General features: G+C 42.1%; 40 protein-coding genes and 1 other RNA gene. 12 read left to right on the plus strand and 29 right to left on the minus strand.

The window, feature by feature from the left end; all coding sequences use genetic code 11:
- Together QVP90_RS11615 and QVP90_RS11620 are read left to right on the plus strand one after the other, a co-directional pair.
- Positions 1-1,105 (plus strand): TonB-dependent receptor plug domain-containing protein (locus QVP90_RS11615; RefSeq protein WP_288204370.1); only part of this gene is annotated, 1,105 nt, incomplete at its 5' end.
- Between the two features lie 7 nt (positions 1,106-1,112).
- Complete coding sequence (locus QVP90_RS11620) at positions 1,113-2,117, plus strand: DUF4249 domain-containing protein (protein WP_021936521.1); 1,005 nt, start codon at positions 1,113-1,115, stop codon at positions 2,115-2,117.
- A gap of 11 nt (positions 2,118-2,128) precedes the next feature.
- Here QVP90_RS11620 and dinB read toward each other — a convergent pair whose 3' ends face one another.
- From dinB to ssrA, 4 genes are all read right to left on the minus strand, one after another.
- On the minus strand, positions 2,129-3,217 hold the full coding sequence (gene dinB, locus QVP90_RS11625) for a DNA polymerase IV (protein WP_025819683.1): 1,089 nt from the start codon (positions 3,215-3,217) through the stop codon (positions 2,129-2,131).
- A gap of 130 nt (positions 3,218-3,347) precedes the next feature.
- Positions 3,348-4,244 (minus strand): response regulator transcription factor, encoded by an 897-nt coding sequence (locus QVP90_RS11630; RefSeq protein WP_005924777.1) that lies wholly within the window; start codon positions 4,242-4,244, stop codon positions 3,348-3,350.
- Between the two features lie 131 nt (positions 4,245-4,375).
- The gene (locus QVP90_RS11635; RefSeq protein WP_021936522.1) at positions 4,376-7,096 is read right to left on the minus strand and encodes a ligand-binding sensor domain-containing protein; all 2,721 of its coding nucleotides are present in this window, start codon (positions 7,094-7,096) and stop codon (positions 4,376-4,378) included.
- 394 nt (positions 7,097-7,490) lie between these two features.
- Positions 7,491-7,887, minus strand: a transfer-messenger RNA (tmRNA) gene (gene ssrA, locus QVP90_RS11640).
- Positions 7,888-8,196: 309 nt separating this feature from the next.
- Between ssrA and QVP90_RS11645 the strand changes: the two genes are divergently transcribed.
- From QVP90_RS11645 to QVP90_RS11675, 7 genes are all read left to right on the plus strand, one after another.
- Entirely contained in the window at positions 8,197-9,336 is a 1,140-nt protein-coding gene (locus QVP90_RS11645; RefSeq protein WP_021936523.1) for an ABC transporter substrate-binding protein, read from the plus strand.
- Entirely contained in the window at positions 9,333-10,349 is a 1,017-nt protein-coding gene (locus QVP90_RS11650) for a FecCD family ABC transporter permease (RefSeq protein ID WP_021936524.1), read from the plus strand. The genes QVP90_RS11645 and QVP90_RS11650 overlap by 4 nt, the downstream gene beginning before the upstream one ends.
- Entirely contained in the window at positions 10,346-11,101 is a 756-nt protein-coding gene (locus tag QVP90_RS11655; protein WP_005924789.1) for an ABC transporter ATP-binding protein, read from the plus strand. The genes QVP90_RS11650 and QVP90_RS11655 overlap by 4 nt, the downstream gene beginning before the upstream one ends.
- A gap of 153 nt (positions 11,102-11,254) precedes the next feature.
- Complete coding sequence (locus tag QVP90_RS11660) at positions 11,255-14,095, plus strand: glycoside hydrolase family 3 C-terminal domain-containing protein (RefSeq protein ID WP_021936525.1); 2,841 nt, start codon at positions 11,255-11,257, stop codon at positions 14,093-14,095.
- Between the two features lie 2 nt (positions 14,096-14,097).
- The gene (locus QVP90_RS11665) at positions 14,098-15,222 is read left to right on the plus strand and encodes a lactonase family protein (RefSeq protein ID WP_007478465.1); all 1,125 of its coding nucleotides are present in this window, start codon (positions 14,098-14,100) and stop codon (positions 15,220-15,222) included.
- A gap of 104 nt (positions 15,223-15,326) precedes the next feature.
- Positions 15,327-15,560 carry a hypothetical protein gene (locus QVP90_RS11670; protein WP_007478466.1) on the plus strand — a complete coding sequence of 78 codons (234 nt, stop codon included), beginning with the start codon at positions 15,327-15,329 and terminating at the stop codon, positions 15,558-15,560.
- 1 nt (position 15,561) lies between these two features.
- Complete coding sequence (locus tag QVP90_RS11675; RefSeq protein ID WP_007478467.1) at positions 15,562-16,293, plus strand: hypothetical protein; 732 nt, start codon at positions 15,562-15,564, stop codon at positions 16,291-16,293.
- Between the two features lie 64 nt (positions 16,294-16,357).
- On the opposite strand, the gene QVP90_RS11680 is transcribed toward QVP90_RS11675, so the two are convergent.
- From QVP90_RS11680 to QVP90_RS11710, 7 genes are all read right to left on the minus strand, one after another.
- The gene (locus tag QVP90_RS11680; protein ID WP_007478468.1) at positions 16,358-17,017 is read right to left on the minus strand and encodes a B3/B4 domain-containing protein; all 660 of its coding nucleotides are present in this window, start codon (positions 17,015-17,017) and stop codon (positions 16,358-16,360) included.
- Positions 17,018-17,181: 164 nt separating this feature from the next.
- Positions 17,182-17,994: a peptidoglycan editing factor PgeF gene (pgeF, locus tag QVP90_RS11685; RefSeq protein ID WP_021936526.1), complete on the minus strand. Its 813-nt coding sequence runs from the start codon at positions 17,992-17,994 to the stop codon at positions 17,182-17,184.
- A complete protein-coding gene (gene obgE, locus QVP90_RS11690; RefSeq protein ID WP_021936527.1) occupies positions 17,991-19,151 on the minus strand; it encodes a GTPase ObgE in 1,161 nt (386 codons plus the stop codon). Before obgE ends, pgeF begins: the two co-directional genes overlap by 4 nt.
- Before the next feature lie 50 nt (positions 19,152-19,201).
- On the minus strand, positions 19,202-19,567 hold the full coding sequence (locus QVP90_RS11695) for a four helix bundle protein (RefSeq protein WP_005924820.1): 366 nt from the start codon (positions 19,565-19,567) through the stop codon (positions 19,202-19,204).
- Positions 19,568-19,612: 45 nt separating this feature from the next.
- Positions 19,613-20,182: an adenylate kinase gene (locus QVP90_RS11700; protein ID WP_005924822.1), complete on the minus strand. Its 570-nt coding sequence runs from the start codon at positions 20,180-20,182 to the stop codon at positions 19,613-19,615.
- A gap of 158 nt (positions 20,183-20,340) precedes the next feature.
- Positions 20,341-20,880: a hypoxanthine phosphoribosyltransferase gene (hpt, locus tag QVP90_RS11705; RefSeq protein WP_007478471.1), complete on the minus strand. Its 540-nt coding sequence runs from the start codon at positions 20,878-20,880 to the stop codon at positions 20,341-20,343.
- Between the two features lie 40 nt (positions 20,881-20,920).
- The gene (locus QVP90_RS11710; RefSeq protein ID WP_021936528.1) at positions 20,921-22,465 is read right to left on the minus strand and encodes a peptide MFS transporter; all 1,545 of its coding nucleotides are present in this window, start codon (positions 22,463-22,465) and stop codon (positions 20,921-20,923) included.
- A 204-nt stretch (positions 22,466-22,669) separates the two neighbouring features.
- On the opposite strand from QVP90_RS11710, the gene QVP90_RS11715 reads away from it, so the two are divergent.
- From QVP90_RS11715 to QVP90_RS11725, 3 genes are all read left to right on the plus strand, one after another.
- On the plus strand, positions 22,670-24,181 hold the full coding sequence (locus tag QVP90_RS11715) for a bifunctional ADP-dependent NAD(P)H-hydrate dehydratase/NAD(P)H-hydrate epimerase (RefSeq protein WP_005924828.1): 1,512 nt from the start codon (positions 22,670-22,672) through the stop codon (positions 24,179-24,181).
- 71 nt (positions 24,182-24,252) lie between these two features.
- Entirely contained in the window at positions 24,253-25,314 is a 1,062-nt protein-coding gene (locus QVP90_RS11720) for a DUF4831 family protein (protein ID WP_007478474.1), read from the plus strand.
- Between the two features lie 30 nt (positions 25,315-25,344).
- A complete protein-coding gene (locus QVP90_RS11725) occupies positions 25,345-25,626 on the plus strand; it encodes a hypothetical protein (RefSeq protein WP_005924834.1) in 282 nt (93 codons plus the stop codon).
- Here the strand turns inward: QVP90_RS11725 and QVP90_RS11730 are convergent.
- From QVP90_RS11730 to QVP90_RS11815, 18 genes are all read right to left on the minus strand, one after another.
- A complete protein-coding gene (locus QVP90_RS11730) occupies positions 25,616-25,966 on the minus strand; it encodes a PqqD family protein (RefSeq protein WP_005924837.1) in 351 nt (116 codons plus the stop codon). The genes QVP90_RS11725 and QVP90_RS11730 overlap by 11 nt on opposite strands.
- Before the next feature lie 5 nt (positions 25,967-25,971).
- On the minus strand, positions 25,972-27,366 hold the full coding sequence (locus QVP90_RS11735) for an MFS transporter (protein WP_021936529.1): 1,395 nt from the start codon (positions 27,364-27,366) through the stop codon (positions 25,972-25,974).
- Between the two features lie 156 nt (positions 27,367-27,522).
- On the minus strand, positions 27,523-27,906 hold the full coding sequence (gene secG, locus QVP90_RS11740) for a preprotein translocase subunit SecG (RefSeq protein WP_005924843.1): 384 nt from the start codon (positions 27,904-27,906) through the stop codon (positions 27,523-27,525).
- A 6-nt stretch (positions 27,907-27,912) separates the two neighbouring features.
- Positions 27,913-28,686, minus strand: coding sequence for a hypothetical protein (locus QVP90_RS11745; RefSeq protein WP_005924846.1), 774 nt, complete (start codon positions 28,684-28,686; stop codon positions 27,913-27,915).
- A 5-nt stretch (positions 28,687-28,691) separates the two neighbouring features.
- Positions 28,692-29,219, minus strand: a complete 528-nt coding sequence (locus tag QVP90_RS11750; RefSeq protein WP_025819665.1) for an LptE family protein — start codon at positions 29,217-29,219, stop codon at positions 28,692-28,694.
- Complete coding sequence (locus QVP90_RS11755) at positions 29,206-30,405, minus strand: sigma-54 interaction domain-containing protein (protein WP_021936530.1); 1,200 nt, start codon at positions 30,403-30,405, stop codon at positions 29,206-29,208. The genes QVP90_RS11750 and QVP90_RS11755 overlap by 14 nt, the downstream gene beginning before the upstream one ends.
- A 32-nt stretch (positions 30,406-30,437) precedes the next feature.
- Positions 30,438-31,535: a 4-hydroxythreonine-4-phosphate dehydrogenase PdxA gene (gene pdxA, locus QVP90_RS11760; protein WP_007478478.1), complete on the minus strand. Its 1,098-nt coding sequence runs from the start codon at positions 31,533-31,535 to the stop codon at positions 30,438-30,440.
- 6 nt (positions 31,536-31,541) lie between these two features.
- Positions 31,542-32,588, minus strand: coding sequence for a DUF4837 family protein (locus QVP90_RS11765; RefSeq protein WP_021936531.1), 1,047 nt, complete (start codon positions 32,586-32,588; stop codon positions 31,542-31,544).
- A 74-nt stretch (positions 32,589-32,662) separates the two neighbouring features.
- Positions 32,663-33,697, minus strand: coding sequence for a 23S rRNA (adenine(2503)-C(2))-methyltransferase RlmN (gene rlmN / locus QVP90_RS11770; protein WP_021936532.1), 1,035 nt, complete (start codon positions 33,695-33,697; stop codon positions 32,663-32,665).
- 162 nt (positions 33,698-33,859) lie between these two features.
- Positions 33,860-35,998, minus strand: coding sequence for a peptidylprolyl isomerase (locus QVP90_RS11775; protein ID WP_021936533.1), 2,139 nt, complete (start codon positions 35,996-35,998; stop codon positions 33,860-33,862).
- Between the two features lie 120 nt (positions 35,999-36,118).
- A complete protein-coding gene (locus QVP90_RS11780) occupies positions 36,119-37,375 on the minus strand; it encodes a hemolysin family protein (protein ID WP_005924865.1) in 1,257 nt (418 codons plus the stop codon).
- A 3-nt stretch (positions 37,376-37,378) separates the two neighbouring features.
- Positions 37,379-37,957 carry an LPS export ABC transporter periplasmic protein LptC gene (gene lptC / locus QVP90_RS11785; RefSeq protein ID WP_021936534.1) on the minus strand — a complete coding sequence of 193 codons (579 nt, stop codon included), beginning with the start codon at positions 37,955-37,957 and terminating at the stop codon, positions 37,379-37,381.
- A gap of 42 nt (positions 37,958-37,999) precedes the next feature.
- Positions 38,000-39,325, minus strand: a complete 1,326-nt coding sequence (locus QVP90_RS11790; RefSeq protein ID WP_005924869.1) for a hypothetical protein — start codon at positions 39,323-39,325, stop codon at positions 38,000-38,002.
- 45 nt (positions 39,326-39,370) lie between these two features.
- A complete protein-coding gene (locus QVP90_RS11795) occupies positions 39,371-40,633 on the minus strand; it encodes a hypothetical protein (RefSeq protein WP_021936535.1) in 1,263 nt (420 codons plus the stop codon).
- On the minus strand, positions 40,620-41,351 hold the full coding sequence (locus tag QVP90_RS11800) for a type III pantothenate kinase (RefSeq protein ID WP_129648901.1): 732 nt from the start codon (positions 41,349-41,351) through the stop codon (positions 40,620-40,622). Before QVP90_RS11800 ends, QVP90_RS11795 begins: the two co-directional genes overlap by 14 nt.
- 134 nt (positions 41,352-41,485) lie before the next feature.
- A complete protein-coding gene (locus tag QVP90_RS11805; RefSeq protein WP_005924877.1) occupies positions 41,486-41,581 on the minus strand; it encodes a smalltalk protein in 96 nt (31 codons plus the stop codon).
- Positions 41,582-41,693: 112 nt separating this feature from the next.
- Positions 41,694-42,167 carry an HU family DNA-binding protein gene (locus QVP90_RS11810; RefSeq protein WP_021936537.1) on the minus strand — a complete coding sequence of 158 codons (474 nt, stop codon included), beginning with the start codon at positions 42,165-42,167 and terminating at the stop codon, positions 41,694-41,696.
- Positions 42,168-42,335: 168 nt separating this feature from the next.
- Complete coding sequence (locus QVP90_RS11815) at positions 42,336-43,895, minus strand: ATP-binding protein (RefSeq protein ID WP_021936538.1); 1,560 nt, start codon at positions 43,893-43,895, stop codon at positions 42,336-42,338.
- Between the last annotated feature and the right edge of the window lie 188 nt (positions 43,896-44,083).

Genomic DNA, 44,083 nt, shown 5'->3' on the forward strand with positions numbered 1-44,083 from the left:
CGATGCAACCCTCAACAGAGACAATCGGAATCAGCAACTCCATGCACACGAATTAGGAATTTATGCCGAAGACGAATGGAAACTCAACAATGCAATCCGTTTAAACACCGGTCTGCGTTTCAGCCTATACAAAATAAACAATAAAACATACACCAATTTAGAGCCACGCATAAGTACCGCATTCCATGTTGCCCCCCAATGGAGCATAAAAGCATCATATGCCAGAATGAATCAATATGTACATCAGATCAGCGAAAGTTACATCAATTTACCTACGGATACATGGATGCCCGTAAATAATAAATTCAAACCCTTGTGTAGCGACCAACTTTCCGCAGGAGTTTATTACACTCCAAATAAGAATTATGCTTTTTCTGCCGAAGGATATTATAAATGGTTGAACCATATTTTAGACTATAAAGACGGTTACAACTACCTGTCTTCCTTTGCCGAATGGGAAAACAAATTCACTGCCGGTAAAGGTAACACGTATGGTATAGAACTTTTTGCCCGAAAAGAAACGGGGAAAATAACCGGCTACATCGGTTACGCTCTAAGCTGGAATAACCGCCAATTCGACGAAATCAATCATGGAAAATCTTTTCCGGCCAAATTTGACAATCGCCATAAATTAAACATTGTAGCCAACTGGCAAATAAACAAAAAGGTCGAACTGAACGCATCGTGGACCTATATGACGGGAAATAGAGTGACCGTATCTTTTGAAAATCAGCAAATTCTGGGACAGGTACAAAGCCCACAAACCGGGAATATCTACCCGGGACAGCCACTGCTCCCTCACTTCCATCCGGATGAAGGAGTCGGATATTACACCACCCGAAATAATTTTCGTCTGCCGGCCTACCACCGTCTGGATTTAGGTATCAACATTTATCGTTCACTAAAGAAAGGTAGAACCGGTATATGGAACATCAGTATCTATAATGCTTATTGTTATATGGCGCCTGTAGGTATATACAAAAGATTCTGGACCCAGAATCCAATGGGATCGGGTTACTACCCGGAAAATAAATCAGATTGCTATTTTGAAACTCTCCGGCTTATACCAATAATACCATCCGTATCGTACACTTATAAATTTTAACATTATCATGAAACAGAAATATTATACATTCATTCTTTTACTTCTCAGTTTGTCATTAAGCAGTTGCTACAAAGAAATAGACTTGGATAAATACCGTACACAACCCAAAATAGTCATAAACTGTGCCATTTCACCGGATAATGTCATCATGGCCAGTGTCACACGCACCTGGTTCTATCCCGAAAGTACCCCTTACGTTAAACTTCCTCATGCCAAAGTAGATTTATACATCAACGACGAATATGTCGAACAAATGAAATGGGAACAATACAACAAAAATGACCATTCAAGCGCCTCTCCCGATTCAGTTTTCACATCGCACATCACTCCAAAAGAACAGGACAAGGTAAAAATTGTAGTTTCCGCCAAAGGCTATGAAACCGCTGTTGCCGAAGAGACAGTTCCCCGTCATGTTCCCATCCTAAAAACCGGTTATCATAATATCACCAAACGTCCTAATACGGATGTTACATATATCGATCCTGACGGCAACCTCATAGAACAATTTATTTATGAAATAGAATACGAAATCACTTTTCAAGACAAAAATGAGACATCCGACTTTTATGCGTTGACTACTTCAAGAACAAAAACATATTCCTGGGGAGAGGATTTCTATCAAAACGAACTGCAAACAACAGATCCGGTTTTATCCGAGAATATAAATATCTTGGACGGTGCTATGGGATTTGATGGTTTGGATAATCATTCTTTCCTATTCACAGACAAACAAATATCCGGGCAAACATATACACTCAAATTTAAAGAGACTTGTAAAGAAAATCCCGACGGCAGTACAATCTCAATCTATCTTTACAGCCTGTCTCAATCTTATTACCAATACATCCTGTCAATACAGAAAATATCAGGAAGTACTCTGGAGGGAGCATTGGGAAATCTTGGCTTCGGAGAACCTATCCGTGTATACAGCAATATAGAAGGGGGAAGCGGCATTTTAGGTGCCTGCAATATATCTGTTCAAAAAACAACTATCCACTACAAAGAGCCATAGACTTTGACCGATCACTCCCAATCACTGAACTCAAAACTCAGTTGTTCCCAAGCACCATGCTCCTCTGCTTCTTCCTTCGGATTGGAAACAGAAAGCCCAATCAGACGGATCGGATGATGTTCGTAGTCCACCTCTTTCAACAGTTGTTTGGCCAAAGGAAGTATTTTATCCAAAACCGTTAATTCCTGTGCTTGAGTGATGCTACGTGTAATCTGACTAAAATCATGAAATTTGATCTTTAATGTCAGTGTATTCCCTTTAAAATCTTTCCGGTTCAAACGTTCGACCAACTCTACCGCCACATGATACAATTCTATAATAACAGAGGAATGCAAAGAGATATCTTTTTCCAAAGTTCGTTCACAACCGATCGATTTACGTATACGGACAGCTTCTACCGGACGCAGATCCACACCGCGGGCAAAATCATAATACAATGCCCCCACTTTGCCAAACTGCCGTACCAACATATCCAATGAGCACATACGCAGTTGCAATCCGTTATGAATCCCCAATGTATGCATTTTTTTTGCCGTTACCGGTCCTACTCCCCAAAATGATTCGATAGGCAAAGCACCGATAAAGTTCATAGCCTGATCCGGATGGATGGTACAAAGCCCGTCGGGCTTACGATAGTCCGAAGCTATTTTAGCCAGGAATTTATTATAGGATACCCCTGCAGAGGCTACCAGATTCAGTTCGCCACGAATACGTTTTTTGATCTCTTTCGCTATATCCACAGCCAAAAAGATACCTGCCTTGTTCTCTGTAACGTCCAGAAAAGCCTCATCCAAAGAGAGCGGTTCGATGATATCCGTATACTCGTGAAATATTTCATGTATCCGGCGTGATACGGATTTATATACCTCCATTCGTCCGGGAACAAAAATCAAATGAGGACACAAACGCTTCGCCTTTTGCGACGACATAGCCGAACGTACTCCATACCGGCGCGCCTCATAACTGGCTGCGGCAACTACTCCCCGCTCTTCAGCATGTCCTACAGCAAGAGGTTTACCACGTAATTCCGGATTGTCCCGTTGCTCTACAGAAGCATAAAATGCATCCATATCAATATGTATGATCTTTCGTTCCATGATCTTGATTCAAGAGTCAAATATAAGGAAATGCAGGTATACACGGCAAGCATTTATTCACAAATTTCGATAATAGAAACAAAAAAATCCGCATGCCGGTCATGCGGATTTCTTTCTCATTATCCTCCTTTCCTTACAAACTATTCACAAACTTCCTGGGAGATTCTCCATAATATTTCTTAAATACCTCCCGAAAATATTTCGGATCACTAAATCCGGTAAGCTCGGCTACTTCCGTCACCGTATACTTCTTGCTTATCAGTAAAACCAGTGCTCTGTTCAGCCTTACGGTACGAATATAATCGGCCGGTGCCTGATTGGTAACCAACTTTATTTTTGCATAAAAGCCGGAGCGGCTCATATTCATCTCCGCACTGAGCATATCGATATTAAAATCCGGATTAGAAAGATTCTCCTCAATCAATTTGCGTACCTTGCCAATAAAGTCCTGTTCGTCTCCCGGCAACGTATTTTCAATGTCCGGCCCTAACATGTCCTCAGCCCCCAATACCAGTTTGATGTATCTTTTCCTTATAATACCCCGGTTAAATATCAAGTTGTCTACTTCGGCCCGCAGACGGGAGATGTCAAGAGGCAACGTCAGACAGCAGTCGGCTATCCGATGACTGTCGTTCCCTATATTTACGGGGTCTTTCAACAATACAACGGGGATATGAGCGGTTTTTACATCCGATTTAACTTGCAGACAAAGCGCTTCTCCCGACAAATTCGTAAAGGTACTGGCCAGTAGAATAACATCCGGCTGTTCTTTAACTATTGTTTCACAAGCAGACTCCGCCTCGGATACGGCACAAATATTATACTCCCCTGATAAAACCTGTATCAGGAAAGAACGTAATTCTTCATTTTCTTCAACCAGCAGAATGGTATTTTTTTCTTTCAACTTCTTTTGGGAAAAATTTTCCGAAGTTAAAGCACGCTTTATAGAAGAGAATGTACCGTCTTTTTCATGGTTCTTATCGACAGGCTGTGACCGAAACAACGAAGTTCCCGGCAGTAGTTCCGGCAACTTTGAGAAAGACTTAAGAATGATAGGAAAAATCAAAATGACAGAGATACATCCATTTTTCTTTGAAGAAAAGACAACTTTTCCTTTATGTAATTGTATTAATCTCCGGATTAACAACCAACTTGCTACACCTAATGAATTGGTACCGGTTCCTTTTTTGCTGAATAGAGTTTTTTTTTAACACAGCCACCATCAGAAAATTCCAGTTTCATCTCCCAACTTCGGGAAGTATAGGCAGTGGTCAATTCAATTTCTTCCCCATCGTCCACATTATCCACGATTATTTCCAACATTCCTCTTATGATAGCCGTCATTTTCTCTTTATCAATCCAGACGCGCAGAAAACCGGGAGTACCATCCCAATGCAATTCTACGTTTTTCTGTTCTATTACCGGAGTTAACTGTTCTATGGTTTCATTCAAAAACATAGTCAGCTCCGTTTCCAGTAAGAAAAGTTTCTTAGGATGCGATGAAATACGCCCTATGGTAACTAAGTTAGTAAACATATAATCTATTCCCTTCACTTGCTGCAAGATGTCTTTAAATGTGTCAGAAGAATACTTTTGATATAAATTCTCCAACGGGCTCTTTATCAATGTCAAAGGCATACATATATCTTTGGCGGCATTGATAAAAACCTTTATAGTCTCGTGTGACAGATTCCTGTCTCTCCAAATCAATATGAACCGTACTGACAATATTCCAAGCAATACGACAACAATACCGTAAAATAAAAAAGCCCCTTTTGTTTGCCACAAAGGAGGATGTATGATTATTTGCATGTTTCTTTGTGCAATAGGATTACCATTTCTTACAGACAGGGCACGTACGGATACAAGATGTTTTCCCGAACTAAGATTTGAAAAATGAATAAGGTTCTTTGAAGTAGGCGTAGTCCATGCCTGGTTATTCAATTTCCATGAATACACAATACCCTCCGGTGCATCATAATTGATAGAAGTGGCAGTGAAAGAAAAAGTGTTCTGATTATGATTCAATTTCAGAATTCCAGTATAATTGATAGATAACTGTAAAGGAGACTTCTCTGAGGAAACCGTTACAGGCTGATGGAATACACTGAAATTATCCAGATATATGCACGGATGATTCCTATACAAAGTTTGAAGCGTATGTTTACCAAATCGGAATACCCCGTCGGACGTGCCCAACATAAAAGTTCCGTCGTCCAATAAAACACCGGAAGTCAGATAACCGTTCACACTGGATGAAAGCCAATGAAACTGTTTGGTATCCGGAATAAAGCTATAAAGAATTTTATCCGTACCGACCAACAACTTTTCCTTATCCGGCAAAATGAAAGAAATATTACGAATATCCCCGGATGTCTGTAATTTCGCTTCTTTTTGTCCCGGTGTTACTACAAACATCCCATACCCCCGGGTACCAATATACAAACCACTTTTCTCCTCATACAAAGCACATACAGGAACCCTGTGATATCCGGAAAATCCGATCGGCTTCAATGTGGTATCTTTCACATTAAAAAGCGATAATCCGGCATCCGTACCAACCCATATGTTGTCAGCATCCTTCCGAAGCAAAACATTGACAAAAGGAATATCGGCATACCTACTTCCGGTTTTCATCTTATCCTTGCTAATGATAAACAGTCCATGCATATAATTGCCCGCACAAATCTTTCCCGGAGATATTTCACAAAGAGAAGTATATTGCTTACAAGATAAATCGGAAGCCACATGTCTCCATTTTCCCGTTCGCGAAAAATAACAGGAAATACCATTATCCGTAGCAAACCAGATATCTCCTTCCGAATCTTTCAACAATGCATTTACCCGATCGTTGATAAGTGACTGTTCATCTCCCGACACATGTTTATACCATCCATGTTCCTCCAAATCGAGACCATCTACCATACTGACCCCGTCCGGAAAATCAGCTACCCATATACGTTGATGCTCATCCACAAATAAATCGGAAATCCGGTTGCTGCGAATCGATCCCCCTTTCTCAGAATCAGCATTCAGAAAGGAGGAAATCTGATAATTATCCATATTCAGACAATAGACACCAATTCCTTCGGTAGCAATCAGCACTTTTCCATCCCTATACTTTTTCAAGGAGGAGACCCGGTGTCCTTTCCAATCGCTTCGCGCATGCAACAACTGTTTCGTAGAACAATCATATACCTCCATTCCAGCCGAACGGTCGGCAAGAACAAGACGATGAACTTCCGGAACATAAAGCATCTTATAAACCTGCGTACATTCACTGAACAAATCAGAAGAGACGTCGATCGGAGTATCACCGGAAGAGACAAAAGAATAAACTCCTGTTTCGGAAGCTAAATAATATTTCCCGTCTCCCACAGATAGTAATCCGGAAATATTTCCAAAAACATGCTGCATCCGATGTAACTTTCCTGTCGGCAAATGAAAAATGTATAGCTCCTTATTACTACCTAACCACGCATTATCTCCATCATCCATACAAAGGAAAGAGAAAGTCCCCCTAACTTTCTCTTTTAAATCAATGTACTTTTCAAACCGATCGCAGAGACGATTGTATAACCATATATTCCCATCTTCGCTAAACAGCCACAATTCATTCTTACTATCCGTACATAAATTATAAGAGTACAGACACGAGCGAACAGAATCATTACCCCAATTTAAATCATACCGCTTCAGGTGTGTACCGTCATAGCGGTTTATTCCATCGTAAGTCAAAAACCACATATATCCGCACAGATCTTTCTGTATTTTGAGAACAGACCGGTTATCCGTTTCGGTACCTCCCGAAACATGCTTACAGATGGCTGCATGACACAATATGCCTTGTATCATCATAATGATGAATAAAATATATCTCATTGTTTGTATAATTTTAAAATAAGAAAGTCACTTGTAAGAATACCACACAGAAAGAATGAGGGGGGAAAAACAGCCCTATCCATACACAATGGGTAGGTGATCTGATTCTTTGTGTCTCCGTCATACGCGCTAACATACAATCATACATGGTATAGGAAAACAATCAAAGAAGCCAATTGAATCATCATACACTAATTATTAATCAACTCATAAATACAAAATACGAATTTAGCGATTACATATTATCAACAGACTTATAGACTAACGAATTTAGCTTTTGAATTGTTTAGCAGAATAGCAAAGATGAACAAAAAAGAAGCTACAACATTCACACCACCGACAAAAACAATAAAAGCCACTTCCAATATTATATTGAAGTGGCTTTTATTATCTCCGGTGGACCTGGAGGGAATCGAACCCTCGTCCAAACGAGGAAATCATAAGCTTTCTACATGCTTATCTTTGCCTAATTTTTCGTGTAACGGCAGAACCAAAGCCATCAACCATTACCTTATCCTCTTAATTTTCACCAAAAGTGCGAGGCCACTTTAGGCTATCCCCGATGTAACTGCACCACTGGATCGGAATGCTTCGGAGCAACAGCTTCCGAGTGATGTCTCGTCCTGGCACCTTGTGCCTGGATTAAGCTAATCTACTATGATTCGATTAAGCAGCAAGAGCGTAATTAGTTTCGCCAGATAAAATTTTGAGGACTGAGATTTAAGTGCCAATCAACGACGCACTGCATGCTTACTCACCATTTCTGCCCGCTGTCAAATCCAGTCAAGCCCAAATTATGATTTTGCAAAGATAAAACTTCTTTTGCTATGTTGTGCAATGTATTCACAAATATTATCAATAGCAGGAATAATAAGACAATATGCAAATAGGTTAATGTGCCAATTGCCATATGACATATCAGCACAACCTATCGGCACATTATTAAATTAAAAAGTCAGTGGAAAAAGGGGAAATATTCTCAAAGAGAACTATCTTTGTGGCATTATTTTTATTCTTTGACGCAGTACTTTATTGGATGCATAATGTATTGTAAAAAAGCTAAAGCTCAACAATAGAATAAGTTGTCAAATTCAATAATCATGAAAAAGAAATCGACCATTTCAATTCTTACATTACTATGCCTTTTTGTTCTGACAGGCTGCGTATCTAATAAAAAAACTTCTTTAGAAGCATTCAAACAGGATGTATATACGCCTGAATATGCCACCGGATTCAAGATACTGGGTGCAGATAACAGTGCCAGTACTCTGATACAAATCTCTAATCCGTGGCAAGGTGCCAAGAATGTAGAAATGTCCTATTTCATTTCGCGCAATGGCGAACAGGCCCCAACCGGATTTACCGGCCCGGTGATTCGTGCCGGCGCCAAACGTATTGTGTGTATGTCTTCTTCCTACATTGCCATGCTCGATGCCATAGGACAGACAGACCGGATTGTGGGAGTATCAGGCATCGACTATGTATCGAATCCCTATGTCCTTGCACATAAAGAATCGATCAGGGATATGGGTGCTGAAATGAATTACGAACTATTAATCGGACTGAAACCGGACGTCGTTTTGCTTTACGGCATCGGAGATGCCCAAACTTCGGTAACGGACAAAATGAGGGAACTTTCGATTCCTTACATGTATGTAGGAGAATATCTGGAAGAATCGCCACTGGGCAAAGCCGAATGGTTAATCGCACTATCCGAACTCACAGACAGCCGGGAAAAAGGGATCGAAGTATTCCGTGAAATTCCGAGACGCTATCAAGCGCTGAAAACTCTCACAGAATCTGTTGAACAACGTCCTACGGTCATGTTCAATACCCCGTGGAACGACAGTTGGGTAATGCCTTCAACTCAAAGTTATATGGCGCAATTGGTTGCCGATGCAGGAGCAGACTACATTTATAAAGAGAATGTTTCTAACAGCTCGACACCTATCGGACTGGAAACAGCCTACGGACTGATACAGAAAGCAGACTACTGGATCAACGTCGGTGTTGCCTCCACGCTGGATGAACTGAAAGCGGTCAACCCTAAATTCGCAGATGCAAAAGCCGTACATGAAAAAACAGTCTATAACAACAATCTGCGACTGACTCCCACAGGAGGAAACGATTATTGGGAATCGGCTGTCGTACGTCCCGATGTAGTTTTACGCGATCTGATCCATATCTTCCATCCCGAACTTGTAACCGATTCACTCTATTACTACCGACACCTGGAATGAGACAAACCCGTAAACGCAATGTTCTTTTATTTACCACATTAGGAATTGTTGCCGTACTGTTACTACTGACAGATATGGCAACAGGAGATACTTATATTCCTATCTCTAAAATAGGGGCGGTACTGACCGGAGGTGAATGCGATGAAATGACACGCAACATTCTCCTCTCTATCCGGTTTATACGGGTAGTAGTGGCGGCACTGATAGGTATTTCCCTATCCGTTAGCGGTTTGCAGATGCAGACCGTTTTCCAGAACCCACTGGCTGATCCCTATCTGTTAGGAGTCAGTTCCGGGGCAGGATTGGGAGTAGCCCTGTTCATATTAGGAGCTCCATTATTGGGATGGTCGGAATTTCCATTACTTCAATCGATGGGAATCGTAGGCTCCGGATGGATAGGAACTGCCGTTATCTTACTAGGAGTGGCCATCATCAGTCGGAAAGTAAAAAACATTCTCGGTGTCCTCATTATGGGAGTAATGATCGGCTATGTAGCAGGTGCCATTATTCAGATTCTGCAATATCTGAGTTCCGCCGAACAACTCAAGATGTTCACATTGTGGTCGATGGGGTCACTCAGCCATATCACAACGACTCAGTTAGGAATCATGATCCCTATCGTATGTATCGGTCTGCTGATTTCCATCTCCTGCATCAAATCACTGAACTTATTATTGCTCGGAGAGAATTATGCGCGTACAATGGGAATGAATATCAAACGTTCGCGTACCCTTATCTTTGTATCCACCGCACTACTGACAGGAACCGTCACCGCTTTTTGCGGACCGGTAGGTTTCATCGGGCTGGCAGTGCCACACATCACCCGATTGATATTCAATAATGCCGATCACCGGATACTCATTCCCGGCACAATGTTAACAGGATTAATCGGTATGTTGCTTTGCGATATTATTGCTAAAAAATTTCTATTACCGGTCAATTGTATCACCGCTTTATTGGGAGTTCCGGTTATTTTATGGGTAATCGCTAAAAATCTGCATATAATCAAATGATTCAACTCAAAGAATTGACATTAGGATACGGGCAACGAATCTTGTTGGATAAAGTTTCTGCCCGGATAACAGGGGGGCAACTCGTTGCGCTGTTAGGACGTAACGGAACAGGAAAAAGTACCCTGCTCCGTGCTATAATGGGACTGGAAAAACCGCAAACCGGAGAAATCGTGCTACAAGGAAAGAATATCGCTTCACTGAAACCGGAAAAGCTGGCCCGGAATATCAGCTTTGTAACAACTGATAAAGTACGCATCGCCAATCTGCGTTGCGAAGATGTCGTTGCATTGGGACGCGCTCCCTACACCAACTGGATCGGGCAATTACAACCGGCAGACCAGGAGCGCGTAGACAAAGCCATGCAACTGGTAGGCATGTCCGGATATGCCGATAAAACAATGGATAAGATGTCCGATGGTGAATGCCAGCGTATCATGATCGCACGTGCGTTGGCACAGGACACTCCTGTCGTCCTCCTTGATGAACCGACTGCTTTTTTGGATCTGCCCAACCGCTACGAACTTTGCCTGTTGCTTAAAAAGTTGGCACAAGAAGAGGGAAAATGTATTCTCTTCTCCACGCACGACTTGGACATTGCTCTGTCTCTCTGCGACTTTATCATGCTGATAGATAATCCGCAACTATATAGCCTGCCTACCCCGGAAATGGTGACCAGCGGGCATATAGAAAGGCTTTTCCGAAACAAATCCGTCACATTCGATGCACGGGAGATGAGAGTCCGAATCAAATAAGTACAAGTAATCATACGGTAAATCATACTGAGACGAAGCTCACTTTCAGACCTCTTGGATATTTTCACTCCCGTTTATGGACAATTTTATCCATCTTTTCTCACAAAGATGCATTATCTTTGACACTCAGAACATAATTAATAAAAAGATACCATGAAAAGACTAATCATCGCAACCCTTTTATTAGGAAGTATCTCGCCGCTACCGGCACAAAAATCAATGAAAATACCGGCCGTATACAAACCTGTGAAAACCGAAATGTATAAAAAAGGCTGGATCGATTTTAATAAAAACGGAATAAAAGACATATACGAAGATCCGACTGCCCCGATAGATGCACGCATCGAGGACCTGCTCAGTCAGATGAATCTGAACGAAAAGACCTGCCAGATGGTGACTCTTTACGGATATAAGCGGGTATTGAAAGACGATCTGCCTACTCCCGAATGGAAGCAGATGTTGTGGAAAGACGGCATGGGTGCCATCGACGAACATCTGAATGGTTTTCAACAATGGGGGTTGCCGCCATCGGACAATGAATATGTATGGCCTGCTTCCCGTCACGCCTGGGCACTGAATGAAGTACAACGCTTTTTTGTAGAAGAAACCCGTCTGGGAATACCGGTGGATTTCACCAACGAAGGTATCCGGGGAGTGGAAAGCTACAAAGCAACCAATTTCCCGACACAACTCGGTTTGGGACATACCTGGAACCGTAAGTTGATTCATCAGGTAGGACTCATCACCGGCCGTGAAGCCCGCATGTTGGGATACACCAACGTATATGCTCCCATCTTGGATGTAGGGCGTGACCAGCGTTGGGGACGTTATGAAGAAGTATATGGCGAATCACCTTATCTTGTTGCCGAATTAGGCATCGAAATGGTTCGGGGCATGCAACACAACCATCAAGTTGCCGCTACGGGAAAACATTTCATCGCTTACAGCAACAACAAGGGTGCCCGTGAAGGGATGGCGCGTGTAGATCCGCAAATGTCACCCCGCGAAGTAGAAATGATTCATGTATATCCCTTCAAACGGGTGATACAGGAAGCAGGATTGTTAGGAGTGATGAGTTCGTACAACGACTATGACGGGTTCCCGATACAAAGCAGTTATTATTGGCTGACAACACGCCTGCGCGGTCAAATGGGCTTTCGCGGATATGTAGTTTCCGACAGTGATGCCGTAGAATATCTCTACACCAAACACGGCACAGCCAAAGATATGAAAGAAGCCGTGCGTCAAAGTGTGGAAGCCGGACTGAATGTACGCTGTACTTTCCGCTCACCGGACTCTTATGTACTGCCACTACGCGAACTTGTACAGGAAGGCGGATTAAGCGAAGAAGTCATCAACGACCGTGTACGCGACATCCTGCGTGTGAAGTTCCTTGTCGGATTGTTCGACGCTCCTTATCAGACGGACTTGAAAGGAGCAGATGACGAAGTAGAAAAAGAAGAGAATGAAGCGGTAGCTTTACAGGCCTCCCGCGAATCGATTGTCTTGTTGAAAAATGAAAATAACACCCTTCCATTGGATATAACTTCTGTGAAGAAGATTGCAGTTTGCGGTCCGAATGCAGCAGAGAAAGCATATGCACTAACCCATTACGGCCCATTGGCAGTAGAGGTTACTACGGTAGTAGACGGACTTCGCGAAAAGCTGAACGGAAAAGCGGAAGTGCTCTATACCAAAGGTTGTGATCTGGTAGATGCCCACTGGCCGGAGTCGGAAATCATCGATTATCCACTAAGCAAGGATGAACAGTCGGAAATTGATAAAGCCGTGGCCCAAGCCCAAGAGGCAGATGTAGCCGTAGTAGTGCTGGGAGGAGGACAAAGAACTTGTGGAGAGAATAAATCGCGCAGCAGCCTCGACCTTCCGGGACGCCAGTTGGATCTGCTGAAAGCAGTACAAGCCACAGGAAAACCAGTGATATTGGTACTCATCAACGGCCGGCCGTTGTCTGTAAACTGGGCGGATAAATTTGTACCGGCCATTCTGGAAGCCTGGTATCCGGGATCTAAGGGAGGAACGGCGATTGCCGATATACTGTTCGGTGATTACAATCCGGGAGGTAAACTCACGGTGACTTTCCCAAAGAGTGTAGGACAAATACCGTTTAATTTCCCTCATAAACCTTCTTCACAAATCGACGGTGGAAAAAATCCGGGAACCAAAGGAGATATGTCACGCGTCAACGGTGCTCTTTACCCTTTCGGATACGGTTTAAGCTATACCACATTCGAATATTCGGATATAAACATCTCTCCCAAAGTAATTACTCCCAATCAAAAGGTACAGGTACGCTGCAAAGTTACCAATACAGGCAAACGTGCAGGAGATGAAGTGGTTCAGCTTTATGTACGCGATCTTCTCAGCAGTGTCACAACATACGAAAAGAATCTCGAAGGCTTCGAACGCATTCATCTACAACCGGGTGAAACAAAAGAGGTATCCTTTACCCTCGACCGGAAAGCACTGGAACTTCTGAATGCGAAAAATGACTGGGTAGTAGAACCCGGAGATTTCAGTATCATGTTGGGAGCCTCCTCAGAAGATATCCGGCTAACCGGTACATTGACCGTAAAAGAGCACGGAAGCATCGACATGGAAAAAGCAAAAACAGACAATCCCGTCAGTGCCAGCACCAATATGGAGATGACCGGCAATACGCTTGATCATAATTTATCCACCTCTTGGGAGGGAAATAAAGGAGATTATATTACCTTTGCCTTAGAGAACGGAGCCAAAGTGGACGGACTTTCCATCGCTTTCAGCCGTGAAAACGGACTCCCGGCAGAATTCGAAATTCAACTTTCGGGTGGTGGAGGACAGTTCCTCACTGTGTATTCCGGAACAGTCAATGAATACAACAAACTGCTCCCGTTCCGCTTTAAAGGAACCACCGCCAGCGACCTGCGTATCGTATTGGGCAGTGACCGGGTAGGTATCTCCGAAGTGAAACTGGAACAATTGAAAAAGAAATAATTATGTTCAGTAAATTGATTATGGGAGTGTGTGCCGTCAGTATGCTGTCATCAGCCTGCACCACCCGGAATGCTTCACAGCAACGGGCAGAAAATGAATTGACTATGCTTGTGGGGACTTATACTTCGGGCAATAGCAAGGGAATCTATACTTTCCGTTTCAACCAGGAGACAGGGAGTGTGTCTCCACTCAGTGAAATAGAAGTGTCCAATCCGTCTTATCTTACCTTATCGGCAGATAACCGTTTCGTTTATGCTGTCAGCGAACAGAACGACAGTACGGCAGCCGTCCATGCTTTTTCCTTCAATAAGAAGAACGGGACGCTCCAACTGCTGAACAGTCAAAAAACAAGAAGCGAGGATCCCTGTTATGTATCTACGGATGGCCGAAAAGTACTGACCGCCAATTATAGTGGCGGTACCATGTCCGTTTTTCCTATCCGGTATGACGGTTCTCTCGATCCTTCTGACACGTTGTTCCAAGGATCGGCCTCGGGACCGGATACCGACCGGCAAGGCACACCGCATATTCATTGCGCCATCTTCTCACCGGATAGTAACTACATTTTCGCTACAGATTTCAGTGCAGACCGTATCCTACGATATGCAGTACACTCCAAAGAGGAACTTCCACGCCCCCTATCCGAAGCTGTCGACATACAGCCCGGTTCGGGCCCCAGACATCTGATATTCAGCAAAAACGGGAAATACGCCTATCTAATCAATGAACTATCGGGCAAGGTAATTGCTTTTGCATATGCCGATGGAAGATTGAATGAAATCCAAACCATCACAGCCGATACCATTCAAGCCCGGGGCAGTGCAGACATTCATCTGAGCCCGGATGGTAAATATCTATATGTCAGCAACCGATTGAAAGAAGACGGTATCGCCATCTTTGAAGTCAATCCGGAAAAAGGGACATTAGCAAAAGTAGGTTATCAGCTAACGGGAAGTCATCCACGCAATTTTAATATCACTCCGAATGGGAAATACCTGTTGGTAGCTTGTCGGGACAGTAATGCCATACAGATATTCGAACGGGACATCGTAAGCGGTTTGCTGAAGAAGACGGGAGAAGAAATAAAAATGGACAAGCCGGTATGTATTCAGTTTGCTGGAGAATAGTAAAGAATGAATAGTTTTCTGTAAAATAGGATAAAACAGTTGTCAATACAGACTAAAAAGCTTATATTTGAAAAACCTCTTAAATCAACAAAAAAATAAAAGGTATGAATAATAAAAAGATTGGAAAAGAGACAGATGAGGAAGTTCTGATACAAACTGCTTTATCAAAATATGGCAGAAGAGCTTATGATACCTCTATTGCTGAAGGGCATTGTGTTTCTGTCCTTCGCGGAAACAGCATCCTTTTGGTAGATTCAAGTGGGATCAGAAAAAAAATAGCGACCGTTAAGCAAGCTAAGACTAAAATTACCCAACGGAAATTCAGTTTAAAAAAATAAAATGAAAAGGTTAAGAATATTTGCCGGTCCTAATGGTTCCGGCAAATCTACTATTATAAAAGTAGTAACTGATGCAGGAGTTCATCTTGGTTTGTATATAAATGCAGATGAATATAAAAAAGAACTGAATAAGACACATTGCTTTAACTTTTCCAATCTAAATATCATACCATCCGAACAGGATTTTCAAGACACATACCATAATTCATTATTATTCGATTCATCGGATGGAAAAAATATTTCCCGACTAATAATGTTCAACAAAGAGGGATTTGCATTACCTTCAGAATATATGGTAAATGATTATTTCACCTCCTTTCTTGCCGATTATGTGCGAAATAAGCTATTAGGTAATTGCAATAAGTTTACATTCGAAACAGTCATGTCCCATCCTTCTAAATTAGATTTTATTTGTAAAGCCCAAGAAATGAAATATAAGGTTTACTTATATTTCGTTTCATTAAGCGATCCTACCTTAAATCTAAATAGGGTACAACAACGAGTTCAACAAGGAGGCCATGACGTTCCACCAGAAAAAATAAAAGAAAGATATTATAGGACAATGGAACTTCTACTTGATGCCATCAAACTTGTAGATAAAGCTTATATATTCGACAATAGTTATTCCGAACCTAAGCTTTTTGCATCAATTGAAAATGATGAAATTAAGATTAGTGACAATATAGACTACATTCCTACTTGGTTTCAAGAATATGTACTGAATAAGCTATAAATCACCACTACTATACTATCATTTCTCATACAATGAACAATCCCGGAGTTACCGCAGAAACGTATTACTCAAAGAAAAATACTTCACCGCCATCAGAGCCGGCATATTTTCTCAATAAATCCTGTATCATAGCAGCAGCCTCAGACAGACCTGCCTTTCCGCTATATCCATTGACAATAGCAAGGATATGAGTCGTATCCAATCCCATTTTTGTACGTTCATTATCACTGGTAGGCGTACCGATACCTCCGATTTCATCCCTATACACCGGAAGCCCTTCAATATTCAATATCCCCCTGCCGATACCTTCAAACGGTTCGCCGGATTTGCCTATTCCGAGTTCCAGTGTCTTGCCCTGTATCTTATCGGCATCAAACCCACCGATGGAATACCCTGTACGAAGTGAAACCAGATTAATCAAATCCACCAACGTATCAATCTGATACAACGGAATCCCCCGCATCAGACGCCGGCGCAGAGCTTCGGCCGAAGGACGATAACGTCCGGGATCTTTTCCACATCTTTTATATGCCTCACGCGTAGCGGCAATAGCAGGTTGCAACTTGATATCTTCCATCTTTGTGTTCGAAGTCAACTCCCGGGTAAAGGCATCGATTTCCTTCCAAAGTCCTTCACTGTAAGCTGTATTTCTTACTTCCGCATAAACAGCTACTCCTGCAAAACCAGGACATGCAGCTTTTATTTCATTTGATAATGTAATCATAAATAATGTGTCAATGAGTCAATATGCCAATGTATCAATAAGTCAATATGCCGAATGCCATGCCATGCAGAACAACACAGTTCAAACATCCTAAATAACAACGCAATGAATATACCCAAACCGAATGCAAGCGCAGCCAATTGACACATTGGCATATTGGCAAATTAATTAATTATTAGTATTCCCGACAAAATACGACCGGAAGCAATTCCCAACCGTCGAGCCGAAAAGAACTCTTCATGATGAATATAGGTACAAATACCGGCTACCTCGATTTGTGAAGAAGGAACACCGAAATCCAACAACTGCTGACGGTTTGTTTCCCATAAATCGATATGAAACTTTCCCGTATTCGCATTCCGGCAAGATATCCGTGACATATCGAAACCATTCAAACGAAAAGCTTCATAAACCTCATCGCCCACTTCAAAAGATTCCAATGAGATGCCAGGACCGATACAAGCCACAACCTCTTCTCCCACCGTACCATAAACCGCCCGCATGCGCTCCAATGTATGGCCGACTATAAAATTCACCGTTCCCCGCCACCCGGCATGCACCGCAGCAATTGCCTGATGCTGCTTATCGTACAATAATATAGGAATGCAATCGGCCGTAGAAATACAGATACAGCAGCCGGGAATATCAGTCACCAGCGCATCGATACCTTCCAACCGCACACGTCTTTCTCCTTCCGAAAGCGCAAGAAAAGCTCTGTCTATCACCAGATTTTTCACACCATGCGTCTGATGCGGAATAATCAGTTCCGAAAGTTTCACGGGCATCGCCTCAAACAACAACTCCTGATTCCGGCGTACATGCTCCATTTCATCATCGGTAAAAGGCGAACAATTAAATGTGGCATACGCATCCTTGCTGCAACCGCCTCTACGGGTCGTCACAAAATGAGAAATGTTGGAATACGAACCAAGCGACCCGTATCCCAACATCTTTTTATCTTCTGCAAGCGAAATCATTTCTCTTCCCAGTCTTCTTCTTCGTACTCGTATTCCAAGTCATCGTCATCATCCTCTTCCTCATATTCATATTCAAGGTCTTCATCCTCTCCCATGGCTTTGAGTTCGTCCTGCAATTTACTTACGTCCTTCGGACGATGTACGATAGCCTCTATTTTATTGCTCTCTTTGTTCAATTCTTCCCACAGAATGTCTTTCAGAACAGAAATACCGAGACCGGAAACCGAAGAGATAAACACGTGCGGAATATTATCCGGCAACGTAGGTTCTATTTCATCCATCAGCTCCTGATCGAGCATATCGCTCTTGGTAATAGCAAGCACCCGTTGTTTATCGAGCATTTCCGGATTAAAGGTTCGCAATTCATTCAGTAAAATCTCATACTCCTTACGGATATCATCACTGTCCGCCGGTACCATGAATAACAACAGAGAGTTACGTTCAATATGACGCAAGAAGCGCAATCCGAGCCCTTTTCCTTCACTGGCCCCTTCAATAATACCGGGAATGTCTGCCATCACGAATGATTTTCCATCGCGATAAGAAACGATACCCAAATTCGGCTCCAATGTGGTGAAAGGATAATCGGCTATCTTCGGCTTGGCAGCAGAAACAGCCGACAACAATGTAGACTTGCCCGCATTCGGAAAACCTACCAGGCCGACGTCCGCCAAAAGCTTTAACTCCATAATTACCGTCATCTCCTGCATCGGTTCGCCAGGCTGTGCAAAACGAGGCGCCTGTCGGGTAGCTGTCTTGAAATGCCAGTTACCCTGTCCGCCACGGCCGCCCTTCAGCAGAATTACTTCTTGTCCGTGTTCGGTTACATCGCAAATGTACTCTCCCGTTTCGGCATTGTACACTACTGTCCCACAAGGTACTTCAATTACTTTATCTGCTCCGTCCTTGCCGAAACTCCGGTTTTTACTACCCGACTCTCCATGACCGGCCAATGCATGACGGTCATATTTCAGATGAAGCAGCGTCCAATAGTTACGATTACCGCGCAGAATAATATGGCCTCCTCTTCCGCCATCGCCCCCATCGGGACCTCCGTTAGGAACATATTTCTCGCGCCTCATGTGCGTAGAGCCTCTTCCGCCCTTACCCGAGCGACAGTATATCTTTACGTAGTCAACAAAATTCGATTCAGCCATACTATTTAGTAGTTAGAATTTAGTAGTTAAGTAGTAAGTAGAAGATAGATTTAGTAATATTTCAGCAAACCCTGACAATATGCATTTAACATTTTACTCACTTCGGAAGCCGACACCAACAGTATCGTTTTATCTTCCTCTGTTATATACTCCAAGTCTCTGGAAAGAATAACAAAATTTCTTGTTTCTTCTAACGATCCTTGTGATATATTGTAAAAATGCAATTTATCTTTTTGCCCTATTCTTACAAACCCTTCTGCGATGTTAGCAGTAATAGAAGCAGAAGCACGCCTCATCTGATTAACCAACCCAAACATTTCTTCTTTGGGAAATCCCTTAGTTATCCGGTAAATGCTTAAAACATACTGATGAGCCTTTTGCCATACTAAAAGATCCTCAAATGATTGCGTCGACATTACTACTTTACTACTTACTACTCACTACTTAACTACTTTCATTATTTATAATGCACTCACCGCCTTGCAGATGTCCTCAAAAATAGCTTCCATCGAACCGAGTCCGTTGATATGCTGATACTTACCCTCACCTTTATAGAAATCTTTTAGCGGGGCAGTCTGAGTATTATATACAACAAGGCGTTTCTTAATTGTCTCTTCATTATCGTCGGCACGACCGGAATCTTTACCGCGTTTGATCAGACGGGTCATCAGTTCATCCTCAGGCACATCCAGATCGATCATTACAGAAATATCCTGTCCACGTTCTTTCAACATGACTTTCAACGCTTCTGCTTGCGGAATAGTTCTTGGAAATCCATCAAAAATCACACCTTTACTATCTTTGAAGCTATCAAATACATTTGCCAGTATATCCACCATTAATTCATCGGGAATCAATTGTCCCTGATCGATATACCCTTTAGCAGTTTTACCCAATTCTGTGCCGTTTTTAATTTCTGCACGCAATACATCTCCGGTAGAGATATGGTTGATACCATACTTTTCTACGATACGTTCGCTTTGTGTTCCCTTTCCTGAACCGGGAGCACCGAAAATTACAATGTTCAACATTTTGTTATTAACAATTTTACAATTTAAATCTATTACCTATCTTGCAATCTATTATTTTTATTCTCATTTTATTCTCAATCAGCAGTTCCATCCTACTTAACTACTCTGACTACTTGACTACTTAACTACTTTATTACTCTGACTACTTAACTACTTGACTACTGTTCTACCACCGTATAAATATCAGGATAGTTACGTCCGAATCCATCATAGTCGAGTCCGTATCCCACGATAAAATCATTAGGAATCTCCATTGCAACGTACTCAATATTCAAATCGACCTTGAGTTTTTCCGGTTTCACCAACAATGAAGCAATATGAATCTCTTTCGGACCACGCGTACCTAAAGTCTCGAGCAAACGCTGCATAGTCAATCCCGTATCCACAATGTCTTCTACAATCACTACCGTGCGTCCGGAAATATCCTCGTTAATACCGATCACCTCCTTTATCACCCCGGTAGACGATACCCCCTGATAAGAAGCCAACTTTACAAATGAAATTTCACAAGGGATTGTAATATGTTTTATCAAATCGGCCGTGAACATGAATGATCCGTTCAGCACACTGAGGAACAGAGGATTTTTACCTGCCAAGTCGCGGTTAATTTCGTTCGCTACGCGAATCACTTCTTTTTGAATGTCCTGTTCTTTGATAGAAACAGTAAATAGTTTGTCTTTTATCTGAATGGTATTCATAACCGGTAGTTTAAAAAAGTTGGATGCAAAAATACGATTTTTATTCCACTCCATGCATCATCTTTTGCAAATTCTTTGATAGAAGGAACAGAATCAGAGAAGCAACTCCCGACATCACGACAAACACCATAAAGAAATCATACATGCTGGCAATCTGATATCCAAAGAGACTTTTCACCTTTCCAGCTTCGGGATAGAGACCTGCAAGCATCCCGGCAAACTTATTGGCCGTAGCCGTAGAGAGATACCAGATGCCCATCATCAGTGAAGCAAAACGAATCGGAGTCAGCTTGTTCACCATTGACAACCCGATAGGTGACAGAGCAATCTCTCCCATTGTATGTATAAAATACAGCCCTGTCAGCCAAATAATACTTACTTTTACTCCCGGTTGGGCATCTTTCACCCCAAAACAGATGAAAAGATAACCTAAAGAAAGAAGCAGTAATCCGATGGCCTGTTTGGTAGGTGAAGAAGGCTCCATATGACGCTTATTAAGAAATCCCCAGATACCGGGCATGATATAAGCAAGTATCACGACAAAGAACGGATTGAAAGATTGGAACCAGGATGCCGGCATCTCCCAACCAAAGATATCACGGTTGGTCTGATCGGCTGCAAAAAGAGTCAAAGAAGCTCCTGCCTGCTCATAAGCCGCCCAAAAGAAGATAACAAAGAATGCCACAATATAAATTACAAAAATACGGCTACGCTCTATTTTTGTCAAAGAGCCATCCAGCAAAATGGTAATCGGAAACACGATACAAGCTGTAAAAATGCCGATGCTGATCCAATCGTCACCGAACCATGCGTAAAAAAGAGTTCCCAATACCAACGTCAATGCAATCAGGATTACCGCATTCCGCTTTTTCCGGCTATTACTCAATTGCGGATGTATTTTCTTCTCTTCCGCATCTATCTTCTTTTCTTTCTTCGCATCCGGAATGATCCCCAAAGGTTCTCCCGTAGGAGAAATCAGATACTTATTCTTTTGTGTTTCGAACAGCAGAATTGTCAGTACAATCATAAATGCCGCTATCAAGAAACCCCATTTGAAATCTTCGGGATTACCCGTATCCCCGAAATATCCGCATACCAACGGAGCGATAAACGAACCGACATTCACCCCCATATAAAAAATGGTATACCCGGCATCAAGCCGTTTATCTCCGGGCTTATAAAGCTGTCCCACCAACGATGACACAGTAGGCTTAAAAGAGCCGTTTCCTAAAATCAGGAAAGTCAATCCACCATACATCAGCCAATGAGACAATACCACCCTATCCAACATAGAAGCACTGAGGAACATCATCAACTGCCCGATTCCCATCATTACGGCACCCCAAAAGACGGAACGACGTATCCCCCAATATTTATCGGCAATGTATCCGCCAATCAAAGGAGTAAGATACACCAAACCGGTATAACTGCCATAAATAGATGCCGCAGACTCGGTATCGAATAATAAAGCTTGAGTTAAAAAAAGAATAAAGATGGCGCGCATTCCATAATAACTGAAACGTTCTGCCGTGCTTGTAGCAAAAATAAGATAAAGGCCTTTCGGATGGCCTTGCAATGTCCCCATGAAATTCTATGTTTTGTAGTTTATGGGACACAAAGGTACGAAAAAACGACAAAAAACAAATTTATCTCCCACAAAGAAAAACTTATCTATTCACCTTCCACAAGCTATCTACCAACAATTAGCATGTTTTCTTCATGCAACAAACGGAAAAAGTCGGAAGAATCATGTACATTTGTAAGTCGAAAACTAAAAAAGAACATCACAATGAAAATATTTCCAAGTAGTACTATCAAAAAACTGGATGCTTATACCATTGAACATGAACCGATTCAATCGATCCAACTAATGGAACGTGCCGCCCATGCATTAACAGAAGCCATCATAAACCGATGGGACAATGGAACGCCCGTTACGGTTTTTGCCGGACCGGGCAATAACGGTGGAGACGCTTTGGCAGTAGCCCGCATGATGGCGGAAAAAGGATATAAAGTAGAAGTTTTTCTCTTCAACACCAAAGGAGAACTTTCACCGGATTGCCAAGCCAACAAAGAACTGGTAGAAATCATGGACGAAATAACTTTCCACGAAGTCAGTACCCAATTTGCTCCTCCCGCTCTGACAGAAGACCATCTGGTAATCGACGGCCTGTTCGGTTCAGGGCTGAATAAACCACTTAGCGGAGGGTTTGCAGCCGTAGTAAAATACATCAACGCATCACCGGCCACTGTAGTAGCCATCGATATCCCGTCAGGGTTGATGGGAGAAGAAAACACCTTCAACATCCGGGCCAATATCATTAAAGCGGATGTTACCCTCAGCCTCCAATTACCCAGACTGGCCTTTCTCTTTGCTGAAAATGCAGAATTCCTCGGAGAATGGGAATTGCTCGACATTCATCTGAGTGAGGAAGGAATCGAAGAACTGGATACCGATTATGAAATGTTGGAAGTGGAAGAAATACGTTCCCTCATCAATCCCCGAAAGAAATTTGCCCACAAAGGCAACTTCGGACATGCACTATTAATAGCCGGTTCTCGAGGAATGGCGGGAGCATCCGTCCTGTCAGCCCGTGCCTGCCTGCGTTCCGGCGTAGGGTTACTCACCGTACATGCTCCCATTTGCAACAACGACATTTTGCAAACTTCCGTACCGGAAGCAATGGTCGAACAGGATGCCAGTGAAACCTGTTTTGCCGTACCAACCGATACGGACGATTATCAAGCAGTAGGCATCGGTCCCGGATTGGGGCAGAACGAAGAAACGGAAGCTGCCCTTCTGGAACAATTGGACGGTTGCCAAACTCCCCTTGTCGTAGATGCCGATGCGTTAAATATATTAGCCAATCATCGCCATACGCTCACCAATCTCCCTAAAGGTTCTATACTCACTCCCCATCCCAAAGAGTTGGAACGCCTCGTCGGCAAGTGTCAGGATTCTTACGAACGTCTGACCAAAGCCATCGAACTGGCTCATGCAGCCAAAATCCACATTGTCTTGAAAGGAGCCTATTCAACCATTATCACTCCTACAGGAAAATGCTTTTTCAATCCTACCGGTAATCCGGGTATGGCAACTGCCGGAAGCGGAGACGTACTTACAGGTATCATTCTGGCACTACTCGCCCAGGGATATCCGGCCGAAGAGTGCGCTAAAATCGGTACATTCGTACATGGACTTGCCGGTGACTGTGCCTGTAAAAAGTTAGGGACAATCAGTCTGACGGCAGGAGATATCATTAGCCATCTGCCGATGGCATGGCGCCTTGTAAGCGAATAAAGGTTAAGAACTTATGGATTTATCAATAAGTTCATTAACTTTGTTATCAAATCAGTTAAAAAGAAACCAATATGAAAAGACTAATTATACTGACAGGATTGCTGGCTACCACCATCATAGCATCTGCACAGACAGAAGTTGTAACCGGCGTGATGCGCGGCAAAGATTACGGAGTGACTTATGCACTTCCGAAAACCCAGATAGAAATCGAAGTTAAAGCCAATAAAATAACCTATATCCCCGGAGAATTCAGCAAGTATGCCGATCGTTATCTTCGTTTGAATAAAGTATCCGCCGATCCGGAAGAATATTGGGAATTGACGAGCGTACAAGTCAAACCGGTAGGTATACCGGACAAAGACAACGTATATTTCGTAAAGATGAAAGATAAAACCGTTGCCCCACTCATCGAATTGACCGAAGACGGTATTATCAAGTCCATCAATGTCCCTATCGATAAGAAAGCGGCAATTCCGGCCCAATCATTAGTACCTGCACAAAAGAAAAAAGTAAATCCGCGTGATTTTCTTACAGAAGAGATACTAATGGCAAACTCTACCGCAAAAATGGCAGAACTTGTCGCTAAAGAGATCTATAACATCCGTGAAAGCAAAAATGCCTTAGTACGCGGACAAGCCGATAACATGCCCAAAGACGGTGCACAACTCAAACTGATGCTCGATCATCTGGATGAGCAAGAACAAGCCATGACTGAAATGTTCTCGGGAGTACTCAACAAAGAGGAAAAAATATATACCATCCGCCTAACTCCCGGTAAAGACATGAACAACGAGGTCGCTTTCCGCTTTTCTAAAAAGCTGGGAATAGTAGCCAACAATGATCTTGCAGGTGAACCGGTATACATCACTCTTAAGAATCTGAAAACGGTCAAAATGCCAGAAGACGACGGAAAGAAAAAGGTTGACGGTGTAGCCTACAACGTCCCCGGTAGGGCTTCTATCGTATTGAAACAGGAAAAAGAGATACTGTTTGAAGATGAGGTGCCTGTTACCCAATTCGGAACAGTAGAGTATTTAGCTCCTACTTTGTTCAATAAAAATTCAACGGTAAAAGTAACATTCAATCCCGTAACCGGTGGATTGGTAAAAGTAGATCGCGAAGAGAATAAATAACCGATTATCCTACAAAAAACAACTTATGATATGGGTGGTGAAGGACATATGCTCGACATGATCCGTCGACTGAAAGAGGGAAGAGATTCTTCCCGCCTGCGGCGTGAACGGACCAATGAAAGGATGAAACGCCTGCAAAAAAGAGAGCCTTACCCCATGCCCGATACATCCCCGGAAGAGATGGGACGCATTATCCGTCAATCAGAAGAGAAAAAAGAGGCGGACGACCGTTATTTCGTATTCGGGACCCTCATCATCATAGGAATCCTTCTCCTATGTGCCGTTATACTATGGGCCATCTTCATTCGCTGACAGCTAATTTAATGAACCCGTCTTTTTGTAACTGAGAGAAATAAGCCAATACACGAGACTCGTAGTTCTCTTCATCGTTGAAGTGGGCTGCGAGTTTCTCTATAATCTCACGCACTGTACTTTTACCATCGATCAGCTCCCACACAGCAGTACCATGTTCCTCCAGACGGACATGAATATCGGGAGACATTCCTTTAGGAAGCAGAAAGCGACGCATCCAGTCGTATTTAAACCGGGGAAAAGCGATGACAACAGTGCCATCGCTTTCTTTTTCGGTCGTTATATGCGTACTACGGAAAGGAATAACATCCAACAGGTTTATTTTTTCTTTCGTAGCCATATCGTTTATTTCTTTATGTTAGCTTCCTGCAAACCATAACCTTTCTTCTTGTCTTCCGCTTTCAGCATCAAGGCTACAATCAAAGCCAAAACACCGAACACAGCAAAAATACTCATTGGCAAAGTATAGTCATACGTCTGTATACCATCTACAACAGACCCCTTGCAGAAAGAGTTCAATACCCATCCTATCAAGAGAGGAACCAGCATCAATCCCCAATTCTGCACCCAGAAAATAAGTGCATAAGCTGTTCCCAACTGGTTTTCGGGAATAATTTTAGGTACGGAAGGCCACATCGCAGAAGGAACCAAAGAAAAAGCAATCCCCAACACGATCATTACAAAAGTAGCAAACCACCATACATTCAGAATCGGAAGTGCAAAAAGCACGTGTACACCGATCAACAGCCAAGCTCCCGTAATCATCAAAGAAGCACCTTTTCCTATACGGTCATACAAAGTTCCGAAGAGGGGAGTAAGGAATAAAGTCCCCAATGGCAAAAGACTTGGAATGGTACCGGCCAACTCCGGATCCACATGATATTTCTGTACCATCAGATCGGCTGCATACTTAATGAACGGGAAAACAGCTGAATAGAATAATACACATAATAAAGCGATCAGCCAAAAGCCTTTATTGCGCATAATAACAAACACATCTTTTGCGCGGAAAGGTTCCTCCGGTTCTTCACCTTCCGCTTCAAGAGAAGCATCCAGCTTTTTATCATAGAAAGTATAAATGAAAAATGCAATGGTTCCTACACAAAGCATCACCAGACAGAACAATACAGGAGCCGGAATATTAGAATGGAATACTCCGCTTTCATCCGTATGCCCGAAGAAGTTGGAAATAGGTACGGTTATTGCCATAGCCAGCATGGTTCCGATACGAGCCGTAGCCATTTCAAGTCCCATAGCTAAAGCCATTTCCTTCCCTTTAAACCACTTTACAATAATCTTGGAGACCGTAATACCGGCAATCTCCACTCCTACACCAAAAATAGCAAATCCCAATGCGGCCAATGCAACTTGAAGTTTCAATGTCATTCCGAAAAATTCCAGATTTCCGGTAATATCCGTAGAAATGGCATAATATTTAAGTCCGCAACCGAAGACCATGAATAAACAGGCTCCCATTCCGGTGAAACGTACCCCCATTTTATCAAGAATGATACCACCGAAGATAAGCATCAATAAAAATACATTGAACCACCCGTAAGCACTGGTAAAAATACCATAATCCAAACTATCCCAAAGGAGTTCTTTTTCAAGCATCGGTTTTAACGGAGACATTACGTCAGTGAGGAAATAGCCGCACAACATTGTAAAAGCGACCAAGGCGAGCACACTCCAGCGTAGTGCTTTAGAGTCACTCAGATTTTTTTTCAATTGTTCTGTCATTGTAATATTTAAAATCTTTATTAGTATTAGTACAGTTTACAAAGGTAACTAAATATATAACAAAAAGATAGATTTATAAACAAAAAAGAAGCGAAACTATAACTTTCAAATGAAAATTATAGCTTCGCTTATAACCAACCAAAAGCTTCTCTGTTATTAGTTAGCAGGCGCTTCTGTTGCCGGTGTTTCTGTTGCAGGCGCATCAGCGGCAGGTGCTTCAGTAGCAGGTGCGGCTGTACCTGTAGGCATATTGTACGGATTTGTTTTTTCTTCTTGCTTAGCTTGTTCCAGAATCACATCTTGTGTTTTTGAGGAAGAAGTAGGAACAACATAAGCTGTAGCGATGCTCATTACAACCATAAATGCAGCTAATCCCCAAGTAGCTTTTTCCAAGAAATCTGTAGTTTTGCGAACACCCATAATTGCATTAGATGATGAAAAGCCTGATGCAAGACCTCCACCTTTTGAGTTTTGAATCAGTACGATAAAGCACATCAATATGGCTGCAATAACCATTAAGATAACGAATACTAAGTACATTTTTTGTTATTTTGATTTAGCGTTAATAATCAGTTTCTCCAAAAATCTTATTTGGTCTGCAAAGTAAGCATTTTTTTTTGGATATTTCAAACTTAATTTTTTAATAATTTCAAGAGCTTTGGAATATCTTTGCTGTTTAACATAGATTTTCGCCAATGTTTCGGTAAAACAACTATCATCTTCCTCCTCTTCAGACTTCGATTCGTCAGAAGACAAATCCTTGGCAGCTTCCTCTGCGACGGAATCCTCTCCGGGCAGAAGAGGTTTCAATCGGATAGCCGATTCATTCTCACTCTTTTCTATAAAGCCGTCGATCAGTTCAAATCCGCGAAGTTTAGGAGCTTCAGGCTGTTCGCCGACAGAAGCGTCATTGTCTTGCAACAAGTATGCCGTATAATCCATCGCATAATCCAGATCGGTCCGGGCAGTAACTTCCTCGGGAACCGTAGACAAAAAAGCGTCGATCAATGTCAATGTCCGATCAAGACTGAGCTCCGTTTCCGGCAACTCTTCCGTAACCGCCTTCTTCTTACGGGAAAGTACATACTTGTCCCCTTCGATCAGATAAAACAGTGAACGCCGATCGGCTACGTATAAAATCGCTTTCCGCAATTCCGCCCCGAAAGTGATATCATGCAATAAATACAAATTCTTAAGATACAACAGACGGAGCGACTGAAAATAAGGATAACGTGTGAGCTGCGTACGAAGCTCATACAACGTGTCTTTATTCAACATTTCAGGATGCTGAATCCATTGTCGAAGGTTAGCAGAGATCATTTAAATTACCAATTTGCCACAGTCGCGTTAAATATCTGATCAGTTATCTCTTTGGTTATTTCAGCAATCGTTGCGTCCGGTATATTGGGCAATAAAGAGTTCGGGTCGAGGTCGGAACGGAAAGCCGAGAATTGTTGTTCAAAATCTTCCTGATGGTTCGTGTTGTTCACATAACGTACATTTACCGTAATGGTCACTTTGGCTTTCGAAGAATAACCATCGGCTGCAACGGCCTCATTATATACATTAATACCGGTTATTTCTCCCTCGATCTGCAAATCTGCATTGGCCGATCTTACCAATTGCAACCGGGTCTGGCGGGTAAAGATGTCTTTCAAATCATCATTAAACTTATTAGCCAAAGGCTGATAAACGTAAGTAGACTTTATAGGGAAATCAGCAATCGAAATCGTCTTTACCTTATCATAGTTAATAGACGCCCCGTTAAACTTATAAGAGACGCTACACGCCAGAAGTATTGCCGGTAAAACCAGCAATAACATCCATTGTGGCATTTTTTTAATCCAAACCATATTCTTTTATTTTTCTATAAAGGGTACGCTCGGAAATATTCAGATCCTGTGCTGCACTTTTTCTATTTCCGTGATGCTTTTCCAAAGCTTTGCGTATCATTTCTTTCTTCACTTCGTCCAACGAAAGGGACTCTTCCACATATTCCTCTGTATCTTGTATATCGTCATCTACCGGACAGGGAGCTTTCACCGGATGAATAATCGTAGGTACCGACGCAGGAGGTACCGGTGTCACAAGCGACACATTTCCCTTTTCCGCCATCAGATTATGTACCATCTTCTTCAATTCCGATACTTCCTGTCGCATATCAAACAAAACAGAATAAAGAATCTCACGCTCGCTCTCGAAGTTCTTACTGCCCTTTATCCCGAACAAAGCAGGAAGCCGTTGCGTGTTCTGCACCGGAAGATACCCTTGCAGAATAGCAGCGTTAATTTCCCTATTGGTCTCTATTATCGAAATCTGCTCTGTTATATTCTTCAACTGGCGTACATTACCCGGCCATGGATAGGCAAGCAATACCTGCTTGGCATCTTCCGTCAGTTGAATGGCAGGCATACGGTATTTCTCTGCAAAATCACCGGCAAATTTACGGAACAACAATAAAACATCCTCCCCACGCTCACGCAAAGGAGGTATCTGGATAGGAACCGTATTCAAACGATAATACAGATCTTCACGAAAACGACCGTCAGCAATCGCTTGTGTCAGGTTCACATTCGTTGCGGCAACAATACGTACATCTGTTTTCTGCACTTTTGACGATCCTACTTTGATAAATTCACCGCTTTCAAGCACACGAAGCAAACGCGCCTGAGTAGGCAAAGGCAACTCCCCTACTTCATCCAGAAAAATCGTTCCACCGTCCGCTTCACCAAAATATCCTTTGCGCTCACCGATAGCACCGGTAAAAGCACCTTTTTCATGTCCAAACAATTCCGAGTCGATTGTCCCTTCGGGAATGGCGCCGCAATTCACTGCAATATACTGTCCATGCTTCCGACGGCTATATTGATGAATGATCTGCGGAAAGCTCTCCTTTCCCACCCCGCTTTCCCCGGTTATCAGTACGGACAGATCAGTGGGAGCAACCTGGATGGCTACATCAATGGCGCGCGACAAAGCCTCCGTATTACCAATAATACCGAACCTGAGTTTTACTTGTTGAATCTCCGCTTTCGTCATAACTGCACTATAAATTCCTTCTCCAATTTCATTTATACATCATCGTCCACAGTGTCAAGTTTCAGCTTGTCACTATCGTCACGTTTCTCGTAATATTGCTTTCTCAACGGATTGGCATGAGCAGCCTTATCACGCTGCCGGTTACGGAATACATCTATCGCCACATATACCGCCTGACGGAAAGAATCTTCACAAGCCAATCCCTTACCGGCGATATCATAGGCTGTTCCATGGGCAGGTGAAGTACGTACCACCGGAAGACCGGCCGTATAGTTCACTCCTTCATCCATAGCCAATGCCTTGAATGGCGCCAACCCCTGATCGTGATACATAGCCAGCACACCATCAAAATGAGTAAAGTTACCTGATCCCATAAAACCGTCTGCCGGATAAGGTCCGTAGCAGAGCATTCCTTTCGCAGCCATTTCCTGAATAGCCGGAATGATAATTTCCTGTTCCTCCGTACCGAGCAATCCCTCATCCCCGGCATGCGGATTCAGTGCCAATACAGCTATGCGAGGTGCACCGATTCCAAAATCCTGTTTGAGGGACTGATGGAAAATAGTCAGCTTGTCTTGAATAAGCTCTTTAGTGATAGAAGAAGCAATTTCACGAACGGGAATATGTCCGGTCACTAATGCTACCCGGAAATCATCCTTCATCAGAATCATCAGCGACTTGCTGCCATTGCCCAATCTCTCCTCGATATATTCAGTATGGCCGGGAAATGAAAATCCCTCCGACTGAATCGTATGCTTATTAATGGGTGCCGTCACAATGACATCGATCAACCCTTCTTTAAACTCTTCGATTGCTTTTTCCAGCGCACCGAGAGCAGCCTTACCGGCTTCCGGATCGGGTTTCGAAAATTCCACTTTCACCTCGTCGTCCGTACAATTCACTACACTCAAACGATTGTGAGCAGCTTCCGAGGCAGAATTAACAATACTGAAGTTAGTCGGCAAATCCAAAGACTTACGATGATAAGCAGCCACTTTAGGCGAACCGTAAATAATCGGAGTACACAACTCCAACATAACCGGATCTGCAAAAGCCTTCAATATCACTTCATAGCCAACGCCGTTAATATCTCCCTGGGTAATACCAATCCGTATTTTAGAATCTTCCATGTGTCGTTATTTATTAGTTTGTTCCTCTCTGGCGACGTTGCCCATCGGAATTTCTCCCTGTACTTTCTCTGCAGGAAGTTTCAGCGTATAGAGTGATGCTTCGAGCATGCGTACCAGATTGCGTTTTAATTTATCAGGTGAATATACAAAAATCTCTGCTGTGATTATACGCTGGTTGGCTTTATCCAAACGGGTATGCGATACGAACGGGCCACCCATAAAATCGCCCTTCATTCGCCAAAGCCCACGGGCTTCCATCGTATAATCTCCATGTATATCAATAGGTCTCACGTCCACCGTTATAGAATCCGTAGACATATACATCCCTTCTTTTGCCCCCGGAATATTCGCTTTCATCACCGAATCACGCTTATGAATAAAATATTCCTTCGTGAATGTATTCTTATCGGTATACGGATAAGAATATATAACAAAATTCTGATCGCCGGTAGCTGTATTGGTAGATGCCCAGAAGAAATCCTTTCCTTCCTTGGAAGAAGCGAGTTCCGCCGGAAGCCAGATATCACAATCGAATTTACTACCTACTTTAGTAGATATATAATCATTGTGCTTATGCTGTAACTGAGCTATCTGACGATTCATCTCGGCGCGCGTAAAGAAATCGATAATCTGCTGCTTATTCTCTTCTACAAATTTCTCAAATTCCTGTTCATTAGGTGCCTGTATGGTAAGAATCAACTGCGGGGCCGCATAAACATCCTTAGCATATTTAAAAGCCGGTTTTGTATAAATATCGCGTACGTCCACGATGATGATATTACGTATCAGCTTCAAAGTAGAATCGTAATCTTTCGGAGAAGTATACATAATCCTAAAAGAACGTTCCGACTGCGGCAAACCCGGCACATCCGTATCGAGCACATCATACAAAGCCCTTCCTGCCGGACGCTCCCACAAAGCATGATCAACAACTACAAGAATCTCATACGCACGACCGCTGGAGGTCGGGGTAAATACACCCTTCTTACCATTACAAGAAGAAAAAATCAATGCTACAAGAGCCATACCGAGGAAAAACAGATACTTCTTCATATTGATCATTTTTTATGTTTTTACAAAACTACGACAAGTTCGTATATTTTCATCCGATAAGTTAATAATTTATATTAATTCTTGTTATTCTCTTCCTGCTTCGCCGTAGACAACATACCACAAGCAGCAAATATATCCTCCCCTCTTGAAGAACGGATAGTAGAGAACAAGCCATGCGAAGTCAGATAATCACGGAAAGCCGTCATCGTCTCCATATCAGCACCGTTCAGATCGACATCGGGAATAGCATGAAAACGAATCAGATTCATCCGGCAATCCAACCCACGAAGCAATTTCACAAGTTCCTTAGCATAAATCAACGAATCATTAACACCCCTAAAAACAATATATTCGAACGAAAGTCTACGTTGTTTACTAAAATCATAGTTCTTTAACAAATTTACGATTTCAACTATTGAGAAAGCACGTTCGGCAGGCATCAAATCCGAGCGTTGAGAAGGAAGCGGCGAGTGCAAGCTAATCGCCAGATGGCAATCGCTCTCTTCTATAAAACGCTGCAGCCCCTTACGCAATCCCACAGTAGAAAGAGTGATCCGTTTAGGACTCCACGCGTAGCCATAAGAAGCTGTCAAAATTTCCAAAGCCTTCAGCACCTCATCCAAATTATCCAAAGGTTCACCCATTCCCATCATGACAATATTGGTCAGCTTATCGCACTCCGGCAATGAGTTTATCTGATTCAGTATTTGATTAGAAGTCAGATTCGCCGTAAATCCCTGCTTTCCGGTCATACAGAACTTACAATTCATTTTGCACCCCACCTGTGAAGAGACACAAAGAGTAGCACGGTCGTCATCCGGAATATACACTGCTTCCACGAAATGATTCTCTCCTACCCGATAAAGATATTTAATAGTGCCATCGACCGAATGCATGGCATCGACAGGCGCTTCCCCTCCTACTTCATAATCGGCCTTCAATGCTTCCCGGTGTTTCAATGACAAATTAGTCATTTCATCAATAGTAGCCACCTTTTTATCATAAAGCCATGATGCAATCTGCTTAGCGGCAAATCCCGGCATTCCCAAGCCTCTGACTACCGATTGCAACTCAACAAGAGTCATTCCCAAAAGAGGATATTTAGACATATTCTTTACAAATCAACGTTATTTATGCAAATGTAAGGAATTAAAGTTAATTTCAGAACAGACTACAGACAAAAGTTAACGTAAAAAGGCCGTTCCCATCCAGGAACAGCCTTTTACATATCTTCATTCAGTTTTAGACCCTATTTAAACAGCCTCTTATTATCAGAAGAATAAATAACGTGAATCCTTCACTTCACCCTTCAGATAAAGATCATTCATCAAACGTCCTGCCAAACGAGCGTGCATATTTTCCAATGTAGCTTCTTCTGTTTTCGCATCAAACGTTTCATTTAGCTTATCTTTCGCATACATCTGCAGCACAAACACTCCGGCATTTCCTTTAATCGGAGCACTCAATTTATTAAGTTCTGCTACTGAAGCATAAGCACCTACCAACGGCTCACTGCTACGCAAAGCGGCAATATAAGCAGGAGCAGCGAAAGTAACATGTTTCACAGAATCACTCACCGCATTGGCCATTGACTTGTACTGATCAAAAGAAGTTGCATTAGCAGCTTTCATATCGGCCATTATCTTTTCAGCCTTCTTATCTTTTACAATCTCCGCTCTCAACTGATCTTGTACCTGTTGCAACGAACGATAGCCTTCAGGAGTTACACCAGCCAGCGCAACCACCAGCAGTCTGTCGCTTTCACCACATTCATATAATCCGGAAACTTCACCCGGCTTAGCAGAGAACGCCCATTTCAAGGCTTCTTTGGTACCTCTGACACCACCAATTCCATGCTCAGAGCTATACAAATCGTTTCTTTCCAACAATCTATATCCGGCTTCTTCTGCATTCGCCACCATTTTATCCAAAGAAGGATTAGCAGCAATAAACTGGCTGAAATTATTATAAGCTCTATTATAAGTTTCCTTGCTGAAATTTACCGGACGCTTGATCACGGCTACTTTATATTTATCCTTAACAGCCTTTTTATTGGTCACTTGAAGAATAATATTAGCCTGTCCGAAAGCCAAATTAGCTACCTCTTTTACTCCCAAATTATTGATAGTAGAGATAAATTTCAAATTCTCATTATCAATCTGCTGATTCTCATAACTTGCAGCAGCCAGCCAGTTGGCATCTCCGGTCTGACCATACTTCTTTGCCAGTTCAGCAAAGTCCGCACCACCTTTAATGGCATTATAAATACTGTCGGCCAATGTTTTTGTTTTGGCAGCATCTTCTGCATATACCTGAATCTGACGGAATTCGATTGAGTCGGGGGCAGCCGCCTTTGCAACTACCTTGAAAGAATTAATCGTATTATCAGCACCGTTATAATAAGGACCATATACTTTACCGATCGCAGCAGAGTCCATACGGGCAATTACATCTCTCGGGAAAGCTGTTTTGTTATAAAACAAATCAACATACGGCTGTTCCGAACCGGTAAAACGGATGAAAGAAGTATAATCATTATCCGTAGCAGCCAACTGCTGAGTATAATCCTCAACCTCTTTTTCGATAGCAGCTCTGTCTTCAGGGCTTGCAGTTACCTGTACATCGATATATTTGATGTCACGGGTTTCCACATACTGTTTGAACTGTTCCTTTTTCTTATTATAAAGATCTTTCAATTCCGATTCCTTCACTATAATTGTAGAATCCACGATAGAAGAATAAGGCACTGCTGCAAGCAACACATCCATTTGATTTACTCTTGCATCAAAAGCATCCTGTGCCTCTATCGGATTAGACAAAAGTGATTTCGAAATCAAAGCCTGATATTTTTCTGCCAGACGGTTCTGAATCAAACTCTTTTCTACAAACGACCAGAATTTATACATCATAGTGTATTGTTCCACGTACTGAGCCGGCATTTGAGAAGGATTCATTTTCGAATACTCTACCAAGAACTTCTTCAACATATCTTTATCAAAAGCACCTGTTTGTGGATTCCGGAACGGAGTCTGCTGCAAAAGCGGATGAACACCGGCATCGATGATTGCCTGAATCTCTGCTTTTGATACAGTAAGTCCGAGTTTTTTTGCTTCGTTTTCAAGAAGTTTATTATTTACGTACGTACGCCATACTTCATCTTTTACTTGATTGGTCTGATCGTCACTCAACGAAGTCGTCCCACTTGAGAACTTTATTATGTCAGTATACTCTTCTACCAATGCCTGATAGTCTTGAGCGGAAAGTGCGTCCCCGTTCACCTCTCCTACGTCATGTGACTGGTGCGGCTGCAATACTTTCCATGCGTCACCCGCAATGAAAGCAAACAACGCCAAGCCAATAACGATCACCAATAAAGGTCCTTTCGATCTAATGTTTTGTAATGTTGCCATTTTAATTAATACAGTTTATTTGTTTATTATTATTTTCTCCTTAGTTGTTTTAGCGCACGAAGATACAAAAAATGCTAATATACATCTATTTATTAACGAAAAAAATGGAGGTATACAGCATTATTCCGCAACTTTCAGCCGTACAAGCTCTATTTTTGTCGGTGTAACCTTAATAATTTTAAACTCATACCGCCCGATAGAAATAATTTCATGCAATTTCGGGAAGCTCTGATATTGACTAAGAATCAATCCGCCAACCGTCAGATAATCGTCTGATTCGGGCAGGTCAAGATCAAAGGTCTCGTTCACTTTTTCTATTTCCAGACGTCCGGAAAGCACATACTCCCCTTCTCCTATCTGCTTACAAATATAAGATGTATTATCGTGTTCATCCTCTATATCACCGAATATTTCTTCTACCAGATCTTCCAAAGAAACAATTCCGGAAGTTCCTCCGAACTCATCCACTACCACGGCAATTGTTTTCTTTTGCTGCATAAAAAGTTTCATCAATTTGTGGGCGGCCATCGTCTCCGGTACGATAGGTACCTCCTTTACGTTCTCCCGCCAATCTTTGGGATTACGGAACATTTCCGACGAATGAATATAACCCACCACATTATCGATGTTCCCATCATAAACAATAATCTTGGAAATCCCGGATTCCACAAACCGGTTTTTCAAATCTTCCAGCGTAGTAGACAGATCGACAGCTACCACCTCTGTACGGGGCACAATACAATCCCTTATTTTTATCGTTGAGAAATCCAGAGCATTCTGAAATATCTTCACCTCCGTATCCAGTTCTTCACTGTTATCGGCATTATCTATGCCGGACTGCACAAAATAATCCAAATCGACCTTTCCAAATGCCTTTGCGGATGCCTCCTTGTTTATTTTCATCCCGAACAGACGCAGGAACAAATAAGATACTCCGGAAGCAAATTTAGAAATAGGATAAAGAATAATATAACAAAAGAACAAAGGAACCGCACAGACATTCAATACCAGATTAGGGTTAATTTTAAACAGCGTTTTGGGCAAAAACTCCCCTGTCACCAAGATAATCAGAGTTGAAATAACAGTCTGTACCAGAACCATCACAAAGTGATTCGTAATAAATCCGGATAAAAGATTATCACCAATAATCTGTGCCATCAAAATACCGTAAATAACCAATGCTATGTTGTTACCCACCAACATAGTAGAAATAAAGTTATTCGGATTTTTAAAAAAGATAGATAAGATTCGCGACGAAATTCCTCCTTTCCGTTCCAGTTCAAATCGCAATTTGTCTACTGAAATGAAAGCAATTTCCATTCCCGAAAAGAAGGCAGAGAAAGCCATGGTTATCAAAAGGTAAATAATAATGCTCATAATCTAATTTACAGAATCCGCAGGTGCCTTTTGCTCTTCTTCGTCCACATAGAACACCCCTCCCATATTTCTTATCTGATAATTCGTCATTTGTTGGTTCGAATCAAAACCATATCCAGTGATAATCCGATCCGGTTGCTCGATACGTATGAAACGATCCGAATAAACCTTTTCCGTCGCTTGATTCCAATACAACAGCTCCGTATTGAAACGTTCCCCTTTCCGGTTCTTAATATCAACATGTCCCATCAACTTCCAGAGTTTTTGCTTATCATAATAATAAGCAGTATCCGCTTTTATACTGGCATCCACATTAAACACAGAATCGAACTGTTCCAGATAGACCCCTTTTTCAAAAGCCCAATAGGAAGGCTTCTTGCGGTCGTATACCAGCCATTCGTCAGCATCCATGCGATAGCGCGTCACTCCTGAATCAGAGATATAGGTAACCACGTCCATAGTAGCCATCGAAGGCAATGAATCCCGTTCCGTTATGGCCTCGCCGAGTTTTTTTTCCTTTCCTCCGCAAGAAGGAAATAAAAGAAGCATAACAATTGCCCCAAAGGCAATTGTTATGCTCATATTTTTACTAAATAAAAAGTTACTTTTCTGTTGTAACATATATTATCTGATCGTCGTAGTCTCCCCGATCCATCCACCAATAGTGATACGGTCTCCTGCTTTATAACCCAACATAAAGAGGTCTTTAGCTTCCGGAGTATAAGCTGAATAAGAAGAGATTAACTTATTTGCTTCTTCAGCAACACTGGGATCTACCGCTTTTGCTCTTTGCAACTTGTCAATAGCAGCAAAGAAAGTACATTTATTCAATGCCGGCTCATCGTTCCATTTATAATTACCTGCATACAGCTGTGCAATCAAAATATAAGGAGCCCCAAAGTTCTCATTGAAGCTGATAGCCTTTTGTGCATAACTTCTTGCCTGAGAAAGTTTTTTAGCCGAAGCCAATACACTCGCAGCTTTATAAGCGTTATCCGCTTTCTTTGCATTGTCTGTTTCAAGGTTTATAGCTTCATCAAAAAACTTAACCGAACCGTCGATATCTCCTTTCTTGAATGCCATTGCAGCACAACCTACGGCAGCATCTGCACTCGGTTCCAGTTTGTATGCATATAAAGAAGCCTGCAGATATGCATCACTGTCTTTACAGCCCATTAATGCCATTACCTTGATCACTTCTTTCAGCGCCTCCAGATTAGCCTGGTTAGCTTCAACTTTCGGAGCATATATTTCCTGTAATGATTCACAAGTAGCAGCACCACTGTTAATAAACTGAGCGTCCAATCCTTCTCTTACCGATTTCAAAGCAGTCTTAAGAGCTTCTTTATCTGTATTGGCAATAGCTTCATCCGTATATTGAGTATCGAGCAGATAATCCTTGATAAACTGCTCCTTGTGAGACGGATCAGCTTTCAACTTCTGCAAAGACATATCCAAGAAGAAATGCATTACATTAGGAGAAGCTTCCGCTTTCGTGTTTTCAAGAGATTCTTTAAACCATGCATAAGCTTGGTTCACATCTGGTGACGGAGCATACTGAATATATGCAAGCGCCTTATCTCCAAGCGCATCCGCAACAGAAGGTACTCCTTTCATTCTCGTCTGGAAATCTGGAATATACTTCATACGTACATCATGCGTATGCATCAACTCCTCAAAATACTTTTTATATTCAGGACTGTTCTTATCACTGATTTGTTTCATTAATCCCTCTAAAATCAAGAATCCGTCCTTAAATGTATAATAACGAAGTGTAGGACAAGTTTCCAACACAATCTTCCACGGCGCATAGGCATCCTTAAAGTTACCTGCTTTCACAGCTTCATGTGATACACTACTGTTAGGGATACAGATACTGTCACTCTGTGCCATAACAGAGGTTGCACCCGCCGAAAGGAACAACACAGCCATTAGCGTTTTAATCTTCATTGTATCTAAATTTTAGTTGTTATATAATTTGTCTATTCTTCAATATTAATCCACCTTACGTTTAAAGAACCAACGTTCATTAAATGTAATGCCGATACTGAATCTCAAAATATTTTCATTCAGCATGCCTGCCTGCAAGCCTTCCACGCGCACATATTGTGCCGTAACACTGACAATCGAACGTGAACGGGGAACAGGCAAACCAAAGCCGGCCGTTACACCATATTCACGAGAAGCTCTTTCACCGGCTTCCGTTTTATAATAAGGAGTCGTATAATACCCTCCCAAACGATATTTTACATGTCCGAAATAGTTTCTTCCTATTTTTGAAGGAATATACTCCGCACCCACAGAAATCTTCGTACGGTCACAAAAAGCATTCGGTTGATTCATGTACGTTACATCTCCCCATTTCTGCAGACTATAGTCAACACCTACAGTCAGCCGGTCGTCGTATTTATAAGTAACACCTGCCCCGAAGCAATTCGGTGTACCAAATGTCGCTATCGTATCTTTTACGGTAATTACGCTCGTATTTGTCTGCACATAAGTATCATTATTCAAATTGTGCTTCGGGGTAAACACCGCTCCCAGCGTTACAGAATGTTTCTTCCCAATCGGCTGAGTATACTGTATACCAAAATCCAGTTTATAATCACGCACTGACATACCGGTAGTTTCTACATACGAATTCGACACCGTCTGTCCGTAAATATCCGTGTAAGAAGGATAAACCATACCCAATGTCCGTGTGATATCTCCCCAAAAATAAGAGACATTCGCACCGATAGACAGGTTATTCAAAACCTTCACACCCAATCCGGCATATAATTGATGCAAACCGCCGTCACCAAGCAATTGTTTTGTATAAGCAGGGCTGGTAGATGTTTCCGAATACGATTGCGACACATTGTATCCCACATTCGAAAAAGGTAACAACCCGATACTCATCGCCACTCTTCTATGCAGACGGAACTGCATGGCAATATAATCAAAGCTGGAATTCTTTACATTCAGCTTTACCGAACCGTCACTTATGTTAGAATTCTGCAAACTCGCCCCACCTTCAAACAAGAATGTCAGCGAATCGATAGCTGTATATGAAGCAGGATTCAACGGATTAATCTGTGAGCCGTCTCGCAATCCAAAAGCAATCCCTCCCATTGCTTTGCTGTTTCCAAAATTCTGATTGACTAAATCGCCATAGCCATATCGTGTATAGGGAGAGTTTGTATTATTTTGAGCGACTGTCACCCCTGCAAAAGCCATGAGCAAAAGCGCACAAAGTGTCTGTTTAAATCCTACCATTATTATAGTTTAAAATTCTATTTAATCCTTTCAACACTAAAAATCTATCTGCAAAGATGACACTTTTTACGTTCGTATCAAAAGAAAAATCATCTCCACCCGTTAAAAAAACCAAAAGTTCAGGATATTTATGTTTCATAGCCGTAATATAACCTGATATTTCATACTCGATTCCTTTCTTCACACCGGCACGTATGGCAGTCTCCGTATCCTTTCCCAAATCCAAAGAACGTCCTTGAGGGTCAACCAGTGGCAGGCGTCCGGTAAATTGATGTAACGCTTTGAAGCGCATCTGCAGCCCCGGTGAAATATTTCCACCATGATATTGTCCTTCAGAATCAATAAATTCATAGGTTATACAGGTACCGGCATCGATCACCAATATATTTCTATCCGGAAATTGTTCATGGGCAGCCACCACAGCCGCCATCCGGTCATACCCCAAAGTATCAGGAGTTTCGTACAAATTGATTACCGGTAAAGGAGTATCTTTATCCAGCCAGAGCAAAGGTATAGGAAGTTTACGCAAACGCTCGGAAACACATTCATTCAGATCGATAACAGTGGCTACAATTCCCTGTTCAACCGGATGCTCAATGCAAATACTCTCCAGGCAATCCAATGACTGATTAGAATCATAAATTACATTCACCATCGTCTCCCCATCAAAAAGGGCTACTTTGGCTATCGTATTTCCTATATCGACAATTAAATTCACTATACTTATCGTTTTTGAGCGTGCAAAGATAGGCATAAAAATTAAAGCATGTAGCACACTTATACAAAAAACTCCCGGGAAGTTCTTTCACCAAACTTCCGGGAGTCTCCTTAAATCAATTACATTTTCTTATTTTAGAATGTCATTGCCTGACCACCTATTACGCCTGCAATAGCACTTGCCACTGCAATAACCACTTTCAAAATTGTATTCCAAACCGTTTTCTTCATATTTCCGTTCTTTTTAATAATTAAGGGGCAAAAGAATCAAGTTCTGCGCAGCCACCTTTTACCCCTCAACTTTCAATTTTCAACTCTCAACTAAATAAGGCTTTCAGCTAAATTAAGCTGCCGGATCTTCTCCTTCTCCGTCTCCCCCGGCATTGCTATCCACCACTTTTCCTATCAAGTCGGCATGGGCAAAAGTCATTCCCTGTGTCAATGCACGAGTAGTGCCCACTGCTATCGGACGGAAATATTCGGGAGTAAACCGGCAATGTACCGAGGTGATCTGATTCGGATTCACCTTTTCTTCCGTATCCACCCCTTTTCCTCTCGACCGTATTCCCATGGTAAAAGTTCCCAATCCTTCCAGACGTACAGAATGGCTATTCAACAGATGCACACGCATCACCGAGAGCAGGTTTCGCACCACATTCTGCACATCACCCGGCGTCAGTGAAGCCTTCTCTGCAATCCCTTCCGCCATCGTTTGCGTATTAATCACTTTTTTCATTTTCACCAAAGCCGGATGCCATGTTTTCACCCCCTCCTTATTTGCTTTTGCAGCTTGTATTCCCTTGTAAAATAAAGGCATAGTTACCTCCTGTTTTTAATGTTACCAATCGTTTTTTTCATTCACTTGTTTTGTTGATCAACGATACAAAGGTGAAGTTTTATTTTCAGTGCACCAAGCAAAAAAATGCCTCCGAAGCAATTGGCAACGGAGGAATTTTACAATTATTTATATATCAGCATTTTACTTTCACAGATTTTCATCTGCTTTTACTTTCCAACCATCTATATTTCTCGTCTTCGAACTAAAATTAACCCCTATTACGATCAATTGCCTTGGATCTTTTCGGAAAGGAACGGCATATCTTTCTTCTATCTGCTTCAAAGCCTCATCGGCCGTACCATCAAATTTAAACTCCATCACATAAACATACTTATCCGTTTTCAATATCATATCGATACGACCATTGGAAGTATGGTATTCCGCCTGAACATAAAAGCCGAGTAATTTATAGATGATAAAAAGAACATTCTGATAATGCAACTCCAAATCGCATACAAGCTCATAAGGAGTATCGGCAAAGAAACTTTGCAAGCGACAGAGAAAAGCATCATAATCGCCGTGCTCTATTTCATAAACAAAACGGGATATATGAAATATGGATTTCCCTTCGTCCATATTGACATAAAAAGGAAGCAGATACTTTATAAAACCCTCTTTCACTTCGCGATTGGGAAATCCCAAACGGTACAGATCGAAGCGTGCGTCATATCCCTTGATAGTCAGATAACCGCTCTGATAGATCACCGGCAGAGGATTTCTTGAAGCAGAATCAATGCTGTTCAACATATCGGAAGTGGCTTCATCATGTGCCAAACGCTGCAAGTCATAATGATCACGTTGCAAGAGTTTCACCAGATAAGAAGGAGTACCTGTCTCGAACCAATAACTGCCGAACGACATCTTATAAAATGTATTGAGCAGACTAAAAGGATTGTATATCCCCACGGAGTTGTAAGTGAAATGATAACCATCATAACGTTCCTTTAACTCCCGACACGTCTGTTCATATGTCATCCCTTGAGATTCGGAAAGTTCATACAGATCAGGCTCCATATCACGGTGAATTTCTGATTCCGTGATGCCACATAGTTCCACGTATCTCCTGTCCATAGAGATATCATTCAGATTATTCAAGTCACTGAACACGCTGACCTTGCCAAACTTCGTGACACCCGTCAAAAGAGCAAAACGGATATAGCCATCCAAACTTTTCAGCACCCCGTAAAAAGGTTTCAATGCATTGCGATATTTCTCCTGCAAGTCCTCGTTACCAATAGTTTGCAACATCGGTTTATCATATTCATCCACCAAAATAACCACCCGCTGTCCTGTCTTCTCAAATGCTTTTTGAATCACCCAATAAAAGCGTTCTTCCGGTGCACGGTCTGCATAAGGGGAATCATATTCTTGCTCCCACTTTTCCAGATGCTTGTTCAACTCTTGCAACAAAGATTCTTCTTTGTCGTATTTCCGGGCATTAAGATCCAAATGCAAAACAGGGTATTTCGTCCAATCTTTCTCCAATTGCTCTATAGCCAAGCCCTGAAACAACTCCTTCTTTCCTTGAAAATAGGCTTCCAAAGTAGAAATAAGCAGACTCTTCCCAAAGCGACGGGGACGGCTCAGAAAATAATATCGACCGGTATTAGCTAATTCATAGACAAGTTTCGTCTTATCAATATAAAAATACCGATCTTTTCTTAAACTTTCAAAGTTCTGTATGCCGATAGGATAAAGCTTAGCCATAACACTTATTCAATTAACGTTTCACTCACAAATATACAGGATTATTCCCATTTTAATAGCGGATATGAAAAAATAAATTTCCTGTATAAATGGAATACAAATATGATTTTTGAGATCTTTAAAATCAAAGATAGCCAAACTCCTCCATAAAACGGAGAAATTTGGCTATTGATAGCTACATTTGAGAT

The sequence above is a fragment of the Bacteroides sp. CAG:189 genome, from assembly GCF_000432295.1.
Classification (GTDB): domain Bacteria; phylum Bacteroidota; class Bacteroidia; order Bacteroidales; family Bacteroidaceae; genus Bacteroides; species Bacteroides salyersiae.

Coding starts and splice junctions, on each gene's coding strand:
- QVP90_RS11620 (WP_021936521.1), top strand. CDS start 1,113: ATGAAACAGAAATATTATACATTCATTCTTTTACTTCTCAGTTTGTCA.
- QVP90_RS11635 (WP_021936522.1), bottom strand. CDS start 7,096: ATGAGATATATTTTATTCATCATTATGATGATACAAGGCATATTGTGT.
- QVP90_RS11645 (WP_021936523.1), top strand. CDS start 8,197: ATGAAAAAGAAATCGACCATTTCAATTCTTACATTACTATGCCTTTTT.
- QVP90_RS11650 (WP_021936524.1), top strand. CDS start 9,333: ATGAGACAAACCCGTAAACGCAATGTTCTTTTATTTACCACATTAGGA.
- QVP90_RS11655 (WP_005924789.1), top strand. CDS start 10,346: ATGATTCAACTCAAAGAATTGACATTAGGATACGGGCAACGAATCTTG.
- QVP90_RS11660 (WP_021936525.1), top strand. CDS start 11,255: ATGAAAAGACTAATCATCGCAACCCTTTTATTAGGAAGTATCTCGCCG.
- QVP90_RS11665 (WP_007478465.1), top strand. CDS start 14,098: ATGTTCAGTAAATTGATTATGGGAGTGTGTGCCGTCAGTATGCTGTCA.
- QVP90_RS11670 (WP_007478466.1), top strand. CDS start 15,327: ATGAATAATAAAAAGATTGGAAAAGAGACAGATGAGGAAGTTCTGATA.
- QVP90_RS11675 (WP_007478467.1), top strand. CDS start 15,562: ATGAAAAGGTTAAGAATATTTGCCGGTCCTAATGGTTCCGGCAAATCT.
- QVP90_RS11680 (WP_007478468.1), bottom strand. CDS start 17,017: ATGATTACATTATCAAATGAAATAAAAGCTGCATGTCCTGGTTTTGCA.
- pgeF (WP_021936526.1), bottom strand. CDS start 17,994: ATGATTTCGCTTGCAGAAGATAAAAAGATGTTGGGATACGGGTCGCTT.
- obgE (WP_021936527.1), bottom strand. CDS start 19,151: ATGGCTGAATCGAATTTTGTTGACTACGTAAAGATATACTGTCGCTCG.
- QVP90_RS11695 (WP_005924820.1), bottom strand. CDS start 19,567: ATGTCGACGCAATCATTTGAGGATCTTTTAGTATGGCAAAAGGCTCAT.
- QVP90_RS11700 (WP_005924822.1), bottom strand. CDS start 20,182: ATGTTGAACATTGTAATTTTCGGTGCTCCCGGTTCAGGAAAGGGAACA.
- hpt (WP_007478471.1), bottom strand. CDS start 20,880: ATGAATACCATTCAGATAAAAGACAAACTATTTACTGTTTCTATCAAA.
- QVP90_RS11710 (WP_021936528.1), bottom strand. CDS start 22,465: ATGGGGACATTGCAAGGCCATCCGAAAGGCCTTTATCTTATTTTTGCT.
- QVP90_RS11715 (WP_005924828.1), top strand. CDS start 22,670: ATGAAAATATTTCCAAGTAGTACTATCAAAAAACTGGATGCTTATACC.
- QVP90_RS11720 (WP_007478474.1), top strand. CDS start 24,253: ATGAAAAGACTAATTATACTGACAGGATTGCTGGCTACCACCATCATA.
- QVP90_RS11725 (WP_005924834.1), top strand. CDS start 25,345: ATGGGTGGTGAAGGACATATGCTCGACATGATCCGTCGACTGAAAGAG.
- QVP90_RS11730 (WP_005924837.1), bottom strand. CDS start 25,966: ATGGCTACGAAAGAAAAAATAAACCTGTTGGATGTTATTCCTTTCCGT.
- QVP90_RS11735 (WP_021936529.1), bottom strand. CDS start 27,366: ATGACAGAACAATTGAAAAAAAATCTGAGTGACTCTAAAGCACTACGC.
- secG (WP_005924843.1), bottom strand. CDS start 27,906: ATGTACTTAGTATTCGTTATCTTAATGGTTATTGCAGCCATATTGATG.
- QVP90_RS11745 (WP_005924846.1), bottom strand. CDS start 28,686: ATGATCTCTGCTAACCTTCGACAATGGATTCAGCATCCTGAAATGTTG.
- QVP90_RS11750 (WP_025819665.1), bottom strand. CDS start 29,219: ATGGTTTGGATTAAAAAAATGCCACAATGGATGTTATTGCTGGTTTTA.
- QVP90_RS11755 (WP_021936530.1), bottom strand. CDS start 30,405: ATGACGAAAGCGGAGATTCAACAAGTAAAACTCAGGTTCGGTATTATT.
- pdxA (WP_007478478.1), bottom strand. CDS start 31,535: ATGGAAGATTCTAAAATACGGATTGGTATTACCCAGGGAGATATTAAC.
- QVP90_RS11765 (WP_021936531.1), bottom strand. CDS start 32,588: ATGAAGAAGTATCTGTTTTTCCTCGGTATGGCTCTTGTAGCATTGATT.
- rlmN (WP_021936532.1), bottom strand. CDS start 33,697: ATGTCTAAATATCCTCTTTTGGGAATGACTCTTGTTGAGTTGCAATCG.
- QVP90_RS11775 (WP_021936533.1), bottom strand. CDS start 35,998: ATGGCAACATTACAAAACATTAGATCGAAAGGACCTTTATTGGTGATC.
- QVP90_RS11780 (WP_005924865.1), bottom strand. CDS start 37,375: ATGAGCATTATTATTTACCTTTTGATAACCATGGCTTTCTCTGCCTTC.
- lptC (WP_021936534.1), bottom strand. CDS start 37,957: ATGAGCATAACAATTGCCTTTGGGGCAATTGTTATGCTTCTTTTATTT.
- QVP90_RS11790 (WP_005924869.1), bottom strand. CDS start 39,325: ATGAAGATTAAAACGCTAATGGCTGTGTTGTTCCTTTCGGCGGGTGCA.
- QVP90_RS11795 (WP_021936535.1), bottom strand. CDS start 40,633: ATGGTAGGATTTAAACAGACACTTTGTGCGCTTTTGCTCATGGCTTTT.
- QVP90_RS11805 (WP_005924877.1), bottom strand. CDS start 41,581: ATGAAGAAAACGGTTTGGAATACAATTTTGAAAGTGGTTATTGCAGTG.
- QVP90_RS11810 (WP_021936537.1), bottom strand. CDS start 42,167: ATGCCTTTATTTTACAAGGGAATACAAGCTGCAAAAGCAAATAAGGAG.
- QVP90_RS11815 (WP_021936538.1), bottom strand. CDS start 43,895: ATGGCTAAGCTTTATCCTATCGGCATACAGAACTTTGAAAGTTTAAGA.